We start from the raw sequence: 54630 nt of genomic DNA on the forward strand, positions 1-54630 counted from the left end.
GCATGGCCCAAGCCAGCGCGGCCGAGCCGCGCGTGCTGCTGGTGCTCAGCAGCCATGGCCAGGCCGAGGACGGCGGCAAGCTGGGCTATGACTTTCACGAGTTCGCGCTGGCCGCCCAGCTGCTGCAGGCCAATGGGGTGGCTTTCGATATCGCCAGCCCCAAGGGCGGCGCGCCCGTGGGCCGGCCGTCCGGCGAGAGCACGGCGCGCCAGGTCAAGGCCGATGCCGCGTTGATGGCGCGGCTGCAGGCCACGCTGCCGACGGCCGGGCTCAAGCCGGCCGACTATGCGGCCGTGCTGGTGCTGGGCGGCAAGGGGCCGATGTTCGATCTGCGCGGCGATGCGCCGCTGCAGCAGCTGCTGAGCGGGGTCTGGCAGCGCGGCGGCGTGCTGGCGGCGGTCTGCCACGGCCCGGCGGCCCTGCTGGACCTGAAGAGCGCCGATGGCACTCCGCTGCTGGCCGGGCGGCGCGTGACCGGCTTCAGCAATGCCGAGGAGCGCCGCTTCTCGGGCAAGACCCTGAGCCAGCTGCCCTTTCTGCTGGAGGACGCCTTGCAAGCCCAGGGCGCGCGCTACGAGTCGCGCGGCCTGATGCTGCCGCTGGTGGTCAGCGATGAGCGTCTGATCACCGGCCAGAACCCGCTGTCGACCCCGCCGCTGGTCGAAGCCCTGCTGCGGGCCCTGGGCCGCACGCCGGTGGCGCGCACGCCCGGCATCGAAGAGGCGACGATGGCCCTGATCGAGCGCCATCTGGCCGGCGACGACGCCGCCGCCGAGGCCGGCCGCCACGACCCGCTGCTGCTGGGCACTTACGGCCTGCTGATCAGCGAGGGCGAGGCCGCGCCTGAGCGCCTGAAGAGCGCGCTGGCCATGCTGGCCCAGGCCCATCGGCTGGCCCCCGCCCACGCCGGCATGACAGCGGCACTGGCCGGTGTCCATGCCAAGCTGGGCCACAAGCCCGAGGCGATCGCGCTGCTCAAGCGCGTGCTGCAGCAGCAGCCCGACCATGTGCGTGCCCGACAATTGCTGGCCGAACTGGAGAGCTGAGCCCCCGATGACCGAGACGCCGTCGCGCCCGCGCCTGAACATCCTCTTGATCGAGGACCATGCGGCGCTGGCCGACACGCTGGCCGAGTACCTGGGCCTGCAGGGCCACCGCGTCGACTGTGCCGGCGACGGCGCGCTGGGTCTGGGCATGGCGCTGGAGCAGGACTACGACCTGCTGCTGCTGGACCTGAACTTGCCGCGCCTGGACGGGCTGCAGGTCTGCGCGCGGCTGAGGGCCGAGAGCGAGCGCCATCTGCCGGTGCTGATGCTGACCGCGCGCGACCAGCTGCAGGACAAGCTGGCCGGCTTTGCCCAGGGCGCCGACGACTATCTGAGCAAGCCCTTCGAGCTGGCCGAGCTGGCGGCGCGCTGCCTGGCGCTGGCGGCCCGGCCGCGCCTGCAGCGGCCCCATCGGCTGGTGCTGGGCGAGTTGAGCCTGGACCGGCGCCGCCGCGAGGCCTGCCGCCAGGGTCAGGTCTTGCCGCTGCAGCCGCTGGGCTGGCAGATCCTGCTGGCCCTGGCCGAGGCGCATCCGGCCCTTGTGAGCCGCGAGGCGCTGACGCGCAGGCTGTGGGGCGACGAGCCGCCCGATTCGGACGCACTGCGCTCCCACATCTACCAGCTGCGCCAGGCACTGGACAAGCCCTTTCCCGACCGGCCAGCGCTGCTCAGCACCCTGCCCGGCCAGGGCTACCGGCTGGAGCTGCCGGCATGAGGGCCGCTTGGTCGCTGCAGCAGCGCATCGTGCTGGCCTTCGGCGGCCTGACCCTCTTCGTCTGTGCGCTCTTCGTGCTGCTGGCGATGGCGATGATGTACTCGCTGGAAGACACTTTCTTCGAGCGCATGCTGGCCGAGGAGGGCGAGCATCAGCGGCAGGCGGCGCTGGCCGGGCAGGCGCCGCCTGCACCGCTGCGCCGCTTCATCAGCCTGCATGCCGATGCGCGCAGCTTCCCGCCCGATCTGGCGGCCGCCCATGCGGCCCACCCGGCGCGGCGCGAGCTGGCCGGCGAGCAGGGGCGGCACTACCACCTGCTGCGGCTGGCGCAGCCGCAGCAATGGCTGGTGGCCGAGGTCAGCGAGCAGCTGGAAGTGCGGCCGCGGCGCGCGGCCATGCTGTGGAATCTGGGGCTGATGTGTGGCCTGTTGCTGCTGCTGTCGCTGAGCCTGGGCTGGTGGCTGGCGCGCCAGGCGGTGCGGCCGCTGGCGCGGCTGGATCGTGCCCTGCGCGAAGCGCCGCCCGGCACCGAGCCGCCGATAGCGCTGCAGAGCTTCCCGCGCAATGAGCTGGGCCGGCTGGCCGCCACGCTGAAGGCGGCCTGGCAGCGCAACAGGGAATTCTCCGAGCGTGAGCAGCAGTTCGGCCGCGACGCCAGCCATGAGCTGCGCACGCCGCTGGCCGTGATCGCCAACTCGGCCGAGCTGCTGCAGGCGCGCGGCGACCTGCCGGCGCATGCCCAGGCGCCGCTGGCGCGCATCCGCGAGGCCTGCCGCAGCATGACGCAGACGGTGCAAAGCCTGCTGGCGCTGGCGCGCGAGCCTCTGCAACTGCCGCCGCCACAGCGCTACCGCTTGCTGGCCCTGGTGCTGCAGGCGCTGGAGCTGCAGCGCTCGGCGGCCCTGGCGCGCGCAGAGCCGGCGCCGCCCTTCGAGCTGGGCATAGACCCGGCGCTCGACCTGATCGGCCAGCCCGAGGTGCTGGCGGTGATACTGAACAATCTGCTGGCCAATGCGGCCCAGCATGCGCCGGGCGCCCTGGTGCGCCTGCGCTGGGCCGATGGCGAGCTGTGGGTCGAGAACGAAGAAGGGCCGGGTCTTGCCAGCGGCGGCTCGGGCGAGCGGCAGGCCGGCGCCGGCTTGGGTCTGGGCCTGTCCATCGTCCAGCGCCTGTGCGAGCGCCATGGGCTGGGCTATCGGATGATGGGGCGGGCGGACGGCGGCATCGCGGTGGCGCTGCGGCTTTGAGGCATGCTGGCCTGTGTCGGTCAACAAGGAGTCTGGATGAAAAAGCTTGTTTCTGCCCTGATGGTCTGGCTGGCCGGTTTGCCGGCATGGGCTCAAGCCCTCCCGCCACCGGCGGCCCCGCCGCTGCTGATCGCCCACCGGGGCGCCTCCGGCTATCTGCCCGAGCACACGCTGGCCGCCTATGAGCTGGCGATCGCCCAGGGCGCCGACTACATCGAGCCCGATCTGGTCATGAGCAAGGACGGTGTGCTGCTGGCCCGCCATGAGCCGCTGCTGGCCCGGGTCGAGCTGGAGGCCGACGGCCGCATCAAGCGCGGCGCCGATGGCCGGCCGCTGCTGCACCGCACCGACACCAGCAGCAATGTCTGGGAGCTGGAGAAGTATGCGGACCGGCTCACCGTCAAGCAGGTCGATGGCCGGCCGATGGGCGGCTGGTTCGCCGAGGACTTCACCGCCGCCGAGATCCGGGCCGACATCCGCGCCCAGGAGCGGCTGCGCGATCAGCGTCTGGCCAACAAGGCGCACGACAACAAATACCCGATCCCGACCCTGCAGGAAGTCATCGCGCTGGCCAAGGCCCATGGCGTCGGCCTCTATCCCGAGACCAAGCACCCCAGCTATTTCAAGGCCTTCACCGAGGCGGCCGGCCTGCCGCGCCTGGAGGACAGGCTGCTGCAAGCGCTGCATGCCGCCTATGGCAACACGCGCGAGGCGCCGGTCTTCATCCAGTCCTTCGAAGTGTCGAACCTGCAGTACCTGCGCGGCAAAACCGCCATCCGCCTGGTGCAGCTGCTCAGCGCCGCCGGCCGGCCCTATGACCTGAGCCTGGCCGGTGATCTGCGCGCTTATCAAGACCTGGCCCTGCCGGCCGGCCTGGACTTCATCAAGACCTATGCCGACGGCATCGGTGCGCACACCCACCTGATGATCCCGCTGGCCGGCGGCCAGCTGGGGGCTCCGACCCGGCTGATCGCCGAGGCCCATGCGCGCGGCCTGCTGGTCCATGGCTGGACCTTCCGGGCCGAGAACAGCTTTCTGCCGGCGGAGTTCCGGCGCGAGGGCCAGGCCCTGGGCGATATGGCGGGCCAGCTCAAGGCCTTTCTGGCCCTGGGCATGGACGGCTTCTTCACCGACCAGCCCGATCTGGGCCGGGCGGCCATCGGGCGCTAGACCTCAGGGCAGGAGCCGTCCCAGACCCCAGAGCAGGGTCGGGTAGACAAGGCCCCAGACGGCGGCCACCAGGACCAGGGCCTTCAGCGCGGTGACGATGTTCTGGGCGCGGGCGGTGGAGCGTTGTTGCTTGTTCATCGGGCACTCCGATCAAGAGAGAGTGGCATATAGCAAGCGCCGTGCCCGCGCCCTGCGGGCTCAGGCGCTGCGATCCACGCGCAGCGCCAAAACCACCGAACTCGTGGTCTTGATCACGCCCTCGATCTCGCCGATCTCGTCGAGCAGGGCGTCCAGCCGCATCGTCGATTCCGCGCGCAGCAGCGCCATGTAGTCGAACTCGCCGCTGACCGAGGCGAGCTGGCGCAGCTCGGGGAAGCCGCCGAGCTTCTTGACCACCTCGCGCCCGGCGCGCGGCTGCACCGTGATGCCGACAAAGGCCTGCACGCCGCGGTCCGCCGCCTCGCTGCCCAGCTTGGCCGTGTAGCCGACGATGGCGCCGTCCTGCTCCAGCCGGGCCAGCCGCGCCACCACGGTGGTGCGGGCCACGCCCAGTTTGCGTGCCAGATTGGCCGTGCTCTCGCGGGCATTGGCCTGCAGCAGGGTGATCAGCTGGCGGTCGATGGGGTCGCGGGCGCTGTGAGTCATGGATAACCCTTGATTTCGACGATGTGAGTGATGGGGCTGACGAATCGTCATTATCTCTATTGGTTTCGTCGAACTCATGCTTTCTTTCGACCGGGCTCATTCCTAGACTGCGGCCATCTGTTGATTGATCGATGAAGGAGTTCCTCATGAAAGTCGCCCTGCTCGGTGCCGGCCATATCGGCCAGACCATCGCCCGCCTGCTGCACGCCACCGGCGACTACCAGGTCACCGTGATCGACAAGAACGCCAAGTACCTGGCCGTGCTCGCCGCCGAGGGCATCACCACCGCCGAGGTGGACACCGAGAACCAGGCGGCGCTGGCGGCTCAGCTGCGCGGCAAGGACACGGTCGTCAACGCCTTGCCCTATCACCTGGCCATCACGGCCGCCACGCTGGCGCTGGAATGCGGCTGCCACTACTTCGACCTGACCGAGGATGTGGCCGCGACCAAGGCCATCAAGGACCTGGCCGCCAACGCCAAGACCGCCTTCATGCCGCAATGCGGCCTGGCACCCGGCTTCATCGGCATCGTCGCCCACCACCTGGCCACCGGCTTCGACGAGGTGCGCGATGTGCAGATGCGGGTCGGTGCGCTGCCGGCCTTCCCGACCAATGCCCTGAAGTACAACCTGACCTGGTCGGTCGACGGCCTGATCAACGAGTACTGCCACCCCTGCGAAGCCATCCATGGCGGCGAGTTCATCTCCGCCCTGCCGCTGGAGGGCCTGGAGCACTTCTCGCTGGACGGCACCGAGTACGAGGCCTTCAACACCTCGGGCGGTCTGGGCACGCTGTGCGAGACCTGGGCCGGCAAGGTGCGCAACCTCGACTACAAGACCGTGCGCTACCCCGGCCACCGCGATCTGATGAAGTTCCTGCTCGAAGACCTGGCCCTGGCCAACGACCAGGACAAGCTCAAGGACATCATGCGCAAAAGCATGCCCGCGACGATGCAGGATGTCGTGCTGGTCTTCGTGACCGTCTCCGGCATGAAGAACGGCGTGCTGATGCAGGAGGTCTTCGCCCGCAAGATCTTCGCCGAGCGCGATGCCAAGGCGCCGCTGTCGGCGATCCAGATCACCACCGCCGCCGGCATCTGCGCGGCGGTTGATCTGTTCCGCGAAGGCAAGCTGCCGGCCAAGGGCTTCATCCGCCAGGAAGAGGTCGAGCTGCCGGCCTTCCTGGCCAATCGTTTCGGCCAGGCCTATCAGCAGTCGCGCCAGGTCGAGTCCATCGGTTAAGTGAGAATCCAGACCATGACGAATCAAACGCAAGACCTGCTGAGCGCCCTGGGCGTTCCCGCTGCCGCCTACACCGGTGGCACCCTGAACGTGCGCTCGCCGATCGACGGCGCGGTGCTGGGCGCCGTGCACGAGGCCAGCGCCGCCGAGATGACGGCCGCCGTCGGCCGGGCTTACGCCGCCTTCCTGGAATGGCGCACCGTGCCCGCGCCCAAGCGCGGCGAGCTGGTGCGCCTGTTCGGCGAAGAGCTGCGCGCCCACAAGGCCGCGCTGGCCCGCCTGGTGTCGCTGGAGGCCGGCAAGGTCACGAGCGAGGGCGAGGGCGAGGTGCAGGAGATGATAGACATCTGCGACTTCGCCGTCGGCCTGTCGCGCCAGCTGCATGGCCTGACCATCGCCAGCGAGCGCCCCGGCCACCGCATGATGGAGCAGTACCTGCCGCTGGGCGTGGTGGGCATCATCTCGGCCTTCAACTTCCCCGTCGCGGTCTGGGCCTGGAACTCGGCCCTGGCCCTGGTCTGCGGCGACAGCTGCGTCTGGAAGCCCAGCGAGAAGACCCCGCTGACGGCGCTGGCCACGCAGGCGCTGTTCGAGCGGGCCGTCGCTCGCTATGTGGCGGAAGGTTCGGCTGCGCCGGCCTACCTGTCGCAGGTGCTCAACGGCGGCGCTGCCGTCGGCGAGGCCATGGTCGACGATGCCCGTGTCGCGCTGGTGTCCGCCACCGGCTCGACCCGCATGGGCCGCGCGGTCGGCCCGCGCGTCGCGGCGCGCTTCGGTCGCTGCCTGCTGGAGCTGGGCGGCAACAACGCCATCATCGTGACCTCCAGCGCCGACCTGGACCTGGCCGTGCGCGGCATCCTGTTCGGCGCCTACGGCACGGCCGGCCAGCGCTGCACGACCACGCGCCGCGTCATCGCCCACGAATCGATTCACGACGAACTGGTTTCGCGCCTGGACCGCGCTCGCGCGCAGCTGAAGATAGGCTCGCCCGTCGAGCCCGGCCATCTGATCGGCCCGCTGATCGACAAGCAAGCCTTCGATGCGATGCAGGCCGCGCTGGCCGCCGCGCGCGAGCAGGGCGGCGAAGTCAGCGGCGGCGACCGTGCGCTGGCCGCCCAGTATCCCGAGGCCTGGTATGCCGCGCCGGCCCTGGTGCGCATGCCGGCGCAGACCGCCATCGTCAAGCACGAGACCTTCGCGCCCATCCTCTACACGCTGAAGTACCAGACCCTCGATGAGGCAATCGCGCTGCAGAACGAGGTGCCGCAAGGCCTGTCCTCGGCCATCTTCACCAACGACATCCGCGAGGCCGAGACCTTTATGAGCGCGGCCGGTTCGGACTGCGGCATCGCCAACGTCAATATCGGCACCTCGGGCGCCGAGATCGGCGGCGCTTTCGGCGGCGAGAAGGAAACCGGCGGTGGCCGCGAGTCCGGCTCCGATGCCTGGAAGGCCTATATGCGGCGCACGACCAACACGGTCAATTACTCGCGCTCGCTGCCGCTGGCTCAGGGCGTGAAGTTCGACATCTGAGGTGAATCGCGATGACTGAATCGGGTTTGAGCCGCCTGCTGAGTGCCCTGCTGGGCGAGGCGGCGGCGCAGGAGACGTTTGCTCAGTTGCAGGTGATGCCGGCGCTGCTGAAGCCGGTCGGCGACACGGTGTCGCGCGCCGAGCTGGCGCAGGCGCTGAATATGGCGCTGTTCCGCGACCTGCTCGCGCGCGTGCCCGCCGGTGCCGCCTATGTGGCCGACTGCCAGCGTGCCGGCGAACGCGTGGTGTTCGACCATGGCGCGTTGCGCACCGTGGCCTGGCCCGGCGGCGCGCTGCCTCCCGGCGAGGCGGCGATCACGCGGGTGCTGCGGCCGCTGGGCTATGCCCATGCCGAGACCTATCCGCTGACACGCCTGAAGATGACCGGCCGCAGCTGGCGGCATGAAGACTTCCCCGAGGACATCGCGCAGTTCTTCGTCTCCGAGCTGCACCCCGAGCAGTTCTCGCCGGCCTTCCAGGCGGCGGTGAGCCGCGTCATCGGCGCCTCGCGCGACCCGCTGTCCAGCGCCGATCTGGCCCTGCTGGAACAGCTGGCGCGCGACAAGGTCCTGCCCTGGAATGCCGCGCTGTCCCTGCTGCCGCGCCTGCTGGGCTGTTTCGAGCGCCAGCACCCGCTGTTCGCGCTGGCCGACTACCAGGCCCTGCTGGCCGAGTCGGCCGAGATGGCCTGGATCGCGACCGAGGGCAATGCCTTCAACCACGCGACCGACCGTGTTGCCGACATCGAGCTGCTGGCCGACACCCAGCGCGTGATGGGCCGGCCGATCAAGGACAGCATCGAGACCTCGGCCTCCGGCCGGGTGCGCCAGACCGCCTTCCGCGCGGCCCAGGTGGAACGCCAGTTCCTGCACGAGGGTCGGGTCTTGACCCAGGCGGTGCCGGGCTCGTTCTATGAGTTCATCCAGCGCGAGCGCGAGGACGAGCAGCAGGGCCTGGATCTGCGCTTCGACGCCGGTAATGCGACCGGCATTTTCAAGATGACGGCGGCGGCCTGAACAAAAGATGGGCCAGGGCTTGCGCGCTTGCAAATTCGCATGCTATAGTCCGGCCTCTTCGCGCAGTTCGGTAAATGTGCTGAAGAAGAAACTAGCCCAGATGGCGGAATTGGTAGACGCACTAGTTTCAGGTACTAGCGGGTAACTCCGTGGAGGTTCGAGTCCTCTTCTGGGCACCAAACAATGAGGGTCAGCACGCAAGTGCTGACCCTTTGCGTTTTCTGGGTGCGCTTTCCGCAACAACCGGCGCTCAGCGCGCAATGCCCAGCGCCTGCTCCTTGAGCGCGCGCAGATCGCGGGCCGGCGGCGCGCCGAACATGCGGCTGTATTCGCGGCTGAACTGCGAGGGGCTTTGATAGCCGACCTTGTGAGCGGCACCGGCCGCATCGATGCCGCCAGCCAGCAGCAGGCAGCGTGCCTCCTGCAAGCGCAGGCGCTTCTGGTACTGCAGCGGGCTCATCGCGGTGACGGCCTTGAAGTGGTGATGCAGCGATGAGGGGCTCATGTGCGCGGCCTCGGCCATCGCCGCGATGCTCAGCGGTTCGGCATAGCGCTCGCGCAGCCAGTTGATCGCTTGGGCGATGCGCGCGGCAGAGCCGCCACCGCCGCCCGTCAGCGTCTGTGCCAGCCGCCAGCCCTCGGGGCCTGACAGCAAACGGTAGAGGATTTCCTGCAGCGCCAGCGGTGCCAGCGCGGGCAGGTGCTGCGGCGATTCCAGCAGGCGCAACAGGCGCAGCACCGGGTCCAGCAGCTCGATGCTGTTGTGGCCGACGAAGACGCCGCGCGTGCTGGACCGGCCGTCCATGGGCGGCGCGCTCAGATGGCGGGCCTGTTCGGCCAGCGCCGCCGGGTCGATGTCCAGGCGCACGCACAGATAGGGCTGCTCCTCGGTCGCCTGCAAGACCTGACCCATCACCGGCAGGTCCTGACTGACGACCAGGTGGTGACTGGCGTCGTAGTCGTACAGCTCGTCGGCCAGGTAGAGGCGCTTGGCGCCCTGCGCGATCAGGCAGACGGCGGGCTTGTGCAGGCCGTGGTGCGGCTCGCTGGGGGCACTGAGGCGCCACAGGCTGAGGCCGGGCACCGGCGTGCTTTGCTCGCCGTCTCGCGGCGCGAGTGCGGCCAGGCGCTGCACCAGCTCGGCTTGGCGCAGCAGCAGTTGCACCTGGGACTCACTGGCATTGGCAGGGTTGAGCGTGGTGGTCGTGGACATGGCGCGAGTCTAGTCAGCCGGCGCGGCCAGCGCACGGCCGCGCGAGCAGGTTCGGAGCATTGGGCAAGAAGCCTGCAGGAACGGGCTACCGCCGCGTCGAGGCGATTTTCTAGACTGCCGCCCAGCCTCGCGCCAATCCGGCCAGCACCCATCAAGGAGTCGTTCATGTCATCAGGAATCGAAGGCAAGGTCGTCGCGATCACCGAGGCGGGCGATGGCGGCATCGGCGCGGCCGCCGCCCGGCTGCTGGCCGCGCAGGGCGCCCATGTCGTGCTGGGCGCGCGTGATCGGCCGCAGATCGAGGCCCTGGCCGGGCTCATCATGCGCGCCGGCGGTTCGGCGCAGTGCCATGCCGTGGACGTGACGGACCGTCGCAGCACGCAGCGCTTCATCAGCCTGGCCCATGCCTGGTTCGGCCGGCTGGATGTGCTCGTCAACAGCGCCGGGCTGCTGGCGCCGTCGGCGCTGGCGGCGCTGCGCATCGACGATTGGGACCGGATGATCGATGTCAATCTGCGCGGCGCGCTGCATGGCATCGCGGCCGGCCTGCCGCTGCTGCAGGCTCGTGGCCATGGGCAGATCATCAATATCGTCGCGACCGGCGGGGGCAGCTCCGCCGTGCATGAGGCCACGCAGCAGGCGTTGCGGGCGATCAGCGAAGGCCTGCGTCGCGAGCTCCCGCCGGCGCTGCGCATCAGCTTGCTGCAGGCCGGCCCGGCGGCCGCGCAGACCCTGGTCGCGGCCATGGAACAGGCCGGTGGCGTCGATGCGGGCGCGCTGACACTGCGACCTTCTGCACGCCTGCAGGCACTTGAAACAATTGCAGATCAGCGTTTTCCCGCGTCGTCATCGGGAGCCCTGCGTTTTATGAGTGAGAATTGCGCCCGCCCGAGATCGTCGGGCGCCACACAGAATTGAGATCCTGGAATGAACAAAACCGAACTGATCGAGCACCTGGCCAGCAAGCACGAACTGACGAAGGCCGAAGCCGGCCGCATCATCGAAACCCTGCTGGACGCGGTGGTGACCACCGTCAAAAAGGGCGGCGCGGTCACTATCCCCGGCTTTGGCTCCTTCAAGCAGCACGCCCGCGCAGCCCGCACCGGCGTGAACCCCAGCACCGGCGACAAGATCAAGATCGCTGCCGCCAAGCTGCCCAAGTTCACCCCGGGCGCCGGCTTCAAGGCCGCCGTCGATCCGAAGGCTGCCGCTCGCAAGGCCGCCAAGGCCGCTGAGAAGCCCGCCAAGGCTGCGGCCAAGCCGGCTGCCAAGGCTGCCGCCAAACCGGCCGCCAAGAAGGCCAAGAAGTAAGACGCTGCCAACACGCTGGGCGCAGGCCGGACACCCGCGAGGGTGTCCGGCCTGCTTGCTTCTGGACCGGCCTCAGACCAGGCGCTGCGCCGCCAGCTCGAAGTGTTCGACCTGGGGCGGGCTGGCGAAGAAGGGGCCGACGATGGCGCGCCACTCGGCGAACAGCGGGCCGCCGCGGAAGTGCACGGTGTGGTCCTCCAGCGTCTGCCATTCGATCAGCAGCAGATAGCGCTCGGGCGACTCGATGCCATGCTGGACCTGGGCGCGCACAAAGCCCTGGGCTCGTGTGATCACGCTGGCAATGCCTAGCTGGATGGCCTCTTCGAATGCGGCCTGCTGGCCGGCCTGGATGCGGATGTCGGCGACTTCGAGAATCATGGTCGGGGCTTTCCTGAGTTGAGGGCCGGCAGCAGCTTGCTGCGCACCAGCGGATGCCAGTATGGCGCCTTGTCCAGCGGCGTGTCGGGCGGCAGCAGCGGGTTGTTCAGCACGAACCAGCGCCGCTGGTCGAGGCGGGCGCGCGCCAGCTGGGGACCGATACGCTGCTCGAACAGCGCGACAAAGCTGCCGTCGGCCAGCGCGAGCTCCCAGCCCCGGCGCAGCCGCTCGGCCAGCTCGGGCCGCTTGGGGCTGACGAAAAAATAGAAGGCCGAGGGGTAGGCGATGGCCCAGCGCTGCAGCACGGCCAGCCCCGGATGGGCATCGGCAATCGGATAGACCTCGATGGCGCCGAGCGCAAAGGTGTCGATGCGCTGGCGCCGCAGCAGCTCGGCAAAGGCCGCCAGCCTGGGCATGCGCTCGACCCGCCAGCCATTGGCCAGCAGGATCTGGCTGTCGGGCCAGTCGCTGACCTGGCCGTGGCGCAGCTGCTCCGGCTGCTCCAGCGCATCGAGCTCGGCCGCACGGCCGGCCAGCACCACCGGCAGGCGCACGCCCAGCAGGCCGCGATACAGGCAGACCCGCAGCGCCAGGCCCTGGGCTTCGCGCTCGGTCGAGCTCATCGAGCTCAGCACATCGACCGCGCCGGCCTGCAGCTGCAAGAAGGCGCGGTTCTGTGTCACGACCTCGGTGGCCTGCAGGGCGTAGTCGCCGTGGCTGGGCCGGGTCTTGTCGAGCAGCAGCTGCAAGACCTCGAGCTCGTAGGTGATGACGTGGCTGCTCTGCTGCTGGGCCAGCGCATGGCGTATCGGCTGGGCGGTGGCGAGGCCGGCGCACAGCGCCAGCCACAGCGCGATGATCAGCGGCCGGGCCGCCGGGGTGGGGTGATGCGTAGGGGCTGAAGCCATCGGTTCGGGGCACTGATGCAGCGATTGTGAACCCGGGCCGGGATTTCCTGCAGCGGCCGGTGGTCGGCATGCGGCGAGAATCGCAGCCCAGCAGCGCCAGCGTCGACGGCGCGAGAGCGATGGATGATGGCTGAGCATGCACCCGAGCGAACTTGCGGCTGAGAACCAGGCCCTGCGCCAGCAGTTGGAAGACTTGCTGCGCGAGGCCCGTGCCAACGAGGACAAGATGCGCCGCTTCGACCAGCTGGAGCACCGGCTGATCGCGGCCGGCTCGCTGGGCGAGCTGCTGCGCCTGTTGCTGCTGGAGTACCGGCCGGTGTTCGGCATCGAGTTCGTCGGCCTGACCCTGCTGGACACCCAGCTGGAGATCCGCAGCATCCTGGACGCCGAGCTGCATGAGGCCACCGCGCTGCCCGGCCTGCAGCTGCCGCCCACGCTGCAGGCGCTCGATGCGCTGGGTCTGGATCAGCGGCCCTGGCTGGGTGCCTACGACGCCATCCTGCACGGCGCCCTGTTCGGCACGGCGCCGGGCATCGCCTCGGTGGCGCTGTTGCCGCTGAGCCGGCGCGGCCAGCTGATCGGCTGCCTGCAGTTCGGCAGCAGCGATGCGGCGCGCTACAACAGCGGGGCCGGCACCAAGTTCCTGGAGCGCCTGGCGGCGATCGCCTCGGTCTGCCTGGAGAGCGCGCTGAACCAGGAGCGTGTCAAGCGGGCCGGCCTGACCGATGTGCTGACCGGCGTGCACAACCGGCGCTATTTCGAGCACCGCTGCCAGATCGAGATCAGCCAGGCGCGCCGCCACAGCCAGGCCCTGGCCTGCCTGTTCCTCGACATCGATCATTTCAAGCCGGTCAACGACAGCCACGGCCATGCCGCCGGCGATGCGGTGCTGCGCGCGGTGGGGCTGATGATCCAGGGCCAGCTGCGCGCCGGTGACACGGTGGCGCGCTGGGGTGGTGAGGAATTCGTCGTGCTGCTGCCGCGCACACCGGCCGCCGCCGCCCGCGAGGTGGCCGAGCGCATCCGCCAGCGCATCGCCGATCAGCGCCTGCCGGTGGGGGGTGGGGTCGAGCTGGCGGTGACGGTCTCGATCGGCCTGGCCATGCTCGAGCTTGCGGGCCCGCCGGAGGCTGCGCCGCTGCTGCAGGCGGCCGATGCCGCGCTCTACCGCGCCAAGCAGGGCGGGCGCAACCAGGTGGTCGGGGCGAGCGACCCGCCGCGCTGAGCGGCTCAGGCGCCGGCTTCTTGCAGCAGGGCCAGGGTCTGGGCGATCACGGCCTCGGCCTGGTCCTTGTGCGGCGCATGGCCGCAATCCGGCAGCGCAAGCAGCCGGGTCGGCGCATGGAGGCGGCGTATCGCCTCGATCTGCGCCAGCGTCGCGTACTCGTCGTCCACACCTTGCAGCGCCAGCACCGGGCAGGCCAGCGTCCTCAGATCGGCCTCGATATTCCAGCCGCCCTCGAAGCCCGGCCGCAGCCAGGCATCGTTCCAGCCATAGAAGGCCGAGTCGGTATCGGCATGGTGGCGCCCCAGTGCGGCCTTCAGCGCGCTGGGCTGCTGCTCGTAGGCCGTCTTGGCGGCACGCAGGCCGGTGATCGTGATCGGCTCGACAAAGAGATGCGGCGCCAGCGCCGCCAGCGCGCGCGCGCGCGCCGGAAAATAGGCGGCAAACAGCAAGGCCAGCGAGGCGCCGTCGCTGTGGCCGAACAGGAACAGCGCTTCGCGCTGCAGCCCCAGCGCATCGAAATAGGCCGGCAGCAGCCCACGCGCCTGGCGCTGCAGATAGTCCTGCGGCCAGGGCTCGGTGCGCGGCGTGCTGCGCCCGTAGCCGGGGCGCGAGAACAGCAGGCCGCGGCAGCCGGCCGCCTCGCACAGGCGCTGCGGAAAGTCCTTCCACTGCGACAGCGAGCCCAGGCCCTCGTGCAGGAACACGATCAGCGGGCGCGGCTCGGCGCCGGGTCCGGGGTTTGACTGGGTATGGAGCCACTGGGACTCGATCTGGATCTCGCGGCCCTCAAGGCGCAGCGGCTGCAGGAAGATGTCGGTGCGGTGCATGGCCGCATTGTGGGCGCTACGATGGTGGCCCCTCTTTTCCGCTGTTGCCGCTGTTCCCGCCGTGACCTCCGCCCGCCGTCGTACCCTTGTTGCTCTTGCCATCGCGCTGGTCCTGCTGCTGGTTGCCGGCCCTTACCTGGCCGCGTGGCAGCTGCAAACGCGGATCGAGGCCGCGCTGGGGCCGCGCGCGACGCTGGGGGACATCAGCATCAGCTGGAGCGGCAGCGTCGAGCTGCGCCAGCTGCGCATCCAGGCGGCGCCGGGCTGGCCGGCCGAGGATGAGTTGCGGGCCGAGCGCGTGCACATCCGGCCCGATCTGCGCAGCCTGCTGGGCGGACCCTGGCGCGTTGCCAGCGTGACGGTGGAGGGCGGCTATCTGTCCGCGCAGCGCGGCCGCGACGGCCGTTTGCGCCTGCTGCCGGCCCTGCTCGAGGAGCGCGCCGGCCGGGCTCAGGCGCCCAGTCAAGACCCGACCCCGACCCCGACCCCGGTGATCGAGATCGACGAGATCCGCATCGCCGACGGCGGCCTGGCTTTCTTCGACCACTCGGTGCGCCGGCCGGCGCTGCAGCTGCGCATCGAGCAGCTGGCGGCCAGGCTCGGTCCGCTGCGCTTGCCGGCGCTGGACCAGGCGCTGCAGATCGAGCTTGGCGGTGTCTTCAAGGGCCCGCAGCGTGACGGTCGCATCGAGATCAGCGGCAGCTACACCCCGGCCAGCCACGATGCCGATCTGCGCGCGCGCTTCAGCGATGTGGACCTGCTGGCGCTGCAGCCCTATCTGCTGAAGGTCGCCGAGGCCGGCGTGCGGCGCGGCACGCTGGACCTGGACGTTCATGCGACGGTGGTCGGGGAGCGGCTGCGCGCGCCGGGCACGCTGACCTTGACGAATCTGGAGCTGGCCAGCGGCGGCGGCCCCTTGGCCACCTTTGCCGGCGTGCCGCGCCAGGCGGTGCTGGCCGCGATGACGCGCGACGGCCGTCTGCAGGTGCGCTTCACGCTCGAAGGCCGGCTCGACGACCCGGCCTTCTCGCTCAACGAGAACCTGGCCACCAAGCTGGCCTCGGGCCTGGCCGAGACGCTGGGCGTCAGCGTCTCCGGCGTGGTCAAGGGGCTGGGCGGCTTGGTGAAGGGGTTGTTCGGGCGCTGAGTCGCCGGCGTCTTTCGCCGCAGAATGGCGCTGCATTCGCATTGATCACATGCAGGGAGTATGCCGTGGCAAATGTCTATATGCCCTTGCAGCTGGCGCCGAGCTCGCTGACCCAGCCCATTCTGTCGAACTGGTCTTTCAATCTGTTCAGCGTCAACCTTGGCTCCACCTCCAACGCCAAGGTCGAGCAGCAGGTCATTGAGCAGGTCGGCAGCTATGGCAAGCAGATCGGTCACCTGACCGAGGCGCTTGAAGTCGTCATCAAGCAGCTGCACCTGCTGGACAGCAAGGCGCTGTCGCAGGACGAACGAGACGCCTTGCTGGTGTTTCTCGGGGACGTGGCGGCTGTCCGCAAGATCAAGGCCGACGCCAAGACCTAGGTTCCCATCGTCTCAACGGAGTTCCAGCGTGACCAAGCCCATCATGAATCTCGACGAACTGGTGTTCAACGATGTCGAGGAGAACGGCTACTACAGCTCCAGGCGCGCCCAGATCAGCGACCATATCGGCGCCCGCAAGCTGGGCTACAACCTGACGGTGCTGCCGCCCGGCAAGGCGCAGTGCCCCTTCCACAACCATCATGGCGAGGAAGAGATGTTCCTCTTCCTCGAAGGCGAGGGCGAGCTGCGCTTTGGCGCGCAGCGTTATCCGATCCGAGCGCACGATGTGATCGCCTGTCCGACCGGCGGGCCCGAGGTGGCGCATCAGATCATCAACACCGGCACGGTGACCATGCGCTATCTGGCGCTGTCGACTGTGGTCGATATCGAGACTTGCGAGTACCCGGATTCCAACAAGATCATGATCGGCTCCGGCCGGCGTGGCGAGCCGGGGCTGTGGAAGATGTTTCGCGCGGAAAACACGGTCGAGTACTACGACCGCGAGAGCACCGAGCCGCCCGAGCGCGCCGGCTGATGCTCTGCGCCCGGGCGCCCGATCCCGGCGCCCTGGCGCTGCGATACTCCCCCGATTACCAGGAGTTTCAGCGTGGAGACTTTGCATATCGAGGTGGATGGGCGCGGCGTCGCCCAGCTGACGATGACGCGGCCGGAGGTGTTCAACGCCTTCAACGAGGCCATGATCAGCGAGATCGGCCAGGGCTTTGACCGCTTGATCGCCGATCCGCGGGTGCGTGTGATCGTGCTGGCCGGGGCCGGCAAGGCCTTCAGCGCCGGCGCCGACATCCAGTGGATGAAGCGGGCCTCCGAGGCCACGCGGGAGTGGAATCTGGAGGACGCGCGCGGCTTTGCCGGCATGCTGCACAAGATCGCGTCCTGCCCCAAGCCGACGATTGCCCGCGTGCAGGGCCTGGCGCTGGGCGGCGGGGTCGGGCTGGCGGTGGCCTGCGATATCGCGGTGGCCAGCGCGGAGGCCAAGTTCGCGGTCAGCGAGGCGCGCTTCGGCATCCTGCCGGCGGTGATCGGGCCTTATGTGATCAACGCGGTCGGGCCGCGCCAGGCCAAGCGCCTGGCGCTGACCGCCAGCCGCATCGGCGCCGAGCAGGCGCTGGCGATGGGCATGGTGCACGAGGTCGTGGCGCTGGACGAGCTGGACGGGGCGATCAAGCGCTGGGTCGACGAGCTGCTGGCCAATGGCCCGGCGGCCCAGGGCGAGATCAAGGCCTTGTTCGCCGAGCTGGAGGTTGGGCCGGTGACGCCGGCGGTTCGCGAGCTGACCGCGCAGACGATTTCCCGGGTGCGCATGACGGACGAGGCGCGCGAGGGCTTTGCTGCTTTCCTGGCCAAGCGGCCGGCCGCCTGGATTCCCCAATAAGGATTGTTGAGATGAGCGAGACGAATCAGATCTGGACCGTGGCCGGCAGCGAGCCGGCGCCGATCGGTGTGGTGGGCGCCGGCATCATGGGGGCAGGCATCGCCCAGGTGGCGGCCCAGGCCGGCCACGCGGTGAAACTGCTGGATGTGCGCGAGGGGGCGGCGGCGGCGGCGATCGCGGGCATCGCGAAGGCGCTGGACGGTCTGGTGCTCAAGGGCCGCATGGAGGCCGGCACGCGCGAAGCGGTGCTGGCGCGGCTCAGCCCGGCCACGGCCACCGCCGAGCTGGCTGATGCGGCGCTGGTGATCGAGGTCATCGTCGAGAAGCTGGAGCCCAAGCAGGCCCTGCTGCGCGAGCTCGATGCGCTGCTGGCGCCGGGCGCCATCATCGCGACCAATACCTCGTCGATCAGCGTCACCGCGCTGGCCAACGGCATGAAGAACCCGGCCCGTCTGGTGGGCATGCATTTCTTCAACCCGGTGCCGCTGATGAAGCTGGTCGAGGTGGTCTGGGGCGCCGAGACCGAGGCCGGCGTGGCGCAGGCGATCTACGAGCTGGCCAAGCGCTGGGGCAAGACGCCGGTGCATGCGAAGTCCACGCCCGGCTTCATCGTCAACCGCATCGCCCGGCCCTATTACGCCGAGACGCTGGCCCTGCTGCTGGAGCAGGCTGGCACGCCGGCCGAGCTGGACCGCGCGCTGCGCGGCGCGGGTTTCCGCATGGGGCCTTGCGAGCTGATGGACTTGATCGGCCACGACACCAACTATCTGGTGACCCAGTCGGTCTTTGATGCCAACTTCGGCGACAAGCGCTATATGCCCTCGCTGGTGCAGAAGGCCCTGGTCGACGGCGGCCGGCTGGGCCGCAAGGTCGGCAAGGGCTTTTACGAGGGCTTGCCGGCCCCGGCAACGCCGCTCGATGCGGCCGGTGAGAGCGTGGCGCTGCCGCCGATCAGCGTCGTCGGCCGTGGCGCGCTGGTTGAGCGCCTGGCCGACTGGCTGGCGCACAAGGGCCTGAGCTTCAGCCGCGGCGAGTCGGCCGACTGGGCCGGCCTGCAGCTCGGCGAGCTGCAGCTGCATCTGACCATGGGCCATAGCGCGGCCGAGCTGGCGCATCAGCGCAAGCATCCGGAGCTGGGTGTGATGGACTGGCCGGTGGCACCGGACCGCGCCGACGCCCTGGCGCTGGCCTTTGCGCCACAGGCCAGCGAGGCAGGGCGGGCCCAGGTGGCGGCGCTGTGGCGCAGCCTGGGCTGGCAGCCCCTGGTGCTGCGCGATGTGCCGGGTCTTGCCGTGGCGCGCACCGTGGCCATGCTGGTCAACGAGGGGGCCGATGCGGTGTGGCAGGGCGTTTGCGACGAGCAGGGCGCCGACCTGGCGATGAAGCTGGGCGTCAATTACCCGGCCGGGCCTTTCGAGTGGCTGGCCCTGCTGGGCGCGCCCATGGTGGCGACCCTGCTGGACGGGCTGTTCATCGCCTATCGCAGCGAGCGTTACCGGGTCAGCCCCTTGCTGCAGCAGCAACGCTGGAACGCTGCGTCTTACTGAGGTCGGTGGCCGAACAGCTCGGCCAGCGCCTCGCGGTAAAGCCCCTGGCCCACCGCATTGGTGTTGTGGTGCGAGCCGCCCTCGACCAGCACAAAGCGCTTGGGCTCGGGCGCGCGCTCAAACAGTGCCCGGCCGAGTTCGGGCTTGATGACCCGGTCGGCGCTGCCATGCACGATCAGCACCGGCACCTTCAGGCCGCCGATGCGCTCGCCGGCTTCGAAGCGCTGGGTGATCAACGGGCCCACCGGCAACCAACCCCATTTGTAGCTGCTGGCCACCTCGGGGATGGAGGTGAAGCTGCCCTCGACGATCAGGCCGGCCGCTGCAGTCTGCACCTCGCTGGCCAGGTTCACCGCGATGGCGCCACCCAGCGAATGGCCGAAGATATAGCGCGGCGAGCGTGGATGCTGCGTCGCCAGCCAGTCCCAGGCGGCCCGCGCGTCCTCGTAGGCCATGGCCTCGGAGGGCAGCACCTTGCTGCTCTGGCCGAAGCCGCGGTAGTCGATGCCCAGCACCGAGAAACCCAGCTCCTGCATGCGGCGCATGCGGTTGGCGCTGCCGCGCACATCCCAGCGCGCGCCATGCAGATAGAGCAGCACCGGCGCATCGGCACGCTCGGCCGGTATCCACAGGCCGTGCAGCTTGACCGGCGCACCGCTGAGCTTGGAGTCGAACGCGATCCACACCTCATCCATGCCCTGGGCCGCCGCCAGCCCGCCGGACCAGGTCCGGTCGCTGGGCTGAAAGATCCATTCCCGCTGCTTCTCGTCCAGCGTGGCACAACCGCCCAGCAGGGCCAGCGCAGCGAGCGCGCCAAGCAACAGGCGGCGCCAGGAGGGGATGGGCAAGGTCATTGCGGCAACGGCAGGGTGGACGGCAAGGCTGCAGGATAGGGTAAGCGCGATATCCCCTGCCGGCCCCGGCTCTCTTGGGGTGCCCGGCCGCTCAACTCGCCGGCCCCACTGCCCCCTGCGCCGCGAAGCTGTGCGCGCTGGCCAGCGGCCAGTAGATCTTGAACACATTGCCGGGCAGGTCGCCGGCCAGCAGGCTGCCGGGCTTGATGAAGGGCAGCAGATTGGCCAGCAGCCGGACTTCGTGCTTGTTGATGCGGTGGACGATGTGGGCGGCGCAGATCTCGCTGGGGTGGTGCAGGCCGGCGGCCTGTACCAGCTCGCGCAGGGCTTCCAGGGTCAGCTGGTGGAAGCGGAACACGCGCTCGGCCTTGTCGGGCACGATCAGGGCCTGCTGGCGCTGCGGGTCCTGGGTCGTGACGCCGGTGGGGCAGTGGCCGGTGTGGCAGGTCTGGGCCTGGATGCAGCCCAAGGAGAACATGAAGCCGCGCGCCGAATTGCACCAGTCGGCGCCCAGCGCCATCATGCGCGCGATGTCGAAGGCGCTGATGACCTTGCCGGCACAGCCTATCCTGATCTTGTCGCGCAGATTCAGCCCCACCAGCGTGTTGTGCACCAGCAGCAGGCCCTCCTGCAGCGGTGCGCCGACATGGTCGGTGAACTCCAGCGGCGCGGCGCCGGTGCCGCCCTCGGCACCATCGACGACGATGAAGTCCGGCACGATGCCGCTCTCCAGCATGGCCTTGGCGATCGCGAACCACTCCCAGGGATGGCCGATGCAGAGCTTGAAGCCGGTCGGCTTGCCGCCGCTGAGCTGGCGCAGCCGCTCGATGAAATGCAGCATCTCCAGCGGCGTGCCGAAGGCGCTGTGCGAGGCCGGCGAGATGCAGTCCTCGCCGATATTGACGCCACGCGCGGCAGCGATTTCGGCGGTCACCTTGGGGCCGGGCAGCACGCCGCCATGGCCGGGCTTGGCGCCCTGGCTGAGCTTGAGCTCGATCAGCTTGACCTGCGGGTCGCGGGCATTGGCCTCGAAGCGCTCGGCGTTGAAGCTGCCGTCCTCGTTGCGGCAACCGAAGTAGCCGGAGCCTATCTCCCAGATCAGGTCGCCGCCGTGCTGGCGGTGGTGCACGCTGATCGAGCCCTCGCCGGTGTCGTGGGCAAAGCGGCCGCGCTGGGCGCCGGCGTTCAAGGCCAGGATGGCGTTGGCACTGAGCGCGCCGAAGCTCATCGCCGAGATATTGAAGACGCTGGCCTCGTAGGGCTGGGCGCGGTCGGCGCCGATCAGCACGCGGAAGTCGTGGCTGGGCAGCTGGGTGGGCTGCAGCGAATGGTTGATCCATTCATAGCCCAGCGCGCCGACCTCCAGCTGGGTGCCGAAGGGGCGCTTGTCGGGCTCGCCCTTGGCGCGCTGATAGACCAGCGAGCGCTGCTGGCGCGAGAACGGCGCGGCCTCGTTGTCGGCCTCCAGAAAGTACTGGCGGATCTCGGGGCGGATGAACTCCAGCATGAAGCGCAGATGGCCGATCACCGGATAGTTGCGCAGCAGCAAGCGCTTGGTCTGACGCACATCGGCCAGCCCCACCAGGCTCAGCGAACCGAAGATCACGACGGCCAGTCCGTCGACGCCGTCCAGCACCCAGGCGATCGCGCTGATCAGCGTGGCGATGATGCACAGCAGCCAGGCGCTGTAGCGGATCGGGAAATGGTGATCGAGTCGGAGCAGCCAAGCGGGCATGGGGGAAGCCTTTGCAGTCGCCAAGGCTGGCATGCTAAGCGCTGTTGTGCCGGCTGATCGCGCGAGCAGGGCGGCTTTGACCACCCTGCCTACAATCAATTCGACCGGGCCATGCCCGCAACCAGGGATCCCAACACATGATGTCCATCCTCCGCCCGCTGGGCTGGTTCTTCTCCAAGCTCTGGTGGCTGCTCGATGCCAGCCGTCGGGCCTTGCTGAATCTGCTGTTGCTGGCCCTCGTGGTCGGCCTGATCGTTGCGCTCGCGACCCGCGGGCCGAAGCCGCTGGAGGACAAGACCACGCTGGTGCTGGACCTGAAGGGGCGGCTGGTCGAGCAGTATTCGGGCTCGCCGCGCGACCAGGCGATGGCCCAGCTGCAGGGCCAGTCGCCGCAGGCCCAGACCCGGCTGCGCGATGTGCTGCAGGTGCTGGAGGCGGCGGCCACCGATCCGAAGATCTCGACGGTGCTGCTGGCGCTGGACGACTTTGGCGGCGGCGGCCAGGCCGGGCTGCGCGAGGTGGCGGCGGCGCTGGAGCGTTTCAAGAAGGACAGCAAGAAACCGGTGCTGGCCTATGCCGGCGGCTACGACCAGCGCAGCTACTTCCTCGCGGCGCGTGCCGACGAGGTCTATATGCACCCGATGGGCATGGCGATGATCGAGGGCTTCGGCCGCTATCGCAACTACTACAAGGACGCGCTGGAGCGCGTCGGCATCGAGCCCAATGTGATACGGGTCGGCACCTACAAGAACTTCGGCGAGCCTTACTTCGCCAACGCACCGTCGCCGGCGACCCTGGAGTCGGATGCCTATCTGTACGGTGATCTGTGGGCCCGCTACACCGGCGCCGTCGAGACGGCCCGCAAGCTCGACAAGGGTGCGGTGGCGCTGGGCATCGAGGAGCTGCCGCAGCGCCTGCAGGCGGTCAAGGGTGACACGGCCCAGCTGGCGCTCAAGGAGCGTCTGGTCGACGGCCTGAAGACCCGCGACGAGATCCGCGCGATGCTGATCGAGCGCGGCGCGCGCGACGAGAAGGCCAAGAGCTTCCGCCAGATCTCGCTGGCCGCCTACCAGGCCACGCTGAAGCCCAGGACCGAGGGCGCGGCGATCGGCGTCGTCGTGGCCGAGGGCGAGATCGTCGACGGCGAGGCCGGCCCCGGCAAGGTCGGCGGCGACTCGACCGCCCAGCTGATCCGCCAGGCGCGCGAAAACGAGGACATCAAGGCCCTGGTGCTGCGTGTCAACTCGCCGGGCGGCAGCGCGGTGGCCTCCGAGATCGTGCGCCGCGAGCTGGAGCTGACACGTCAAGCCGGCAAGCCGGTGGTGGTGTCGATGGGCGATGTGGCGGCCTCGGGCGGCTACTGGATCTCGATGGCGGCCGACCGCGTGATCGCCGACGCCAGCACCGTGACCGGCTCGATCGGCGTGTTCGGCATGCTGCCGACGGCCGACAAGCTGCTGGACAAGCTGTCCATCCATACCGGCGGGCATGCGACGACCTGGCTGGCCGGCGGCGGCTATGACCCGCGCCGCCCGCTCGACCCGCGCATGCGCACCGCGGTGCAGTCGGCCATCCAGCACATCTACGACGACTTCACCGGCAAGGCCGCCGCCGCGCGCAAGAAGCCGGTGGCCGAGATCGACGCGGTGGCCCAGGGCCGGGTCTGGACCGGCGCCCAGGCGCTGGAGCGCGGCCTGATCGACCAGCTCGGCAGCTATGGCGACGCCGTCAAGGCCGCCGCCGAGCTGGCCAAGCTGGAGGGCGAGCCGCGGCTGAACTATGTGGAGCGCGAGCGCGGCCGCATCGAGCGGCTGCTGGATGGGCTGGGCGACGTCGTCGGCGAGCGGGTGGCCGGCGCCGTGCGCGCCCAGCTGGGCGGCTTGGCGCTGCCGGCCCAGGCGGCGGTCGGCGAGCTGGCCTGGCTGGCGACGCTGGGCACGCAGGGCCGGCCGTTCGCGGCCGTCGTCCATTGCCTGTGCACGGTGCCCTGAGATCGATAGGATTCAAGCGCTGTTGCTGATCGGCCGATAAACAACGACCGGCCGGTACAGCGCCGGGTCAAGGACGGCATTGTTCGGAGGAGCAGACATGATGGATCTGACGGTCTGGATGCGGAGCTTCACGATCCGCACGCGCATGCTGGGGGCCATCGCGATGGTGCTCGGCATGTTTGCCCTGGTGGGGCTCACTGGCTTGCTGGGCGGACAGCGGCTCAAGTCCCTGAATGCCGACTTCATGGAGCATGCGGTCCAGGAATTGACCCAGCTCTCCCAGATCCGCAGCGCGCTGGCCGATGTGCGCCTGCTGGAAAAGGAAATGGTGATCAATTACGAGGACGGTGTCGCGGTGCTGAAGGCCCGCGAGAGCTGGGAGGCGGCGATCAAGCGCACCAGTGCCGGCCTGGCCGCGCTGCAGCAGGGCGAGGACGATGCGGACAACGCGCTGGCGCGCGAGGCGAGCGCGCTGATGGCCGAGTACAACAAGGCCTCGCAGCCGGTGCTGGCCCAGATCCAGGACGGCGGCTTCGACACCGCCAAGGTGGCCGACCGCATGATGGGCCGGGCCAAGACGCATATGGCCGGTGTCGAGGAGCGTGTCAACAAGATCGCCGCCATCATCGAGCAGGAGGCGCAGGACACCCAGGTCGAGTTCAACACGGCGATGCTGAAGATCAGCTATGTGTTCCTGGGCGTGCTGGCGGTGGTCGTGCTGCTGGTGGTGCCGCTGACCCTGCTGAACTCGCGCACCATCACCAGCCCGATCAGCTATGCCCGCACGGTGGCGCAGGCGATCGCGGCGGGTGATCTGTACCGGCAGATCCGGGTCGAGGGCCGCGACGAGGCGGCCGACCTGCTCGGTGCGCTCAACAGCATGCAGGACTCGCTGCGCCGCCTGGTGGGCCAGGTGCGCGAGTCCACCCAACACATCGAGAGCGCCAGCGTCGAGGTGGCGGCCGGCAACCAGGATCTCAGCGAGCGCACCGAGCAGGCGGCCTCGAACCTGCAGAGCACCGCCAGCTCGATGGAGCAGCTGACCGGCGGCGTGCGCCAGAGCGCCGAAGCGGCGATGACGGCCAAGCAGCTCGCGACCTCGGCCGCCGAGGTCGCGCAGCGCGGCGGCACGGTGGTGTCCGAGGTGGTCTCGACGATGGACCGTATCAATCAGAGCTCGCGCCGCATCGGTGACATCATCGGCGTGATCGACGGCATCGCCTTCCAGACCAATATCCTGGCGCTGAATGCGGCGGTCGAGGCGGCGCGCGCCGGCGAGCAGGGCCGCGGCTTCGCGGTGGTGGCCGGCGAGGTGCGCAGCCTGGCGCAGCGCAGCGCCGAGGCGGCCCGCGAGATCAAGCAGCTGATCGGCGCCAGCGTCGACCAGGTCGATGCCGGCTCGCAGCTGGTGCAGGACGCCGGCAAGACCATGGGCGAGATCGTCGCCTCGGTGCAGCGGGTCAGCGACATCATCGGCGAGATCGCCGCCGGCACCTCGGACCAGAGCCAGCGCATCGGCCAGGTCAACCAGGCCGTCAACCAGCTGGACCAGATGACGCAGCAGAACGCCGCGCTGGTCGAGCAGTCGGCGGCCGCCGCCGAGAGCCTGCGCGAGCAGTCGCAGCGCCTGGGAGCGGCGGTGTCGCAGTTNCACCTCGGACCAGAGCCAGCGCATCGGCCAGGTCAACCAGGCCGTCAACCAGCTGGACCAGATGACGCAGCAGAACGCCGCGCTGGTCGAGCAGTCGGCGGCCGCCGCCGAGAGCCTGCGCGAGCAGTCGCAGCGCCTGGGAGCGGCGGTGTCGCAGTTCCATCTCGACGCCACTTGAGCCGCCCGGCGCATTATTTATACTTCGCAGCGATAGCGCCGATTTGTTCCGGATTGCGGGCGCTCTACAAATGCAGCTAAACAGGGCGCTCCAGACCACCGGCGTCCGTCACAGCTAGCGGCGCCGGTTTTGTTTTTTGGAGAGTTCTGATGGGAAGTGTCGGTCTGGTCGAGGCGCAGCGGCTGTCGTTTGCCCAGCCGCTGCCGTTGCGCAGCGGCGCCGAGCTGCGCGACTATGAACTGGTCTACGAGACCTATGGGCGGCTCAATGCCGACAAGAGCAATGCGGTGCTGGTCTGCCATGCGCTGAACGCCAGCCACCATGTGGCTGGCAGCTATGCCGGCCAGGACAAGAGCGAGGGCTGGTGGGACAACCTGATCGGCCCGGGCAAGCCGCTGGACACCGAGCGCTTCTTCGTCATCGGCATCAACAACCTCGGCTCCTGCTTCGGCTCGACCGGGCCCATGCATGTCAACCCGGCCACCGGTCGCGTCTACGGCGCCGACTTCCCGGTTGTCACGGTGCAGGACTGGGTCGATGCCCAGGCCCGCGTGCTGGACACGCTGGGCATCACGCAGCTGGCCGCCGTGCTGGGCGGATCCTTGGGCGGCATGCAGGCGCTGGACTGGTCGCTGCGCTACCCGGAGCGCCTGCGCCACTGCATCGCGATCGCCACCGCGCCCAGCCTGTCGGCACAGAATATCGCCTTCAACGAGGTGGCGCGCCGCGCCATCATCACCGACCCCGATTTCCATGCCGGGCATTTCTACCAGCATGGCGTCGTGCCCAAGCGCGGCCTGCGGGTGGCGCGCATGATCGGTCACATCACCTATCTGAGCGACGATGTGATGGAGCAGAAGTTCGGCCGCCAGATGCGCGCCGCCGAGCTGGGCTATTCGACCCAGGACATCGAGTTCCAGATCGAGAGCTATCTGCGCTACCAGGGCGACAAGTTCAGCGAGTATTTCGACGCCAACACCTATCTGCTGATCACCCGCGCGCTCGACTACTTCGACCCGGCGCGCGAGCACGGCGGCGATCTGAGCCGCACCTTTGCCAGCGCGCGCTGCAAATACCTGCTGGCCAGCTTCACGACCGACTGGCGTTTCGCGCCGGCCCGCTCGCGGGAGATCGTCAAGGCGCTGCTGGACAACAAGCTCGATGTCTCCTACGCCGAGATCGACGCGCCGCATGGGCACGATGCCTTCCTGCTGGAGGACCCGCGCTATCACGGGGTGTTGAAAGCCTATTTCCAGCGCATCGCGGGAGAGCTGCAATGAGCGCGCAAGGGGTGATGGAACAGATTGCGGCCCTGGTGCCCGAGGGCTCGCGGGTGCTGGACCTGGGCTGCGGCACCGGCGAGCTGCTGGCCCATCTGCAGAAGACGCGCGGCTGCACCGGCTATGGCGTCGAGCTCGATGACGCCAATCTGCTGGAGTGCGTCAAGCGCGGCGTCAATGCGATCCAGCTGAACCTGGAAGAGGGGCTGTCGATCTTCGAGGACCAGAGCTTCGACGTGGTGCTGCAGTTGGAGACCCTGCAGCATCTGCGCAATACCGAGCTGATGCTGCGCGAGACCGCGCGGGTGGGCCGCATCGGCATCGTCAGCTTCCCGAACTTCGCCCATTGGCCGAACCGCCTGCAGGTGCTGTTCGGCCGCATGCCGGTGACCAAGGTGCTGCCCTACGAGTGGTACGACACGCCCAATATCCGCGTCGGCACCTATGCCGACTTCGAGGTGCTGGCGCGCAAGAACCGCCTGCGCATCCTCGACAGCTTCGGCATCCAGCAGGGCCGCGCGGTGCGCAGCCGGCCGAATCTGCTGGCCAGCATGGCGGTGTTCAAGTTCGATCGCGGCTAGCAGATACTGGGCGCTCCGGATAAGGAGACTTCGATGGGCGGCGCCGTGCGCTTGGCTGCATCTCTGCTCTTGCTGCTGCTGCTACCGCAGGCCGCCGAGGCCGGCTGCACGCGCGCGATCCGCGCACCGATGGCTGCGTCGGGACGCTTGGTGATCGTGGAGAACGGGCAGGTCGATGGGGTCTGGCCCGATCTGTTGCGCCAGGTCGGCGAGGCCGTCGGTTGTCGCTTTGAGGTGACGCCGATGCCGCGAGCGCGGCTGGAACTGGAGTTCCTGAAAGGCCAGCAGCTCGACCTGCTGATCTCGGCCACCCGCACCGAGGAGCGCGACCTGCGCGGCCTGTTCGTGCCGCTATTGCATCAGCCGATGGTGCTGCTGACGCGCAGCACCGACGCCGGCCGCATCGGCAACCTGGCCGCGCTGCGCAAGAGCAGCTGGCGCATGGCCGTGCCTCGCGGCTTCCCCTTCAGTGCCGAGTACCGCGCCCTGGTCGCTGAGCTGGAGGCCGAGCGCCGCGTCGACACGGTCAATGACATCGATGCGGTCGGACGCATGCTGCGTGCCGGGCGCGTGGACTTCGCACTGCTGTCGCCACCGCAGGCCCAGGCCGCGGCCACGGATGGGCTGGTGTTCCAGCGCTTTGACGGGCTGCCGCTGATGGAGGTCGGGCTCTACCTCTCGCGCCTGAATCTGGCGCCCGCCGATCTGAGTCTGCTGCGCGACGCGTTGTCGCGCTCGGCCCGCGAGGGCCGGGTGCGTCGCGCCTTCCTGCGCTACTACCCACCCGAGGTGGCGGATCTGAACCAGCCCTGAGCCGCCTCCTCAATCCTCGAAGCGCCCCAGCCTCACCATCGTGTTGCCCGGCTTGCCGTGCTTCTGTGTCGGCATCACCAGCACGGTGTTGTCGTAGTCGGTCTTGAACACGGTGTCGCCGTCCTGCGCGAAGGCGGTGCCGGCTTTCGGGATCACGTCGAGGCCGCGCACCGGGAACAGGAAGTGGAAGTCGCCGCTCAGCGCGGTGATCGCCTCGTTGACGCGGATCAGGTGCTGGCTCTCGGGCAGCGGCAGGCGCAGACGCGGCTCGGCCCAGGCGGCATCGACGATGCCGGTCAGGTGCAGGAAGCGCACGACGCTGTCGATGGCCACCGCCGCCGAGGCGGCTTCCCAGTGCTGGCCGCATTCGATCAGCAGGGCATTCTTCGCGCTGGCCGGATCGCCGAAGCCGCCGCGGTCGCGCATGCGCAGGCCCGAGGGGTGGCCGGTGTCGATCAGCAGATCGCCGGGCATGCCCAGCTGGCGCGCAAAGGCCGCACCCTTGTCGAGCAGGCCGCAGACCATCAGCGGGCGGCAGGCATCCTGCATCGAATGGATGTCCAGCAGCAGATCGGCGGCGTCGACAAAGGGCCGCAGCGCGCGCGCACGGCGCAGCTCCAGCGAGTCGCGCGGGCCGTCCAGCGTGGCGTCGGCCCACACGCGGTTCAGGTCCTCGTCGACGCAGCGCGAGGCATTCGGGTCGGCCGGATCGAAACGCCGGTAGGCCTCGACATTGGCAAAGCTGAGGATCAGCTTGCCGGCTCGTGGGGCCAGGTCTTGCTGGAACAACCAATCCAGCGCAATCGCACCGCACAGCTCGTTGCCATGGGTCAGGGCCTGGATCATCACGGTGGGCCCGGCGTGGCCGGAGTCCAGCACATGGACATGGTCGACACCGCTGGCGCTGTGGCGATAGGCGCTGATGTCGGGCGGGCTGAGTTCGATCAAGGCAGGCATGGCGGCGATACGGCGGCGCAAAACTGCATCATGCCTGCTCGGCACGGGCTTGACTCATTCCTTGCGCTTGAGTGTGCCCTTGTCGGTTTGCTCATCGTTATTGAATTCACCCTCCCAGCGGTCGCCATTGGTCCAGCTGAACAGGCCTTGGCCATGCTTGGCGCCGCTGCGCCATTGGCCGACGTACTGGTCGCCCGAGGCCCAGACATAGACGCCCTGGCCGTGGCTGGCGCCGCGTTCGAAACCGCCCTGGTAGTCGTCGCCGCCGGCGAAGCGCATGCGTCCCTGGCCATGTGGCTGGCCGTCGGCGAGATCGCCCTCGTAGCGATTGCCGTTGGCGAAGCTCAGCGTGCCGCGGCCATGGGGCTTGTCACGCACCCAGTCGCCTTCGTAGACCTGACCGTTGGCCCAGCGGTAGTTGCCGCGCCCATGCGGCACGCTGGCGCTGATCTGGCCCTGGTAGCTGTCGCCGCTGGCGTAGTCCATGCGGCCCTCGCCCTCGGGCACACCGTTGACGAGGCTGCCCTCGAACTTGTCGCCATTGGCGAAACGCATCTGGCCGCGGCCGGTCGCCTTGTCGGCCACCCATTGGCCCTGGTAGCGCTGGCCGCTGGCCCAGATCAGCTCTCCCTGGCCATGGCGCTGGCCGCGCAGCAGGTCGCCGACATAGACATCCCCATTGGTCCACTCGACCCGGCCATTGCCGCTGACGACCTGACCCTCCTCGCGCACGAACAGCCCCTGGTAGCGGGTGTCGCCGGCGCGGATGTCGATCTGGCGTGCTGCGGCCGGCGGCTCGATAGGCGTTGCTGCGGGGGCCTGGGCCGCGCTGGACAGCTTGCCGAGTGCCGAGCCGAGCCCGGCCAGCAGGCCGGGGCTGGCCGGCGCGGCGGCCGCCGGCACGGGCGCGGCAGCAGGTGTCGCCGGCGCGACCGTGCCCTTGGCGGTCGGTGCGGCCGCGGCCGGCTTGGCTGCCGCCGTGTCCGGTGGCGGCGTCGCAACCCAGGGCGTGCCACGTTCGCGCGCCAGCGCCTGGGCATTGTTCTGCGCCAGCTCCAGCGCATTGCCCTTGCACTGGGCCATGGCCAGGCGCCACAGCGTCTCGGCCTGCAGCGAGAGCTGCTGCTTGTCGGCAGCGGCCAGGCCGGCCGCACTGCTGCGGAATTTCTGCGAGTGCTCGCGGGCACGCTCGAAGGGCGGTGCACAGAATTCGGCGTTGTGGCCATCGGTCTCGGACTGCTGGCGGCGCTGCTGTGCCGTGGCCTGCTGCTTGCCGGTGCAATGCTCGGCGGCCAGGTCCCACATGGTCTCGGCCTTGCGGTACAGCGAGCCGGCCTCCTGCCAGCGGCGTTCGCCGAAAGCCTGGCGCGCCATCTCCTGCAGCGAGGCGGCGTCGCGATGCGAGAGTTCGCATTGCTGGCCGGCGGCCTGGCGCTCGGCAATGGCGGCGCGTTGCTTCTGGTTGTCGGCCAGATGGCGCTCGGCGCGCTCCTTGGCGCGCCCTTCGCAGCGCTGTGTCGTCGTGCGCCACAGCGCCAGTGCCTCGTCCAGCAACTGGGCCTGGCTGTCCAGATCCTTGCCGAGCGACTGCGCGGTGGCGGCACGCAGGTCGGCAGCGATGGCGCGTGCCGTCAGCGCGGTGCAAGCGGGAGGCTCGGCGGCCGGCGCCGAAGCTGGCGCCGAAGCTGCGGGAGGGGCCAGGTCTTGTGCGCCGGCCGGCAGAGCCAGCATGGCGAGAAGGGAGAAAATTGATGTGGCGCGCATGGGCTCAGGGCTTGCGGGGGGCGGACTCGGCCGGAATCTCCAGCATCGCGTCGATCAGGCCGCGGGCGAAACGACCGCTGCCGGGATCGCCGGGGCTCTCGAAGGAGAAGGTGTCGGGCGCGGATGCCAGCGGCATGGCGCCGATCTCGAAGCTCAGATCCTCGGGCCGCAGGCCGCGCAGGATCGCGACGACCTCGCCCTCCAGGCCCTTGGCCTGGGCGCGCTTGTTGAGTTCGGTCAGGCGTTCGGCATCGAAGATGAAGGCATTGCCGGTGAGGCTGCGTTCGACCATCTTCTGGTGCAGCGTGAAGCCGGCCAGCGGGTTGGCGCCGAGCTTGGCGGCACGATCAAAGGCCCAGGCGTCCGCATGGTCGAAAACGGTGGCTGCGATGCGGGCGACGCCGCTCAGCGAGCCGCGGTTGACGGCCGCCTGCTGCATCGCGCCGGCCACCTGGGCCTTGGTAAGTTGCGTGGCGGCATCGGTCAGGCCTTCGCGCAGGCGCTGCATGGCCAGGGCCTTGCCCTGTTCGATCAGCTGTTGCTTGACGATTTCGGTCGCCACGCTGGCGGCGGCCGACTTGGCCGCATTGACGGCGGCATTGGCCGCCACCGCCGCGCCCTGCAGACCGGAGGCCAGCGTGACCAGGTTGTAGAGCGTGCCGGCGATCTGGGTGCCGTAGTGGTAGGTCTTCATGCGGGCGCCGCCTTCTTCGGACAGCCCTTGGGTCCACAGCACCGCCCACAAGGCCTCGTCCTCGCTGAGGTCGGCCTGCGTGATCTCCAGTGGGTGCAGGCTCAGCAGCCAGTGGTAATCCTGCAGCTGCGGCGTGTTGGGCGGGGCCAGCCGGGCATAGCCGCGGCAGACCTGCAGCGGCGCGATGGCGACGGTTTTGCCGTTTGCCAGCTGTAGCTTGAACGGGCGGCCGTCGTCGCGTGCCTGTGCCAGGCGCTCCAGCAGGTCGGCGCTGTTACTGGTCTGAGTGTTGAGCACCTTGACGATCTTGTCGCCCAGCTTCAGCGGGGCATCGGCACTGACACCGACCACGGTCAGACGCTCGTCAACATCCAGTGCGCGCACCCAGGCGACCCTATCGTTCTCGGCCCAGCCCTGGCTGGTGGCCACGGCGAAAGGCAGCTCCCACTGGGTGTCGCAATCGGCGTCCTTGAGCTGGGCGCTGCGCACGATGGCCGGGCGCAGCAGACGCTCGCCGGCACCGTAGGCGCGGATATGACCGAGCAGGGTCTCGTCGACCTTGCGGCCGTCATCGACCGTGAATTTGGGGGCCGCGCAGGCACTCAGCAGCACAGCGATCAGAGCGCCGGCGACGGCGCGCCAGGGCAGGCGGGAACAGGCGAAATCCATGAACGGCGGCGGGCTTGAGACAGCGGGCCAGTTTAGGTGCGGGGTATGGCGCCTGCGTCGCTGGTGGGCGTTGCTAGTGCAGCCATTCGCGCAGTTTTCACAGGTTTGCGACCGGATCCAGCGGCGCGAAGTCGGCCGGCCGCTTGCTCTTCCAGGCCAAGATGGCCTGGCCCATCTCGGCGGTGTCGAAGACGGCGCTTTGCAGCAGGCTCATCTGGGCCAGTGCGGCGGCCGTGCCATGATCGCGGGCATGGTTCAAGGCCAGCTTGCTGGTGGCCACGGCCAGCGGCGATTTGTCGGCGATGCTGCGGGCCAGGCCCATCACATGGGCCAGCAGCGCGTCGGCGTCCGGCAGCACGGCGTTGACCAGGCCGCAGGCCAGCGCGCGATCGGCACCGAGGCGCTCGCCGGTATAGGCCAGCTCGCGGGCCAGACCGGCCGGCATCAGATGCTGCAGGCGCTGCAGCACGCCCAGGTCGGCGGCCATGCCGATATTGATCTCCTGCACGCAGAAGAAGGCGTCGGCCGTGCAGTAGCGCATATCGCAGACGGCGGCCAGGTCCAGCGCGCCGCCGATGCAGCCGCCCTGGATGGCGCCCAGCACCGGGAAGCGCGCCTCGTCCAGCGCGGTAAAGCAGTCCATCAAGCGGCGCAGCGAGTCCTGGAAGCTCAGCCGGCTGCGCGCGCTGCGCGTGTCCAGCATGGCGTCGTCGGCGGCAAAGGTGTCCAGCGCCATGCCGGCGCTGAAGTGCTTGCCGGTCGACGAGATCACCAGTGCGCGGGTCCGGCCGGCGTCGTGCAGGCCGCGCACCGCGTCGCGCAGCGCCGGGAAGAAGGGCGGGCTCATGGTGTTCATGCGCTCGGGCCGGTTCAGGCTGAGATGGCTGATGCCTTGGGCATCGGTGGCGAGGCTGAAGAATTCGTTCATCGCGGCTCCTGTGGTGGCGAGTAGCTTAATCAAGGGACAGGCCCTGTCTATCCGCTGGGAGACAGCCGATATGGCCCCATGGCTTGCGTACTTTCACCGACCGGGGAAGCCCTGGGGCGGGCGCTCCGGAGCGCTCCCTACACTGCTCGCATGCGAACGCTCCGAACCGACGACGGCCTGCCCTTGCATTGGCGCCAATGGGGGCTGCCCGGGCCGCAGCCCGCGCGCGGCACGGTGCTGATCGTTCACGGCCTGGGCGAGCATATCGGGCGCTACGAGCATGTGGCGGCGCGGCTGAACAGCTGGGGCTGGCAGGTGGTGGGCCATGACCAGCGCGGCCACGGCGCCTCGGGTGGGGCGCGCGGCGATGTCGCCGGCCCCGAACGGCTGATGCAAGACCTGGCCCTGGTGATCGACGAGCTGCGAGCCGACGCCGCCTTGAACAAGGGCCCGCTGCTGCTGCTGGGCCACAGCATGGGGGGCCTGGTGGCGGCGCGCTTCGTCGCGGGCGGCCTGTGTGCCAGCAGCGGCGGCGTGCTGCCGGCCTGGTTCCGGCCGGTTGACGGCCTGGTGCTGAGCTCGCCGGCGCTGGATGCCGGCATGTCGGGCATCCAGAAGGTCTTGCTGACGGTGGCGCTGCCGCTGCTGCCGCATCTGGCGGTCGGCAACGGGCTCAAGCCGGCCTGGATCTCGCGCGATGCGGCCGTGGTCGCGGCCTACGAGAACGACCCGCTGGTCCATGACCGCATCACGCCCACCCTGGCCAGCATGATTGCCGAGGGCGGGCCTGAGGTGCTGGATCGGGCGGGGCAGTGGCTGCTGCCGACCCTGCTGATGTGGGCCGGCAGCGATCACTGTGTCGATCCGGCCGGCAGCGAGGCCTTTGCCGCCGAGGCGCCGGCGGCGGTCGTGCAGTCGCAGTGCTTCGAGCGCCTGTTCCATGAGCTCTTCAACGAGCCGGAGCGCGAACAGGTGTTTGCTCGCCTGCAGGCCTGGCTGGACGACAAGTTTTAAGATCGGGGCCTCACCAGCCACAAGCCGGAACCCAATCATGAATGCTCGCGACCCGTCATTGCCCCTGCAACCCGATGAAGCCACCGCGCTGGGCGACTATGCCGCCCGCGTCTGGGACGAGGAAATCGTCCCCGCACTGACCGACTACATCGCGATCCCGGCCAAGAGCCCGATGTTCGACGCCGACTGGGCCGCGAATGGCCATATCGAGAAGGTGATACGCGATGCCGCGAGCTGGGTCGAGGGCAAGAAGGTCGCCGGGCTGAAGCTGGAGGTCATCCGCATCGAGGGCCGCACGCCCGTCATCTTCTTCGAGGTGCCGGCCACCAAGGCCGGCAGCGATGACACCATCGTCGTCTACGGCCATCTGGACAAGCAGCCCGAGTTCAATGGCTGGCGCAACGATCTGGGCCCCTGGACGCCCAAGTACGAGGACGGCAAGCTCTATGGCCGCGGTGGCGCCGATGACGGTTACGCGGTCTACGCCTCGCTGACCGCCATCATGGCGCTGGACCGCCAGGGCATTCCGCGGCCGCGCTGCGTCGGCATCATCGAGACCTGCGAGGAAAGCGGTTCCTACGATCTGCCGGCCTATATCGACGCGCTCAAGGACCGGCTGGGCAATGTCAGCCTGGTGGTCTGCCTGGACTCGGGCGCCGGCAACTATGACCAGCTCTGGCTGACCACCTCGCTGCGCGGCATGGTCAGCGGCGTGTTGAAGGTCGAGGTGCTGACCGAGGGCATTCACTCGGGCGACGCCAGCGGCCTGGTGCCGTCGAGCTTCCGCATCCTGCGCCAGGTGCTGGACCGGCTGGAGGACAGCAAGACCGGCCGCCTGCTGCCCGAGAGCTTCCATTGCGACATCCCCGGCAACCGTATCGAGCAGGCCCAGGCCACCGCCGCCATCCTGAAGGACGAGGTCTGGAAGCGCTACCCCTGGGCCTGCGGTGCCGACGGCGGCGCGGTGCTGCCGGTGACGCAGGACCCGGTCGAGGTGCTGCTGAACCGCACCTGGCGGCCGACCCTGAGCGTGACCGGCGTCGACGGCTTCCCGGACATGAAGAGCGCCGGCAATGTGCTGCGTCCCTACACCGCCTTCAAGCTGTCGCTGCGCCTGCCGCCGCTGGTGGACGGCAACGAGGCGGCGCTGCGCCTGAAGGCGCTGCTGGAGGACAACGCGCCCTACAACGCCAAGGTCACTTTTGTGCCCGATGGCCGCGCCGGCGCCTATGGCGCCACCGGCTGGAACACGCCGGACCTGTCACCCTGGCTGGATGCCGCGCTCAATGAGGCCAGCCTGGCCCAGTTCGGCACCCCGGTCGGCTATATCGGCCAGGGCGGCACGATCCCGCTGATGAGCATGCTGCAAAAAGGCTTCCCGAAGGCGCAGATGATGGTCTGCGGCGTCTTGGGGCCGAAGAGCAACGCCCACGGCCCGAACGAGTTTCTGCATGTGCCTTATGGCAAGCGGCTGACGGCGGCCGTGGCCCAGGTGATGGCCGCCCACCCCTGAGCGTGCGTCAATCGGTCAGGGGCAGGCCGACATAGTTCTCGGCCAGCACGGTCTGGGCGGCGCGCGAGCTCATCAGATAGTCGAGATCGGCCTGCTGGATGCGCTGGTCGAAGCCGTTGTGGTCCGGAAAGTTGTGCAGCAGCCGGGTCAGGCTCCAGGAGAAACGCTCGGCGCGCCAGACGCGCCGCAGCGCCTGCTCCGAGTAGCGCGCCAGGCCGGCGTCGCTGCGGTCGCGGTAATACTCGGTCAGCGCGCGCGCCAGATAGCGCACATCGGAGGCGGCCAGATTCAAGCCCTTGGCCCCGGTCGGCGGCACGAGATGGCCGGCGTCGCCGGCCAGGAACAGGCGGCCGAAGCGCAGCGGCTCGGTCACATAGCTGCGCAGCGGTGCGATGCTTTTCTCCAGCGAGGGGGCCGGCTCCAGCGCGGCGGCGGTGACCGGGTCGAGCCGGCTTTTCAGCTCGCTCCAGAAGCGCGCATCGCTCCATGACTCGAGCCGGTCGCTGAGGCTGCACTGGATGTAGCAGCGCACCCGCGTTCTGCTGCGCATGCTGCACAGCGCGAAGCCGCGCTCATGCTGGGCGTAGACCAGTTCGTCGGCGGGCGGTGCGGTGTCGGCCAGCACGCCCAGCCAGCCGAAGGGGTAGCCGCGCTCGTAGCAGTGGTAGGCGCTGGCCGGCAGGCCGGCGCGCGAGACGCCGTGAAAGCCATCGCAGCCGGCGATGTAGTCGCAGGCCAGCTCGTGGTCCTGGCCCAGATGCTGGTAGCGCACGACCGCCCGGGGCTCGCCCAGGCCATGCAGGCTGACATGCCGGGCCTCGTAGTGCGTGGTCAGGCCGGCAGCCTTGCGGGCATCCATCAGGTCGCGGCACAGCTCGTTCTGGCCATAGACCAGCACCGACTGGCCGGTCAGCCCCTGCAGATCGATGCGCTGACGCTGGCCACCGAAGCTCAGCTGTATGCCTCGGTGGACCAGGCCTTCGGCATGCATGCGCTGGCCGACTCCGGCCTCGTCCAGCAGCTCGACGCTGCCGCGCTCCAGAATGCCGGCGCGCACACGGGCCAGCACCTGCTCACCGCTGTGCAGCTCGAGAATCGTGTTGGCGATGCCGGCCTTGTGCAGCAAGGCACCCAGCAGAAGTCCGGCCGGGCCGGCGCCGATGATGGCAACCTGGGTGCGCTGCATTGTTATTCCTCCCTGTATGGATGACAGGCCGGGCAACGGCCTGTCCAGGGATGGAGCTTGCCACCGCTTGGCGGCGGCGGGTCCCGTTAACTCTTACAGCAGCATGCGCAGATGCGCCTGGGCCTGCAGCAGCGGCGGCAGGCAGTGCTCGACCAGCTGGTCCATGCTCATGCGCGAGGCATGCACGCTGATATTCATCGCCGCGACCACATCGCCGCGGTAGTTCTTCAGCGGCACCGCCACGGTGCGCAGGCCCAGCTCCAGCTCCTGGTCGATGCAGGCATAGCCCAGGGCGCGGGCGCGGGCGATCTCGATGCGCAGGCGCTCGGGATGGATGATGGTGTGGGGCGTCAGCGCGGCCAGCTCCTGGCGGGCGATCCAGGCGTCGACCTCGGCCTGCGGCATGGCCGACAGCAGCACCCGGCCATTGCCCGAGCAGTGCGCCGGCACCCGGGTGCCGGGCTGCAGGGTCGGCGAGACGACCCGGCCGGCGCTGGTGGCGGCGATGCAGATCACATCATTGCCGTCCAGCACACCGGCCGAGCTGGCTTCCTTCAGCGCATAGGCCAGCTTGTGCAGCTCGGGCTCGACGATGCGCGGCAGGCGGGCCGAGTGCATATAGCTCTGGCCCAGGCGCAGCACCTTGGGCGTCAGCGCGAACATCTTGCGGTCCTGCGAGACAAAGCCCAGATGGGTCAGCGTCAGCAGATAACGGCGGGCGGCGGCGCGGGTCAGGCCGGTGCGGGCCGCCACCTCGGAAATGGTCAGCCGGGGGCGTTCCTGGTCGAAGGCTTCGATCACGGCCAGGCCTTTTTCCAGGCCGGCCACCAGATCGCGCTTGAGCGGGCCGCTCTCGGCGGGGCTGGCGGGAGCTGGGGCAGGGGCCGCGAGGGCGGCCAAATCATCGAGTGCGCGGGCAGCAGACATGGTGGCGTGTTTTGTGCGAATGGCGCCCAAATCGGCTGGGCGCAAGCAGGAAAACGCCGACTATAGGGAGGCCATCGGGGCCTGTCCAAGCCAAACCTGGCATTTTGGGCGATTGACGCACATCAATGCACTTGTTTGGTGCGTTTCGGATAGGGCTCAGCCCACGGCCTTGGAGAGGCGGGTGTGCGGCAAGGAATGTGCGAACCGAGGTCTCTGAGCGGTGTATTTTCAGGATTGGCGTCGCTGCTTCCCGGTACATCCGGGCGCAAGGCGGTTTTTGCGCGGTATATGTGCGAAGTGCGAAATAAGACTGGATCCAGTATCCCACGCGATGCGCGCAAAAAAGGGTGCCTTTCGGCACCCTTGTCCATGACAAATATTCAGCAGGGCTTGAGTTTTTGTCATGGCCGACCTCGCGACCGGCCGGCAACTCGGCTCAGACGCGCTCGACCACCAGGGCAATGCCCTGGCCGACGCCGATGCACATGGTGCACAGCGCGTAGCGGCCGCCGCTGCGCTGCAGCTGGTTGACGGCCGTCATCACCAAGCGGGCGCCGCTGGCGCCCAGCGGGTGGCCGAGCGCGATGGCGCCGCCATTCGGATTGACGCGGGCGTCGTCGTCGGGCAGGCCCAGATCGCGCAGCACCGCCAGGCCCTGGGCGGCGAAGGCCTCGTTGAGCTCGATCACATCCATCTGCGCCAGGCTCAGCCCGGTCAGCGCCAGCACCTTGCGGGCGGCCGGCGCCGGGCCTATGCCCATGATGCGCGGCGCGACGCCGGCGGTGGCCATGCCGACGACACGGGCGCGCGGGCTCAGGCCGTGGCGGGCGGCGGCGGCCTCGCTGGCCAGCAGCAGCGCGACCGCGCCGTCGTTGACGCCCGAGGCATTGCCGGCGGTGACCGTGCCGTCGGGGCGCACCACGCCCTTGAGCTTGGCCAGGGCCTCCAGGCTGGTTTCGCGCGGGTGCTCATCCTTGGCGACGACGATGGACTCGCCCTTTTTTTGCGCAATCGTCACCGGCGTGATCTCGGCATCGAAGACGCCGGCTTTCTGCGCGGCCACGGCCTTCAGCTGGCTGGCCAGGGCCATGCGGTCCTGGGCCTCGCGCTCGATCTTGAAATCGGTGGCGACGTTTTCGGCCGTCTCGGGCATCGAGTCGACGCCGTACTGTTCCTTCATCAGCTTGTTGATGAAGCGCCAGCCTATCGTGGTGTCATAGACGGCATTGCTGCGCGAGAACGCGGATTCGGCTTTGGGCATCACGAAGGGCGCGCGGCTCATGCTCTCGACGCCGCCGGCCAGCATCAGCTCGGCCTCGCCGGCGCGGATCGCGCGGGCGGCGCTGCCGACCGCGTCCATGCCCGAGCCGCACAGGCGGTTGATCGTCGCGCCGGGCACGGCAATCGGCAGACCGGCCAGCAGGCCGGCCATGCGGGCGACGTTGCGGTTGTCCTCGCCGGCCTGGTTGGCGCAGCCGTACAGCAGATCGGCGACCGCCTCCCAGTCGACCCTGGGATTGCGGGCCATCAGCGCGCGCAGCGGGATCGCGCCGAGGTCGTCGGCGCGCACCGAGGACAGGGCACCGCCGTAGCGGCCGAAGGGGGTGCGCTGGGCGTCGCAGATATAGGCTTGATTCATGCAATCTCCGTGGGTTTGTTATCGGTTCAGGGGCGCAGCAGCGGCTGGCCGGTCAGGTCTTGCAGGGTGTCGATGCTCAGGCCCTCGGCCAGGTCCAGCACCTGCAAGCCCTGGGGCGTGACGGCCAGCACGGCCAGGTCGGTGTAGATGCGGCTGACGCAGGCCGGCGCAGTCAGCGGATAGCTGCACTGGTCGACGATCTTGCTCTCGCCGGACTTGCTCAGGTGCTCCATCATCACAAAGGTCTGCTTGGCACCGATGGCCAGGTCCATCGCGCCGCCCACCGCAGGGATCGCGTCCGGCGCGCCGGTGTGCCAGTTGGCCAGATCACCATGGACCGAAACCTGGAAGGCACCCAGCACGCAGATGTCCAGATGGCCGCCGCGCATCATCGCGAAGCTGTCGGCATGGTGGAAGAAGCAGCCGCCGGGCAAGAGCGTGACGGGCTGCTTGCCGGCATTGATCAGGTCGTAGTCCTCGGCGCCGGCGGGCGGTGGCGGGCCCATGCCCAGCACGCCATTCTCGCTGTGCAGTATCACTTCGAGGCCGGCCGGGATCTGGGCCGCCACCAGGGTCGGCAGGCCGATGCCCAGATTGACCACCGCGCCCTCGGGAATGTCACGGGCGACGCGCGCGGCCATCTGCTCGCGGGTCCATTTCTTGTAGCTTGAGCTGCTCATATCAGGCTCCCGGCTTGAAGCCGCCGCCGCGGGTGCTCTGGCGTGGCACCCGGACCAGGCGTTGTACAAAGATGCCGGGCGTCACGACGGCCTCGGGGTCCATCTGGCCCAGCTCCACCAGCTCGTGGACCGAGGCCACGGTGATCCTGGCGGCCATGGCCATGATGGGGCCGAAGTTGCGAGCCGTCATGCGGTAGTCCAGATTGCCCCAGCGGTCACCGCGCTCGGCCTTGATCAGCGCGAAATCGGCCCGGATCGGGTATTCGAGCACCTGGCCGCGGCCTTCGATGAGGCGGCATTCCTTGCCCTCGGCCAGCGCCGTGCCGTAGCCGGTGGGGGTGAAGAAGGCGCCGATGCCGGCCCCGGCGGCGCGGATGCGCTCGGCCAGATTGCCCTGCGGCACCAGCTCCAGCTCGATCTTGCCGCTTCTATAGAGCGCATCGAAATGATGGGAGTCGGCTTGGCGCGGGAAGGAGCAGATGATTTTGCGCACCCGGCCGGCGGCCAGCAGCGCTGCCAGGCCGGTGTCGCCGTTGCCGGCATTGTTGTTGACGACGGTCAGCTCGCGCGCGCCCTGCTCAAGCAAGGCCTCGATCAGCTCCGTGGGCAGTCCGGCCGTGCCAAAGCCGCCGATCATCACCGTCGCGCCATCGGCGACATCGCGCAGGGCCTGGGCGGCGGAGTCTTGCAGCTTGTTGATCATCGGCGGCTGGCCTCGAATAAGTTCATATGTAGAACTCAAGTTCCTGAATTGAACATGCTACGGTGCCGGCTCGGCGGCGGTCAAGCCGATGCCGTGACAATTCGCACATGAAAGTGTTTGTATCGCTTGTCTCTAAATAACAGAGCCTGTTTTACTTAAGTCGGCGGGCGCTCGTGCCGATGCTGGTGGCGAGGGCGCCTCAAAAACAGGGCGAAGGAATCCAATGAAGGACAGATCTTCCGATCCTTTGATCGACGTGGGCCAGTTGAAGGTGGGCATGTTCATCCACCTGGATCTGGGCTGGATGTCGCATCCGTTTCCGCTCAGCAGCTTCAAGCTGAGCTCGGAAGATCAGTTGCTGATCCTGCGCCGCCTGGGGCTCAAACAGGTGCGTTGGAGCCCCGGCCGCAGCGAGTTGCAGACCGAGGCGACGCCGATGCAGGTCGCGGCGGGGGCCGCCGGCGCCGACGAGCAAAGCCCCGAGCAGCAGGCCAAGGAGGCGCATCGGCGTGCGTTGGCCGCCCAGCGCGAAGCCCTGTCCCTGTGCGAGCGGCAGTATGGTGAAGCCGCCGGCGCCTTTCGCGAGCTGATGGAACTGCTGCCGCGCGAGCCGCGCAGCACGCGCGACCAGTCGATCGCGCTGACCAGCGCCTTGCTGGACAAGATGCTGATTGAGGGCGATCTGAACATCCGCCTGCTCAATGAAGGGGCGGGCGATCGCAGCACCGCCCATGCGCTGAATGTCGCGATCATCTCCTTGCTGCTGGGCCGGGCCTTCGGTCTGGGGCGCGATGAGATGATGGATCTGGGCGTCGGCGCCCTGCTGCACGATATCGGCAAGACCGAGTTGCCGGCCCGGGTGCGCAATCGCGACGACAGCTTCACGATGGCCGAAACCCAGCTCTACCAGCAGCACGTCAGCAAGGGCGTGGCCCTGGCCCAGGGCATGGGGCTGGCGGCCGGCCCGCTGCTGGTGATCGCCCAGCACCATGAAAATGCCGATGGCAGCGGCTTCCCGCAGCGCATCAATGTCGACCGCATGAGCGCGGCCTCGCGCATCGTGGCCCTGGTCAACCGCTTTGACGGCCTGTGCAACCCGCTGCTGGCCTCCAAGGCGATGACTCCGCACGAGGCGCTGTCGCTGATGTTTGCCCAGGGCCGCAACCGCTTTGACGCGACCATGCTGAATGCCTTCATCCGCATGATGGGCGTCTACCCGCCCGGTTCGGCGGTGCAGCTGACCGACGACCGCTATGCCCTGGTGGTGGCGGTCAACTCCTCGCGGCCGCTCAAGCCCAAGGTGATGGTGCACGACGCCAAGGTGCCGCGCGAGGAGGCCTTGATCCTGAATCTGGAGCAGCACTCCGACCTGGGCATACGCCGCAGCCTGAAACCCAATTTGCTGCCGCGCGCCTCGCTGGACTATCTGAGCCCGCGCACGCGGGTGGCCTATTTCTTCGAGAGCGCCGTGACGGGTGCCGGGGAGTTGGCCGCGTGAGGCTGGTCAGCTTCAATCCGCCCACCGCTCCCCCCGCCGTCGATCTCTACCAGTCCCTTCTCGAAGGGCTGCAGGAGGCGGTCTGGCTGGTGGATGCGGCCACGCTGGAGGTGGTGGCCGTCAATCAGGCGGCCACGCGCTTGCTGGGCATGGGGCCGGACCAGCTGCTCGGCTGCGGCATGGAGTCGCTGTCCAGCACGGCCGAGGACGCGCTGTTCTGGGCCGAGGCTGCGGGCGGTGGCCGCGAAGGCCTGCATACGGACACCTTGATGCGCCGCGCCGACGGTCAGGCCATCTGGGTGACACGGCGCATCAGCCATGTGGAGCAGGCCGGCAGCGCCGGCCTGTGGCTGGTGGCGATGGCCGATCTGAGCAAGCAGCGCCAGCACGACGAAGAGCGCGAAACCCTGCTGGCCGAGCTGAAGGCCACGCTGGAGTCGACCGCCGACGGCATCCTGGTCACCGACCTGGCCGGCCGCATGCGCAGCTTCAATCAGCGCTTCGCGTCCCTGTGGGGCTTGCCCGAGGATCTGCTGACCGAACGCAATGACGAGGCCGTGCAGGCCTGGATGCGGCGCAGCGTGGTCGACGGAGCCGCCTATGCGATGCGGCTGAGCGCGATCCAGGAAGCGCCGCTGCTGCAGACCAGCGATGTCATCAAGCTGCTGGATGGCCGGGTGCTGGAGCGGGTCTCGCTGCCGCAGTGGAGCCGCGGCCGGCCGATCGGCCGGGTCTATTCCTACCGCGATCTCAGCGAGAAGCTGGCCGCCAGCCAGCGTATCGAGGAGCTTTCGCACACCGATATGCTGACCGGCCTGCCGAACCGGCGGGCCCTGGCCGAGCGGGCCGACTACGCCCAGGCGATGGCGCGACGCGAGGGCACGAGCTTCGCGTTGCTGAATGTCGATCTGGACCGCTTCAAGCAGATCAATGACACCCTGGGTCACGCCTATGGTGACCGGGTCTTGAAAGAGGTGGCCTTGCGGCTGAAGGAGTGCCTGCGAGAGGTCGATACCGTCGCCCGCCTGGGCGGCGACGACTTCGCGCTGCTGGTCCATCAGGCCGACGCGCGCGGCGCCGAGCATGCGGCGCGGCGGGTGCAGGAGGCGATGTCGCGCCCCTTCAGCTTCGACACACTGAGCTTCACCGTCACCTGCAGCACCGGCATCGCGCTGTTCCCCAGCGACGGCAGCACGGCGGAGGAGCTGATGGTCAGCGCCGAGCGGGCGATGCACTGGGTCAAGGAAAGCGGCCGCGGCACCTTCCGCTTCCATCAGCCGCGCAAGGATGTGGATCTGCTGTCACGCATGCGCCTGGATCACGCGATGCGCCAGGCCTTGCAGGAGCGCGAGTTCCGGCTGCATTACCAGCCGCAGATCGACCTGGCCAGCGGGGCGGTGATCGGCGCCGAGGCCTTGATACGCTGGCGCGATCCGTTGCGCGGCGAGGTCTCGCCGGCCGAGTTCATCCCGGTGGCCGAGGAGAGCGGCTTCATCGTCGCGATCGGCGAATGGGTCTTGCAGCAGGCGGTGGCCCAGGCGGCCGCCTGGCTGCGCCAGGGCTGGCGCATGCCGGTGGCCGTCAATGTCTCGGCCCTGCAGTTCCAGCAGGCGCATTTCGTCGACACGGTGGCGCTGGCGCTGAAGGCGCATGAACTGCCGCCGTCGCTGCTGGAGCTGGAACTGACCGAATCCATCCTGCTGCGCGATGCCGAGGAAGCGCTGCGCCGGCTCGAGGCCTTGTCTGAGCTGGGGGTGTGCATGTCTATCGACGACTTCGGCACCGGCTATTCCAGTCTCGGCTATCTGAAGCGCTTCCCGATCCAGCGGCTGAAGATCGATCGCAGCTTTGTCCAGGGCCTGCCCTCGGATGAGAGCGATGTCGGCATCGTCAATGCGGTGGTCCAGATGGGGCGGGCGCTGCACCTGCAGGTGATTGCCGAAGGGGTGGAGACCGAGGCCCAGCGCGATTGCCTGGCGCGTGCCGGCTGCCATGAGTTCCAGGGCTTTCTCTATGCGCCGGCGCTGGACCCGCGCGCGTTTGAGGAGAAGGTCTGGCGTCCGCTGACGCCCCCGCCGCGGCCGGTGGTGCCGCCGGTGCGTCTGGTGCGCGGCGGCTGAGACGGCTGTTTCAATTCAAACGGCACAATGGTCGGCTCTGAGACAAGGAGCATGGCCGTGATCTACAAATTCAAATCTGCGGCTGCGGCCGACGTGATCATGATGGGCCCCAACGGCGAGCAGCTGCTGCGGCTGATGGGGCGCGAGCCCGCAGCCCAGGGCATCGTGACCCTGGCCCAGCTCGGCGCCGCGATCTCGGCACTGGAGCAGGCGGTGGCTGACGATGAGGCCGAGTTCGCCCGCCTGCAGGCCGAGGCCCAGGCGGCCGGCGAGCCGGCTCCGAAGCGCGAGGGCATCAGCCTGCGCCAGCGCGCCTGGCCCTTGCTGGAGATGATGCGACTGAGCCTGGCACAGCGCCAGGACGTTGTCTGGGGCGCCTGAATGGGCCTGGACAGCGTCACGACGATTCTGGCGGTGCGCCATGGCGAGACGGCCTGGAACCGCGAAAGCCGCATCCAAGGCCAGCTCGATATCCCCTTGAATGCGCTGGGCCAGGCCCAGGCACAGCGGCTCGGGCGAGCGCTGGCCGGCGAGCGCCTGGACGCGATCTATAGCAGTGATCTGGCGCGCGCCTGGCAGACGGCCGAGGCCATCGGGGCCGCCACAGGCCTGTCGCTGAGGGCCGAGCCGGCGCTGCGGGAGCGCAGCTTCGGCATCTTCCAGGGCCTGAGCTGGGGCGAGATCGAGCAGCAATGGCCGGCGCAAAGCGAGCGCTGGCGGCGGCGCGATCCCGATTTCGCGGCCGAGGGCGGCGAAAGCCTGCAGGACTTCTATCAGCGTGCGGTCGCTACCGTCGAAGGCCTGGCCCGGGCCCATCCCGGGCAGACTATCGTGATCGTGGCCCACGGTGGGGTGATGGACTGCCTGCACCGCGCCGGCCGGCGGCTCAGCCTGCAGGCACCGCGCAGCTGGGTGCTCGGCAATGCCACCATCAACCGCCTGCTCTACTCGGCGGCCGGACTGAGCGTGGTCGGCTGGAACGACGACGGCCATCTGGAAGGGTTGAGCCTGGACGAGACGGCAGCCTGAGGGTGACGAAAAGCGTTGTTTGCGCAAGTGCCAATCTGTACGTTTGCAGCTTTACCACAGGACTGTTGCGAATTAGCGTCGCTCAACATTCGGTCAAACCCTAGGACTTTTATACTGCGGCCACATTGCGAACAAGACCGGGTGGATCAGCCTGGCTAACCTTCAACTCCTAAAAGGCAAATGATGAAAAAGATTGCTCTCGTCGCTGCACTGGCCGCCGTGTCGGCCTCCGCTTTCGCACAAAGCTCGGTGACCCTGTACGGTCGTATCAACACCACCGTGGAAAGCCAGAAGGAAGGCACCGGTGACCGCAAGGCTGTGGTGGCCAACAACTCCTCGCGCTTCGGCTTCAAGGGCCAGGAAGACCTGGGCGGTGGCCTGAAGGCATCGTTCAACCTGGAAAGCGGCCTGAACTCCGACGATGGCCGTGCTGCCGCCACTTTCTGGGGCCGTGAGGCCTGGGTGCAACTGGCTGGTTCCTTCGGCGCCGTCCGTCTGGGCAACTTCACGCCCGAATCGTACTTCGCCACGGCTGACTACATCAGCATGCACAACCACGACACCGGCTCGTCGGAAGACAAGCTGTACGGTGGCCCGTTCCGCTCGTCCAACAAGATCGGCTACTTCACGCCTAACTACAACGGCTTCAGCGGCAGCGCATCGGTTTCGGCCGGTGAAGGCGTTGCTGGTCGCGAAAAGCTGTTCGACCTGGCTGCCAACTACGTCGGCGGCCCGTTGCACCTGGGTGCCGGCTTCAGCAAGGAAGGCGATCGCAAGCAGTTCGCCGTGCGCGGCCTGTACGAACTGGGTGCCTTCACCGTGGGCGCCTACTACCAGCGCGCCGACGACGGCGCTCAGAACCGCAACGTCTATCGCCTGTCGGGCATGTACACCCTGGGCGCTTCCGAGTTCCACGCGAACTTCGGCGCCACCCAAGGCCGTGGTGACTTCGCTGGCAACAAGACGACCCAGTTCACCCTGGGCTACAACTACAACCTGAGCAAGCGTACCAAGGTGTACGGTTACTACACCGACAAGAACGGCAAGGTCAACTCGACCGACTTCAGCTCGCTGGCAGCCGGCATCCGCCACAACTTCTGATCTCCCGGATCAAAAGCAAAAAACCACCTTCGGGTGGTTTTTTTACGCCTGTTCGATCCTGCTATTCCTCGAACAGCTGGCCCGCCTGCTTCGGCGGCGCCGCGCCCAGATGCCGGAACGCGGCCAGGGTCGCTATGCGGCCGCGCGGCGTGCGCTGCAGAAAGCCCTGCTGGATCAGATAGGGCTCGATCACATCCTCGATCGTGCCCGGTTCTTCGCCGATCGCGGCGGCCACATTGTCCAGGCCGACCGGACCGCCATCAAAGCGATGCACGACCGCCTCCAGCAGCTTGCGGTCCATCAGGTCGAAGCCCTGCGGGTCGACATCCAGCATCGCCAGCGCCAGATCGGCGATCTTCTTGCTGATGCGACCATCGCCTTTCACGTCGGCATAGTCGCGCACGCGCCGCAGCAGCCGGTTGGCGATGCGCGGCGTGCCGCGTGAGCGGCGCGCGATCTCCAGCGCGCCCTCGGTATCGATCGGTGCATTCAGCAGGCCGGCCGAGCGGGTCACGATGCGCTGCAACTCGGCGGCCGTGTAGAACTCCAGCCGCGCGACGATGCCGAAGCGGTCGCGCAGCGGGTTGGTCAGCATGCCGGCCCGCGTGGTCGCGCCGACCAGCGTGAAGGGCTGCAGGTCCAGCTTGATCGAGCGTGCGGCCGGGCCTTCGCCGATCATGATGTCGATCTGGTAGTCCTCCAGCGCCGGGTAGAGGATTTCCTCGACCACCGGGCTCAGCCGGTGGATCTCGTCGATGAAGAGCACATCGTTCTTCTCGAGATTGGTCAGGATGGCGGCCAGGTCCTTGGGCTTCTCCAGCACCGGGCCCGAGGTCTGGCGCAGATTGACGCCCAGCTCGGCCGCGATGATGTGGCTCAAGGTGGTCTTGCCCAGGCCCGGCGGGCCGAACAGCAGCACATGGTCCATGGCCTCGTCGCGCTTGCGTGCCGCGCCGATGAAGATCTCCAGCTGCTCGCGGGCCTTGGTCTGGCCGACATAGTCGTCTAGCAGCTTGGGTCGCAGCGCGCGCTCGATCGCCTCTTCATTGGGCGAGCTCGGGGCGGCGCTGACCACGCGCGGCGGCGTGGGGGCGTCGCCGAACTTGTCGGTCTGTATGCTCATGTGAGTTTCTTCATCGCCAGCTTGATGCCTTCGCTGACTCCGATCTCGGCCGGCAGCGATTTCAGCGCCAGGCCGGCCTCCTTGTCGGAGTAGCCCAGCGCGACCAGGGCCTGCAGGATGTCGGCATGGGCGTCGTTGGCGACGCTGACCGGCAGCGCCAGATCGGGGCCGAGCTTGCCCTTGAGTTCCAGCAGCAAGCGCTCGGCGGTCTTCTTGCCGATGCCGGGCACCTTGACCAGGCGGCCGGTCTCCTGCTTGGAGACGGCCTGGGCCAGCTCGCCGACCGACAGGCCGGACAGCAGCGACAAGGCCATCTTGGGGCCGACACCGCTGATCTTGATGAGCTGGCGGAAGGTGCTGCGCTCCTCGGCGCTCAGAAAACCGAACAGCACATGGGCATCCTCCCGGATGCTCAGATGGGTCAGCAGGCTGGCGTGCTCGCCCAGGCCCGGCAGGTTGTAGAAGGTGCTCATCGGCACGTCGACCTCGTAGCCGACGCCCTGCACATCGATGAGGATTTGCGGGGGCGATTTCTCCGCGATGACGCCTGTGAGTCTTCCTATCATGCGCCGATTATCGGCGTCGTTCAGTTCCTGCCGAACAGGCCCAGGCGTTGCGCCTCAAGTGCCGCTTCCGCGCGCGAGCTGACATTCAGCTTGCGGTAGATCTGCTTCACATAGTCGGCAATCGTGTGGCGACTCAGGCCCAGTTGCACGCCGATCTCGGGCAGGGTGTAGCCCTTGGCCACGCGCAGCAGCACCTCGGTCTCGCGGTCGGTCAGCGAGACCTCGTGCAGCAGGGCCGCAGCCTGGGGCCGGCGCTGCGCGGCGAAATAGGCGATCACCTTGCGCGCGATTGACGGCGACAGCGGCGGTTCGCCCTGGCTGATGCGCTGCAACTGCTCGGCCAGCAGCTCGCGTGACTGTTCCTTCAGCAGATAGCCGAAGGCGCCGGCCTGCAGGGCCGGGAACAGGTGCTCGTCGTCGTCGTGGATGGTGACGATGACCGACTGCACCTCCGGCTGCTGCTCGCGCAAGGCCGCCACCACGTCCACGCCCGAACCGTCCGGCAGACCCAGGTCCAGCAGGGCCAGCGTGAAGCGCTGGGTCTGCACCTGCTTGAGTGCATCCTGCACGCGCGAGCATTCGGTGATCTGGGCGTTGACGAAGATCTGCTTGACCAGGGCTTTCAGCCAGGCCCGGATCTCCGGAATGTCTTCCAGCAAAAGAATATGGTTCATGGTTTTGTACTTTGCGGTGTGGACGGTGGCCCGATGGGGGACAACTTAGCCTTTATCGGCGCAAAAGCCAATGCCTCAATCCTTGGCAGGGACTGTTCAGAGCGGAATCGTGAGGCGGATCACGGTTCCCCAGCCCGGCCCGGACTCGACCAGGCACTGCCCATGCATCTGCTTGGCGCGCGATTTCATGCTGGCCATGCCATGACCCTTGTCGAGTCGGCCGTCCAGCTCGGTCGTGATGCCCTGGCCGTTGTCCTGGATCACGACCAGGAAATCGCCGTCCAGCACCGTGCAGCTGACCACGCAATGGGTGGCGCCACTGTGCTTGATGATGTTGCTGACGGCCTCGCGGAAGATGCGCGTGGTCTGCACATAGGCGCGCGCCTGCAAGGTGTGGATCACATCCTCGGCCGGTGACTTCCACTCGGCCAGGATATTGGCCTGGCCCAGGCGCGAGACCACCTCGGCGCGCCAGTCGCCCAAGGCGTCCAGCAGCTGCACCGGCTTGCCGGTCAGGCCGCGCACCGACAGGCGCATCTCCTCCAGCGCCTCGCGCGCCAGGGTCGAGATGCGGTCGGACTCGCTGGTGTGCACGATGGTCAGCAGCTTGGCGCCCAGATCGTCGTGCAGATCGGCGGCGATGCGCTTGCGCTCGCGCTCGGTGACCTGTTCCAGCTTCTGCTCGGCCATCTCGCTGAAACTGCGCTCGATATCGGCCACCTTGGCCTGCGCATGCTGCTCATGCTCGAGCTGCAGGTGCTCGGCGTTGACGCGGGCATGGGCGATGTTCAGGATGATGCGCAAACCCAGCGCCAGCAGCAGCAGCGGCAGCACGAGGGCCGCCGGGCGCCAGGGCGTCAGCAGCTCCAGCAGCAGCGCGATGCCGCCGAGCCCGAGCAGCACGGTGGTCTTGAGCCCCTGGTCGCGGCGCTCGCGCAGATGCCAGGCCATGGCGGCCAGCACCTGCAGAACCAGCAGGGCCGACCAGGCCTGGCTCAGCAGGGCCATCTGCGCCGGCAAGAGCAGCAGGCTCAGCGGCACCAGCACCGCCTGCAGCGGCAGGGCCAGGTCCAGCCAGGGCCGCTGACCACCGGTGGGACGCAGCAGGAACTGGATCAGGCACAGGCTCAGCCAGGGCAGCAAGGCGGTCGAGAGCAGCAGGCGCCGGTCTCCGCCGAGCTGCGGCAGCGCCACCCAGTCCAGCGCCGAGCGCAGCACCCACAGCCCCATCAGGGCGGCCAGAAAGACCAGATGGCGCTCGCGCGCATGGATGCGTGACAGCAGGGCCAGGGTCAGCCCCATCAGCGCCAGCATCGCGCACAGCAGCTGCGGCAGCAGTGTCTGCCAGAGGGCGGCCGCAGGCGCCTGATCCGGCTGTGCCAGGGCCCAGGCCGGCAGCAGCAGGGCGAGCGCGCCGCCGCCCGACATCAATGGAGTTCTGAATCGCATGGGGCGCGATTGTGCAGGAGGCGGCGGTGCGGCCGCCCTGGGGCATGTACCGGCGACAATGCGCACCTTGCCTGCAGCTTCTGCGAAAGTTCCGCCTTGATCATCCGACAGCTCTTCACCCCGACCGACAACAGCCGCCTGGCCCATCTGTGCGGCATGCTGGACGAGCATCTGCGCCAGATCGAGGCCGCCTTGGGTGTGAAGATTTCGCGCCGCAACGAGCAGTTTCGCATCGAGGGCCCGAAGGCCGCCGCCCAGCGCAGCCAGCAATTGCTGATCGCCTTGTACGAGCGTGCCCGGCGAACCATCCCGGCCGAGACCTTGCAACTGGCGCTGGCCGAGGCCGTCGCCGACCTGGGCCCGGCCGCGAAAGCCAAACCGGGAACGGTCGCCACGCCCGCCGCCGATGCCATCGTGCTGCGCACCCGCCGCGCCGACCTGGCCGGCCGCACGCCGCGCCAGCATGAGTATCTGCGCCATATCCTGGCCCACGACATCAGCTTCGGCCTGGGCCCGGCCGGCACCGGCAAGACTTTTCTGGCGGTGGCCTGCGCGATCGATGCGCTGGAGCGCTCGACGGTGCAGCGCATCATCCTGACCCGCCCGGCGGTCGAGGCCGGCGAGCGCCTGGGCTTCCTGCCCGGCGACCTGACGCAAAAGGTCGACCCTTATCTGCGCCCGCTCTACGACGCGCTCTATGACCTGATGGGCTTCGACCGCGTCACTAAGGCCTTCGAGAAAGGCCAGCTGGAGATCGCGCCGCTGGCCTTCATGCGCGGGCGCACCTTGAATCACGCCTTCGTGATCCTCGACGAGGCGCAGAACACCACGCCCGAGCAGATGAAGATGTTCCTGACCCGCATCGGCTTCGGCAGCAAATGCGTGATCACCGGCGACACCAGCCAGATCGATCTGCCCAAGGGGATGAGCAGCGGGCTGGTCGATGCCGAGCGCGTGCTGGCCAAGGTCAAGGGCATTGCGATGACGCGCTTCACCTCGCAAGACATCGTGCGCCACCCGCTGGTGGCCCGCATCGTCGAGGCCTACGAGAAAGCCAAGTCATGAGCCGCCCCGAACTGAGCCTGTCGCTGCAATTCGCCGACCCGCGCCACAAGGCCCTGCTGCCGCGCCACAAGGTGGCGCGCTGGATACGCGCGGCGCTGGAGCTGCCGGGCGAGATCGCGGTGCGCATCGTCGATGCCGAGGAGGGTCGCCAGCTCAACAAGGACTTCCGCAGCAAGGACTACGCGACCAATGTGCTGACCTTCGACTACAGCCACGAGCCGGTGGTCGGGGCCGATCTGGTGATCTGTGCCGAGGTGGTCGAGCGCGAGGCCCGGGAGATGGGGCTGGACCTGGTCGCCCACTATGCCCATATGCTGGTGCATGGCACGCTGCATGCGCAGGGCTACGACCATGAAGAGGACGATGAGGCCGAGTGCATGGAGGCGCGCGAGAGCGAGATCATGATCGTGCTCGGCTTTGCCGATCCCTATCTGAAGGACTGAGCGCTAGCGCTGGGTGCCCAGATAGCGCTTGCGCCAGAAGAAGGCGCCCAGGCCTAGGGCCAGCGCCAGCATCAGTCCCAAGGCGATCCACACGCCGCGGGCGCTGTGGATCAGCGGCAGGCTGTCGAAGTTCATGCCGAAGATGCCGGTGATCAGGTTCAGCGGCAGGAAGATCGCGGTCAGCACGGTCAGCGTGCGCATGATGGCGTTGGTGCGGTGGCTCAGCGCCGAGAAATGCATCTGCACCGCCGACTCCGACGACGACTCCAGCCGCCGCACATGGCTGAGCACCCGCTCCACATGCTCCAGCACATCGCGCGAGCGCACCCGCAGCAGCTCGCGCTCGCGCTGGGCCTGCGGCTCGGCCGGCATCGGCCAGTCCTCCAGCGCGTCCAGCCATTCCTGGATCGCGCTGCGCTGATCTTCGCAAGTGTCCTCCAGCAGATGCAGGCTGTTGCGTGCATCGAGCAGCAGTTGCCAGTTGCTGAAGCGGCTGCGCGGGTCCATCAGCGATTGCTGCAGGCCCACCAGCTGCCGGGTCAGCTGGCGGCGCAGCTCCAGATAGCTGTCCACCATATGGTTGACCATGCGCAGCATCAGATCGCTGGTGTTGCTGGGCAGGCGGGCCGAGCCCCGGTAGTCCGAGGCCTGCGTGAGCTGGCCCATGCGGGCGGCGAAATACTCGCGCACCGCGCAGTCGTCCGGATGGATGCTGATCAACACGCGGTCGAACAGCGCAAAGCCGACCGGGCTGGTGTCTATGCTCAGCAGCGTGGCCGCCGAGGTCTCGTCCACCTTGCCGGCCGCAGCCAGGCGACGGAACACCAGCAGGTCGTACCAGGAGGTGTAGTCGTAGTGCGAGGGCAGCTGGCTGTTCAGCAGGTCGGAGACATGTAGATCGACCAGCGGGCCGCAGCCCCAGCGCTGCAGATGCTGCTGCAGGCCGCCGATCCGCTCCGGCAGTTCCTGGCGTGCGCAGCCCACCCAGACAAAACCCTCCGGCGGCAGATCCGCCGGCAGCATCTGCAGCTCGATGAACTGTTCGCCATGGATGTGGAAGACCCGCATCAGCCCTTCTTCAGCAGGCGGGCGGCTTCCAGCGCGAAATAGCTCAGCACGCCATCGGCGCCGGCGCGCTTGAAGGCCAGCAGCGATTCCATCATCACCGCGTCATGATCGAGCCAGCCATTGGCGGCGGCGGCCTTCAACATCGCGTACTCGCCGCTGACCTGGTAGGCAAAGGTCGGCACGCGGAATTCGTCCTTCACGCGCCGCACGATGTCCAGATACGGCATACCGGGCTTGACCATCACCATATCGGCGCCCTCGGCCAGGTCCAGCGCCACCTCGCGCAGGGCCTCGTCGCTATTGCCCGGGTCCATCTGGTAGGTCTTCTTGTCGGCCTTGCCCAGATTGGCAGCCGAGCCGACCGCGTCGCGGAAGGGGCCGTAGAAGGCGCTGGCGTACTTGGCGCTGTAGGCCATGATGCGGGTGTGAATGTGGCCACCGGCTTCCAGGGCCTGGCGGATCGCGCCGATGCGGCCGTCCATCATGTCGCTGGGCGCGACGATGTCCACGCCGGCCTGCGCCTGGACCAGGGCCTGCCGGGCCAGGATCTCGACCGTGCGGTCGTTGATGATGTAGCCCTGTTCGTCCAGCACCCCGTCCTGGCCGTGGCTGGTGAAGGGGTCCAGTGCCACATCGGTCAACACGCCCAGCTGCGGGAAGTTCTCTTTCAACGCACGCACGACGCGCGGCACCAGGCCATCGGGATTGGTGGCCTCCTGGCCATCGGGCGTCTTCAGCGAGGCATCGATGACCGGGAACAGGGCCAGCACCGGAATGCCTAATGCGACGCATTCCTCCGCGACCTTCAGCAGCCGGTCCAAACTCAGCCGCGCGACGCCAGGCATCGAGGTCACCGGTTCGACCTTGTCGACCCCCTCGTGCACGAACACCGGCAGGATCAGATCATTGACGCTCAGCGCGTGTTCGCGCACCAGGGCGCGTGTGAAGTTGTCGCGCCGCAAACGACGCGGGCGGCTGGCCGGAAAAGGGGCGGGAATCTGGGCGCGGGACGACAAGGGCAGGCTCCGAGAATGAGGGGGTGAGCGCCGCCAGCGTGCCAATCTGCTCACTCTACGCAACATCCCGTAGAGACGCGATTGCGACGGCTCTGTTAAAATTGCCAACGGATGATAGCCGCAAGGTGGTCGTCCCCTGCTTTTCCTCCCTGAGCAGGAGCCTTGACGTGATGACAGCGAAAAGGCTTTCCAACCCCGGCTCTTCAGCCGGGGTTTTTTTTGCTTGCCGTTTTTGCTTGCAACTCTGCCATCCACGCAGGCGGGGGCTCCGGACCCGGGCCGTATGATGGCCCGATGCTCTGGATCAAAGCCTTTCACATCGTCTTCGTGGCCGCCTGGTTTGCCGGCCTGTTCTATATGCCCAGGCTGTTCGTCAACCTGGCCATGGTGCCCGCCGACAGCCACGCCGAGCGCGAACGCCTGCTGCTGATGGGACACAAGCTCTACAAGTTCATGAGCCTGCTGATGATCCCGGCCCTGGCGCTGGGCCTGGTGCTGTGGCTTTACTACGGCATCGGCCGCGGCCCCGGCAATGGCTGGATGCACGCCAAGCTGAGCCTGGTGCTGCTGGCCGTCGGCTATCACCATGTCTGCCGTGCTCAGCTGCGCCGCTTCGAGCAGATGGCCAATAAGCGCAGCCATCGCTGGTTCCGCGTCTTCAACGAGGTCTCGATCGGGATCTTTGCCGCCATCGTCATTCTGGTGGTGGTCAAGCCCTTCTGATGATGGCGCGCTGGCTGCCACAGCCGCTGCCGCGCCGCCGCAGCTCTGCCACG

General features: G+C 68.3%; 53 protein-coding genes, 1 tRNA gene, 2 pseudogenes and 1 riboswitch (2 of these 57 running past the window's edge). Of the genes and pseudogenes, 33 read left to right on the forward strand and 23 right to left on the reverse strand.

What is annotated here, in order from left to right; translation table 11 throughout:
- The 4 genes in view from ABGI63_RS06495 to ABGI63_RS06510 are tightly spaced (at most 36 nt apart) and all read left to right on the forward strand, a layout consistent with a single transcriptional unit that may run on beyond the window.
- Positions 1-1046: the 3' portion of a type 1 glutamine amidotransferase domain-containing protein gene (locus tag ABGI63_RS06495; protein WP_349741601.1), read on the forward strand. The gene continues 64 nt to the left of window position 1, outside the view; 1046 of the gene's 1110 nt are visible here — the last part of the coding sequence; its start codon lies beyond the left edge, outside the window; its stop codon occupies positions 1044-1046.
- 7 nt (positions 1047-1053) lie between these two features.
- Positions 1054-1761 (forward strand): response regulator transcription factor, encoded by a 708-nt coding sequence (locus tag ABGI63_RS06500; RefSeq protein ID WP_432767378.1) that lies wholly within the window; start codon positions 1054-1056, stop codon positions 1759-1761.
- Entirely contained in the window at positions 1758-3008 is a 1251-nt protein-coding gene (locus ABGI63_RS06505; RefSeq protein WP_349741602.1) for a sensor histidine kinase, read from the forward strand. The genes ABGI63_RS06500 and ABGI63_RS06505 overlap by 4 nt, the downstream gene beginning before the upstream one ends.
- Before the next feature lie 36 nt (positions 3009-3044).
- The gene (locus tag ABGI63_RS06510) at positions 3045-4178 is read left to right on the forward strand and encodes a glycerophosphodiester phosphodiesterase family protein (RefSeq protein ID WP_349741603.1); all 1134 of its coding nucleotides are present in this window, start codon (positions 3045-3047) and stop codon (positions 4176-4178) included.
- Positions 4179-4181: 3 nt separating this feature from the next.
- Here ABGI63_RS06510 and ABGI63_RS06515 read toward each other — a convergent pair whose 3' ends face one another.
- Positions 4182-4316: a hypothetical protein gene (locus ABGI63_RS06515; RefSeq protein ID WP_349741604.1), complete on the reverse strand. Its 135-nt coding sequence runs from the start codon at positions 4314-4316 to the stop codon at positions 4182-4184.
- A 60-nt stretch (positions 4317-4376) separates the two neighbouring features.
- Positions 4377-4823 (reverse strand): Lrp/AsnC family transcriptional regulator, encoded by a 447-nt coding sequence (locus ABGI63_RS06520; RefSeq protein ID WP_137944187.1) that lies wholly within the window; start codon positions 4821-4823, stop codon positions 4377-4379.
- A gap of 146 nt (positions 4824-4969) precedes the next feature.
- Here ABGI63_RS06520 and ABGI63_RS06525 point away from each other — a divergent pair, with 146 nt between their 5' ends.
- The 4 genes from ABGI63_RS06525 (at position 4970) to ABGI63_RS06540 (ending at position 8792) form a co-directional block, all read left to right on the forward strand.
- On the forward strand, positions 4970-6064 hold the full coding sequence (locus tag ABGI63_RS06525; RefSeq protein ID WP_349741606.1) for a saccharopine dehydrogenase family protein: 1095 nt from the start codon (positions 4970-4972) through the stop codon (positions 6062-6064).
- Between the two features lie 15 nt (positions 6065-6079).
- Positions 6080-7597: an L-piperidine-6-carboxylate dehydrogenase gene (gene amaB / locus ABGI63_RS06530; RefSeq protein ID WP_349741607.1), complete on the forward strand. Its 1518-nt coding sequence runs from the start codon at positions 6080-6082 to the stop codon at positions 7595-7597.
- 26 nt (positions 7598-7623) lie between these two features.
- The gene (locus ABGI63_RS06535) at positions 7624-8613 is read left to right on the forward strand and encodes a DUF1338 domain-containing protein (RefSeq protein WP_432767385.1); all 990 of its coding nucleotides are present in this window, start codon (positions 7624-7626) and stop codon (positions 8611-8613) included.
- Positions 8614-8707: 94 nt separating this feature from the next.
- Positions 8708-8792 (forward strand) — tRNA-Leu (locus ABGI63_RS06540).
- A 71-nt stretch (positions 8793-8863) separates the two neighbouring features.
- Here the strand turns inward: ABGI63_RS06540 and ABGI63_RS06545 are convergent.
- Positions 8864-9826: an AraC family transcriptional regulator gene (locus ABGI63_RS06545; protein WP_349741608.1), complete on the reverse strand. Its 963-nt coding sequence runs from the start codon at positions 9824-9826 to the stop codon at positions 8864-8866.
- Between the two features lie 165 nt (positions 9827-9991).
- On the opposite strand from ABGI63_RS06545, the gene ABGI63_RS06550 reads away from it, so the two are divergent.
- A complete protein-coding gene (locus ABGI63_RS06550) occupies positions 9992-10744 on the forward strand; it encodes an SDR family oxidoreductase (protein ID WP_349741609.1) in 753 nt (250 codons plus the stop codon).
- Positions 10745-10753: 9 nt separating this feature from the next.
- Positions 10754-11137: an HU family DNA-binding protein gene (locus tag ABGI63_RS06555; RefSeq protein WP_349741610.1), complete on the forward strand. Its 384-nt coding sequence runs from the start codon at positions 10754-10756 to the stop codon at positions 11135-11137.
- A gap of 72 nt (positions 11138-11209) precedes the next feature.
- Here ABGI63_RS06555 and ABGI63_RS06560 read toward each other — a convergent pair whose 3' ends face one another.
- Both ABGI63_RS06560 and ABGI63_RS06565 read right to left on the reverse strand, forming a co-directional pair.
- A complete protein-coding gene (locus ABGI63_RS06560) occupies positions 11210-11515 on the reverse strand; it encodes an antibiotic biosynthesis monooxygenase family protein (RefSeq protein WP_349741611.1) in 306 nt (101 codons plus the stop codon).
- Positions 11512-12423 (reverse strand): hypothetical protein, encoded by a 912-nt coding sequence (locus ABGI63_RS06565; RefSeq protein ID WP_349741612.1) that lies wholly within the window; start codon positions 12421-12423, stop codon positions 11512-11514. Before ABGI63_RS06565 ends, ABGI63_RS06560 begins: the two co-directional genes overlap by 4 nt.
- 136 nt (positions 12424-12559) lie before the next feature.
- Between ABGI63_RS06565 and ABGI63_RS06570 the strand changes: the two genes are divergently transcribed.
- On the forward strand, positions 12560-13648 hold the full coding sequence (locus ABGI63_RS06570; RefSeq protein WP_349741613.1) for a GGDEF domain-containing protein: 1089 nt from the start codon (positions 12560-12562) through the stop codon (positions 13646-13648).
- Between the two features lie 5 nt (positions 13649-13653).
- On the opposite strand, the gene ABGI63_RS06575 is transcribed toward ABGI63_RS06570, so the two are convergent.
- Positions 13654-14478, reverse strand: a complete 825-nt coding sequence (locus tag ABGI63_RS06575; protein ID WP_349741614.1) for an alpha/beta fold hydrolase — start codon at positions 14476-14478, stop codon at positions 13654-13656.
- A gap of 61 nt (positions 14479-14539) precedes the next feature.
- Here ABGI63_RS06575 and ABGI63_RS06580 point away from each other — a divergent pair, with 61 nt between their 5' ends.
- From ABGI63_RS06580 to ABGI63_RS06600, 5 genes are all read left to right on the forward strand, one after another.
- Positions 14540-15625 carry a DUF748 domain-containing protein gene (locus ABGI63_RS06580; protein ID WP_349741615.1) on the forward strand — a complete coding sequence of 362 codons (1086 nt, stop codon included), beginning with the start codon at positions 14540-14542 and terminating at the stop codon, positions 15623-15625.
- A 65-nt stretch (positions 15626-15690) separates the two neighbouring features.
- Positions 15691-16005, forward strand: coding sequence for a hypothetical protein (locus ABGI63_RS06585; RefSeq protein WP_349741616.1), 315 nt, complete (start codon positions 15691-15693; stop codon positions 16003-16005).
- A gap of 28 nt (positions 16006-16033) precedes the next feature.
- Complete coding sequence (locus ABGI63_RS06590; protein WP_349741617.1) at positions 16034-16540, forward strand: cupin domain-containing protein; 507 nt, start codon at positions 16034-16036, stop codon at positions 16538-16540.
- Between the two features lie 72 nt (positions 16541-16612).
- Positions 16613-17398, forward strand: a complete 786-nt coding sequence (locus ABGI63_RS06595) for an enoyl-CoA hydratase-related protein (protein ID WP_349741618.1) — start codon at positions 16613-16615, stop codon at positions 17396-17398.
- Between the two features lie 11 nt (positions 17399-17409).
- The gene (locus tag ABGI63_RS06600; RefSeq protein WP_349741619.1) at positions 17410-18945 is read left to right on the forward strand and encodes a 3-hydroxyacyl-CoA dehydrogenase; all 1536 of its coding nucleotides are present in this window, start codon (positions 17410-17412) and stop codon (positions 18943-18945) included.
- On the opposite strand, the gene ABGI63_RS06605 is transcribed toward ABGI63_RS06600, so the two are convergent.
- Positions 18939-19799: an alpha/beta hydrolase gene (locus ABGI63_RS06605; protein ID WP_349741620.1), complete on the reverse strand. Its 861-nt coding sequence runs from the start codon at positions 19797-19799 to the stop codon at positions 18939-18941. The genes ABGI63_RS06600 and ABGI63_RS06605 overlap by 7 nt on opposite strands.
- Positions 19800-19890: 91 nt before the next feature.
- Positions 19891-21534 (reverse strand): FMN-binding glutamate synthase family protein, encoded by a 1644-nt coding sequence (locus ABGI63_RS06610; RefSeq protein WP_349741621.1) that lies wholly within the window; start codon positions 21532-21534, stop codon positions 19891-19893.
- A 137-nt stretch (positions 21535-21671) separates the two neighbouring features.
- Between ABGI63_RS06610 and sppA the strand changes: the two genes are divergently transcribed.
- The 6 genes and pseudogenes from sppA (at position 21672) to ABGI63_RS06635 (ending at position 28028) form a co-directional block, all read left to right on the forward strand.
- Complete coding sequence (gene sppA, locus ABGI63_RS06615) at positions 21672-23525, forward strand: signal peptide peptidase SppA (RefSeq protein ID WP_349741622.1); 1854 nt, start codon at positions 21672-21674, stop codon at positions 23523-23525.
- A gap of 97 nt (positions 23526-23622) precedes the next feature.
- A pseudogene (locus ABGI63_RS06620) lies at positions 23623-25185 on the forward strand (methyl-accepting chemotaxis protein); the annotation flags it as partial.
- Positions 25172-25342, forward strand: a pseudogene (locus ABGI63_RS25860) (methyl-accepting chemotaxis protein); the annotation flags it as partial. The pseudogenes ABGI63_RS06620 and ABGI63_RS25860, both read left to right, overlap by 14 nt.
- A 37-nt stretch (positions 25343-25379) precedes the next feature.
- Positions 25380-25455, forward strand: a riboswitch (SAM riboswitch).
- Between the two features lie 48 nt (positions 25456-25503).
- Positions 25504-26634, forward strand: coding sequence for a homoserine O-succinyltransferase MetX (gene metX, locus ABGI63_RS06625; protein ID WP_349741623.1), 1131 nt, complete (start codon positions 25504-25506; stop codon positions 26632-26634).
- Positions 26631-27215, forward strand: a complete 585-nt coding sequence (gene metW / locus ABGI63_RS06630; RefSeq protein WP_137944167.1) for a methionine biosynthesis protein MetW — start codon at positions 26631-26633, stop codon at positions 27213-27215. The genes metX and metW overlap by 4 nt, the downstream gene beginning before the upstream one ends.
- Positions 27216-27248: 33 nt before the next feature.
- Positions 27249-28028 (forward strand): substrate-binding periplasmic protein, encoded by a 780-nt coding sequence (locus ABGI63_RS06635; RefSeq protein ID WP_349741625.1) that lies wholly within the window; start codon positions 27249-27251, stop codon positions 28026-28028.
- 9 nt (positions 28029-28037) lie between these two features.
- Here the strand turns inward: ABGI63_RS06635 and ABGI63_RS06640 are convergent, their stop codons facing one another.
- From ABGI63_RS06640 to ABGI63_RS06655, 4 genes are all read right to left on the reverse strand, one after another.
- Positions 28038-28985 (reverse strand): M14 family metallopeptidase, encoded by a 948-nt coding sequence (locus ABGI63_RS06640; protein WP_349741626.1) that lies wholly within the window; start codon positions 28983-28985, stop codon positions 28038-28040.
- 54 nt (positions 28986-29039) lie between these two features.
- Positions 29040-30716, reverse strand: a complete 1677-nt coding sequence (locus ABGI63_RS06645; protein ID WP_349741628.1) for an MORN repeat-containing protein — start codon at positions 30714-30716, stop codon at positions 29040-29042.
- A gap of 37 nt (positions 30717-30753) precedes the next feature.
- Positions 30754-32112 carry a hypothetical protein gene (locus ABGI63_RS06650; protein WP_349741630.1) on the reverse strand — a complete coding sequence of 453 codons (1359 nt, stop codon included), beginning with the start codon at positions 32110-32112 and terminating at the stop codon, positions 30754-30756.
- Positions 32113-32209: 97 nt separating this feature from the next.
- Positions 32210-33040, reverse strand: a complete 831-nt coding sequence (locus ABGI63_RS06655; RefSeq protein ID WP_349741632.1) for an enoyl-CoA hydratase-related protein — start codon at positions 33038-33040, stop codon at positions 32210-32212.
- Positions 33041-33190: 150 nt separating this feature from the next.
- Here ABGI63_RS06655 and ABGI63_RS06660 point away from each other — a divergent pair, with 150 nt between their 5' ends.
- Both ABGI63_RS06660 and ABGI63_RS06665 read left to right on the forward strand, forming a co-directional pair.
- Positions 33191-34054, forward strand: a complete 864-nt coding sequence (locus ABGI63_RS06660; RefSeq protein WP_349741634.1) for an alpha/beta hydrolase — start codon at positions 33191-33193, stop codon at positions 34052-34054.
- Between the two features lie 37 nt (positions 34055-34091).
- Positions 34092-35567: a M20 family metallopeptidase gene (locus ABGI63_RS06665; RefSeq protein ID WP_349741636.1), complete on the forward strand. Its 1476-nt coding sequence runs from the start codon at positions 34092-34094 to the stop codon at positions 35565-35567.
- 7 nt (positions 35568-35574) lie between these two features.
- On the opposite strand, the gene pobA is transcribed toward ABGI63_RS06665, so the two are convergent.
- From pobA to ABGI63_RS06690, 5 genes are all read right to left on the reverse strand, one after another.
- Entirely contained in the window at positions 35575-36753 is a 1179-nt protein-coding gene (gene pobA / locus ABGI63_RS06670; protein ID WP_349741638.1) for a 4-hydroxybenzoate 3-monooxygenase, read from the reverse strand.
- Between the two features lie 93 nt (positions 36754-36846).
- On the reverse strand, positions 36847-37680 hold the full coding sequence (locus ABGI63_RS06675; protein WP_349741640.1) for an IclR family transcriptional regulator domain-containing protein: 834 nt from the start codon (positions 37678-37680) through the stop codon (positions 36847-36849).
- Positions 37681-38116: 436 nt separating this feature from the next.
- A complete protein-coding gene (pcaF, locus tag ABGI63_RS06680; protein ID WP_349741641.1) occupies positions 38117-39319 on the reverse strand; it encodes a 3-oxoadipyl-CoA thiolase in 1203 nt (400 codons plus the stop codon).
- A gap of 26 nt (positions 39320-39345) precedes the next feature.
- Entirely contained in the window at positions 39346-39999 is a 654-nt protein-coding gene (locus ABGI63_RS06685) for a 3-oxoacid CoA-transferase subunit B (RefSeq protein ID WP_349741643.1), read from the reverse strand.
- A 1-nt stretch (position 40000) separates the two neighbouring features.
- Entirely contained in the window at positions 40001-40702 is a 702-nt protein-coding gene (locus tag ABGI63_RS06690; RefSeq protein WP_349741644.1) for a 3-oxoacid CoA-transferase subunit A, read from the reverse strand.
- Between the two features lie 223 nt (positions 40703-40925).
- Here ABGI63_RS06690 and ABGI63_RS06695 point away from each other — a divergent pair, with 223 nt between their 5' ends.
- The 5 genes from ABGI63_RS06695 (at position 40926) to ABGI63_RS06715 (ending at position 46450) form a co-directional block, all read left to right on the forward strand.
- Entirely contained in the window at positions 40926-42200 is a 1275-nt protein-coding gene (locus ABGI63_RS06695; protein WP_349741645.1) for an HD-GYP domain-containing protein, read from the forward strand.
- Positions 42197-44320: a putative bifunctional diguanylate cyclase/phosphodiesterase gene (locus ABGI63_RS06700; RefSeq protein ID WP_349741646.1), complete on the forward strand. Its 2124-nt coding sequence runs from the start codon at positions 42197-42199 to the stop codon at positions 44318-44320. The genes ABGI63_RS06695 and ABGI63_RS06700 overlap by 4 nt, the downstream gene beginning before the upstream one ends.
- Before the next feature lie 57 nt (positions 44321-44377).
- The gene (locus ABGI63_RS06705) at positions 44378-44701 is read left to right on the forward strand and encodes a DUF1840 domain-containing protein (protein ID WP_432767379.1); all 324 of its coding nucleotides are present in this window, start codon (positions 44378-44380) and stop codon (positions 44699-44701) included.
- Between the two features lie 6 nt (positions 44702-44707).
- Positions 44708-45349 carry a histidine phosphatase family protein gene (locus ABGI63_RS06710; protein WP_349741727.1) on the forward strand — a complete coding sequence of 214 codons (642 nt, stop codon included), beginning with the start codon at positions 44708-44710 and terminating at the stop codon, positions 45347-45349.
- 183 nt (positions 45350-45532) lie between these two features.
- Positions 45533-46450, forward strand: a complete 918-nt coding sequence (locus tag ABGI63_RS06715; protein ID WP_349741649.1) for a porin — start codon at positions 45533-45535, stop codon at positions 46448-46450.
- A gap of 61 nt (positions 46451-46511) precedes the next feature.
- Here the strand turns inward: ABGI63_RS06715 and ruvB are convergent, their stop codons facing one another.
- The 4 genes from ruvB to ABGI63_RS06735 form a co-directional block, all read right to left on the reverse strand.
- Positions 46512-47573, reverse strand: a complete 1062-nt coding sequence (ruvB, locus tag ABGI63_RS06720) for a Holliday junction branch migration DNA helicase RuvB (RefSeq protein ID WP_349741650.1) — start codon at positions 47571-47573, stop codon at positions 46512-46514.
- The gene (gene ruvA, locus ABGI63_RS06725; protein WP_349741651.1) at positions 47570-48139 is read right to left on the reverse strand and encodes a Holliday junction branch migration protein RuvA; all 570 of its coding nucleotides are present in this window, start codon (positions 48137-48139) and stop codon (positions 47570-47572) included. The genes ruvB and ruvA overlap by 4 nt, the downstream gene beginning before the upstream one ends.
- 20 nt (positions 48140-48159) lie before the next feature.
- The gene (locus ABGI63_RS06730) at positions 48160-48813 is read right to left on the reverse strand and encodes a response regulator (protein ID WP_137944150.1); all 654 of its coding nucleotides are present in this window, start codon (positions 48811-48813) and stop codon (positions 48160-48162) included.
- A 96-nt stretch (positions 48814-48909) separates the two neighbouring features.
- Entirely contained in the window at positions 48910-50262 is a 1353-nt protein-coding gene (locus ABGI63_RS06735) for a sensor histidine kinase (RefSeq protein ID WP_349741652.1), read from the reverse strand.
- Between the two features lie 96 nt (positions 50263-50358).
- On the opposite strand from ABGI63_RS06735, the gene ABGI63_RS06740 reads away from it, so the two are divergent.
- Both ABGI63_RS06740 and ybeY read left to right on the forward strand, forming a co-directional pair.
- Entirely contained in the window at positions 50359-51327 is a 969-nt protein-coding gene (locus tag ABGI63_RS06740) for a PhoH family protein (protein ID WP_349741653.1), read from the forward strand.
- Positions 51324-51770: an rRNA maturation RNase YbeY gene (gene ybeY / locus ABGI63_RS06745; protein WP_349741655.1), complete on the forward strand. Its 447-nt coding sequence runs from the start codon at positions 51324-51326 to the stop codon at positions 51768-51770. The genes ABGI63_RS06740 and ybeY overlap by 4 nt, the downstream gene beginning before the upstream one ends.
- Positions 51771-51773: 3 nt before the next feature.
- Here the strand turns inward: ybeY and ABGI63_RS06750 are convergent, their stop codons facing one another.
- Positions 51774-52838: a magnesium transporter CorA family protein gene (locus tag ABGI63_RS06750; RefSeq protein ID WP_349741657.1), complete on the reverse strand. Its 1065-nt coding sequence runs from the start codon at positions 52836-52838 to the stop codon at positions 51774-51776.
- Positions 52838-53854 carry a porphobilinogen synthase gene (hemB, locus tag ABGI63_RS06755; protein WP_349741658.1) on the reverse strand — a complete coding sequence of 339 codons (1017 nt, stop codon included), beginning with the start codon at positions 53852-53854 and terminating at the stop codon, positions 52838-52840. Before hemB ends, ABGI63_RS06750 begins: the two co-directional genes overlap by 1 nt.
- A gap of 294 nt (positions 53855-54148) precedes the next feature.
- On the opposite strand from hemB, the gene ABGI63_RS06760 reads away from it, so the two are divergent.
- Complete coding sequence (locus ABGI63_RS06760; protein WP_137944145.1) at positions 54149-54577, forward strand: CopD family protein; 429 nt, start codon at positions 54149-54151, stop codon at positions 54575-54577.
- Positions 54577-54630 carry the beginning of a VanZ family protein gene (locus tag ABGI63_RS06765; protein ID WP_349741659.1) on the forward strand. The gene runs 1098 nt beyond the window's last position, so the window shows 54 of its 1152 coding nt (coding positions 1-54); the start codon lies at positions 54577-54579; its stop codon lies off the right edge, out of view. Before ABGI63_RS06760 ends, ABGI63_RS06765 begins: the two co-directional genes overlap by 1 nt.

The sequence above is a fragment of the Roseateles cavernae genome, from assembly GCF_040187885.1.
In the GTDB taxonomy this organism is placed as follows: Bacteria; Pseudomonadota; Gammaproteobacteria; order Burkholderiales; family Burkholderiaceae_C; genus Roseateles_E; species Roseateles_E cavernae.

Excerpts from the sequence above, each read along its gene's own strand:
- ABGI63_RS06655 (WP_349741632.1), bottom strand. The coding sequence starts at position 33,040 with ATGAACGAATTCTTCAGCCTCGCCACCGATGCCCAAGGCATCAGCCAT.
- ABGI63_RS06645 (WP_349741628.1), bottom strand. The coding sequence starts at position 30,716 with ATGCTGGCTCTGCCGGCCGGCGCACAAGACCTGGCCCCTCCCGCAGCT.
- ABGI63_RS06660 (WP_349741634.1), top strand. The coding sequence starts at position 33,191 with ATGCGAACGCTCCGAACCGACGACGGCCTGCCCTTGCATTGGCGCCAA.
- ABGI63_RS06735 (WP_349741652.1), bottom strand. The coding sequence starts at position 50,262 with ATGCGATTCAGAACTCCATTGATGTCGGGCGGCGGCGCGCTCGCCCTG.
- ABGI63_RS06545 (WP_349741608.1), bottom strand. The coding sequence starts at position 9,826 with ATGTCCACGACCACCACGCTCAACCCTGCCAATGCCAGTGAGTCCCAG.
- ruvA (WP_349741651.1), bottom strand. The coding sequence starts at position 48,139 with ATGATAGGAAGACTCACAGGCGTCATCGCGGAGAAATCGCCCCCGCAA.
- pobA (WP_349741638.1), bottom strand. The coding sequence starts at position 36,753 with ATGCAGCGCACCCAGGTTGCCATCATCGGCGCCGGCCCGGCCGGACTT.
- ABGI63_RS06550 (WP_349741609.1), top strand. The coding sequence starts at position 9,992 with ATGTCATCAGGAATCGAAGGCAAGGTCGTCGCGATCACCGAGGCGGGC.
- ABGI63_RS06690 (WP_349741644.1), bottom strand. The coding sequence starts at position 40,702 with ATGATCAACAAGCTGCAAGACTCCGCCGCCCAGGCCCTGCGCGATGTC.
- ruvB (WP_349741650.1), bottom strand. The coding sequence starts at position 47,573 with ATGAGCATACAGACCGACAAGTTCGGCGACGCCCCCACGCCGCCGCGC.
- ABGI63_RS06515 (WP_349741604.1), bottom strand. The coding sequence starts at position 4,316 with ATGAACAAGCAACAACGCTCCACCGCCCGCGCCCAGAACATCGTCACC.
- ABGI63_RS06565 (WP_349741612.1), bottom strand. The coding sequence starts at position 12,423 with ATGGCTTCAGCCCCTACGCATCACCCCACCCCGGCGGCCCGGCCGCTG.
- ABGI63_RS06505 (WP_349741602.1), top strand. The coding sequence starts at position 1,758 with ATGAGGGCCGCTTGGTCGCTGCAGCAGCGCATCGTGCTGGCCTTCGGC.
- metX (WP_349741623.1), top strand. The coding sequence starts at position 25,504 with ATGGGAAGTGTCGGTCTGGTCGAGGCGCAGCGGCTGTCGTTTGCCCAG.
- ABGI63_RS06760 (WP_137944145.1), top strand. The coding sequence starts at position 54,149 with ATGCTCTGGATCAAAGCCTTTCACATCGTCTTCGTGGCCGCCTGGTTT.
- ABGI63_RS06685 (WP_349741643.1), bottom strand. The coding sequence starts at position 39,999 with ATGAGCAGCTCAAGCTACAAGAAATGGACCCGCGAGCAGATGGCCGCG.
- ABGI63_RS06520 (WP_137944187.1), bottom strand. The coding sequence starts at position 4,823 with ATGACTCACAGCGCCCGCGACCCCATCGACCGCCAGCTGATCACCCTG.
- ybeY (WP_349741655.1), top strand. The coding sequence starts at position 51,324 with ATGAGCCGCCCCGAACTGAGCCTGTCGCTGCAATTCGCCGACCCGCGC.
- ABGI63_RS06695 (WP_349741645.1), top strand. The coding sequence starts at position 40,926 with ATGAAGGACAGATCTTCCGATCCTTTGATCGACGTGGGCCAGTTGAAG.
- ABGI63_RS06500 (WP_432767378.1), top strand. The coding sequence starts at position 1,054 with ATGACCGAGACGCCGTCGCGCCCGCGCCTGAACATCCTCTTGATCGAG.
- ABGI63_RS06605 (WP_349741620.1), bottom strand. The coding sequence starts at position 19,799 with ATGACCTTGCCCATCCCCTCCTGGCGCCGCCTGTTGCTTGGCGCGCTC.
- ABGI63_RS06650 (WP_349741630.1), bottom strand. The coding sequence starts at position 32,112 with ATGGATTTCGCCTGTTCCCGCCTGCCCTGGCGCGCCGTCGCCGGCGCT.
- ABGI63_RS06640 (WP_349741626.1), bottom strand. The coding sequence starts at position 28,985 with ATGCCTGCCTTGATCGAACTCAGCCCGCCCGACATCAGCGCCTATCGC.
- pcaF (WP_349741641.1), bottom strand. The coding sequence starts at position 39,319 with ATGAATCAAGCCTATATCTGCGACGCCCAGCGCACCCCCTTCGGCCGC.
- ABGI63_RS06750 (WP_349741657.1), bottom strand. The coding sequence starts at position 52,838 with ATGCGGGTCTTCCACATCCATGGCGAACAGTTCATCGAGCTGCAGATG.
- ABGI63_RS06665 (WP_349741636.1), top strand. The coding sequence starts at position 34,092 with ATGAATGCTCGCGACCCGTCATTGCCCCTGCAACCCGATGAAGCCACC.
- ABGI63_RS06600 (WP_349741619.1), top strand. The coding sequence starts at position 17,410 with ATGAGCGAGACGAATCAGATCTGGACCGTGGCCGGCAGCGAGCCGGCG.
- ABGI63_RS06675 (WP_349741640.1), bottom strand. The coding sequence starts at position 37,680 with ATGTCTGCTGCCCGCGCACTCGATGATTTGGCCGCCCTCGCGGCCCCT.
- metW (WP_137944167.1), top strand. The coding sequence starts at position 26,631 with ATGAGCGCGCAAGGGGTGATGGAACAGATTGCGGCCCTGGTGCCCGAG.
- ABGI63_RS06555 (WP_349741610.1), top strand. The coding sequence starts at position 10,754 with ATGAACAAAACCGAACTGATCGAGCACCTGGCCAGCAAGCACGAACTG.
- ABGI63_RS06610 (WP_349741621.1), bottom strand. The coding sequence starts at position 21,534 with ATGCCCGCTTGGCTGCTCCGACTCGATCACCATTTCCCGATCCGCTAC.
- amaB (WP_349741607.1), top strand. The coding sequence starts at position 6,080 with ATGACGAATCAAACGCAAGACCTGCTGAGCGCCCTGGGCGTTCCCGCT.
- ABGI63_RS06635 (WP_349741625.1), top strand. The coding sequence starts at position 27,249 with ATGGGCGGCGCCGTGCGCTTGGCTGCATCTCTGCTCTTGCTGCTGCTG.
- ABGI63_RS06570 (WP_349741613.1), top strand. The coding sequence starts at position 12,560 with ATGCACCCGAGCGAACTTGCGGCTGAGAACCAGGCCCTGCGCCAGCAG.
- ABGI63_RS06525 (WP_349741606.1), top strand. The coding sequence starts at position 4,970 with ATGAAAGTCGCCCTGCTCGGTGCCGGCCATATCGGCCAGACCATCGCC.
- ABGI63_RS06510 (WP_349741603.1), top strand. The coding sequence starts at position 3,045 with ATGAAAAAGCTTGTTTCTGCCCTGATGGTCTGGCTGGCCGGTTTGCCG.
- ABGI63_RS06730 (WP_137944150.1), bottom strand. The coding sequence starts at position 48,813 with ATGAACCATATTCTTTTGCTGGAAGACATTCCGGAGATCCGGGCCTGG.
- ABGI63_RS06560 (WP_349741611.1), bottom strand. The coding sequence starts at position 11,515 with ATGATTCTCGAAGTCGCCGACATCCGCATCCAGGCCGGCCAGCAGGCC.
- ABGI63_RS06715 (WP_349741649.1), top strand. The coding sequence starts at position 45,533 with ATGAAAAAGATTGCTCTCGTCGCTGCACTGGCCGCCGTGTCGGCCTCC.
- sppA (WP_349741622.1), top strand. The coding sequence starts at position 21,672 with ATGATGTCCATCCTCCGCCCGCTGGGCTGGTTCTTCTCCAAGCTCTGG.
- ABGI63_RS06575 (WP_349741614.1), bottom strand. The coding sequence starts at position 14,478 with ATGCACCGCACCGACATCTTCCTGCAGCCGCTGCGCCTTGAGGGCCGC.